We start from the raw sequence: 57,671 nt of genomic DNA, 5'->3' as shown, positions 1-57,671 counted from the left end.
TTGCGCAGCGGAATATTTTTCAGTATTTCATCAATCGCCTCGATCAGCGGCCGGTTGGCTTCGCGCGTGGCGAAACGGGCATCCACATCGTTGGTATAGGGCGTTTTATGCCCCTCAATCACGTTGTGTAAACCGCGCTGCGACAAAAAGCGCTGGGTGGCAGAATTACTCCAGAACAGGGTGTTGTCGCTGAAGGCGGTATCGGTGTAGGCCCACAGCGGCGGCGCGGCCGGGGCCAGCGTGGCGTGCGGATAGCGCCGCTGCAGCAGGGCGCGTAAGACCTCATCACCGTAATAGAGCAGGCGAAAGCGCCCCTGATTCAGCGCATTTTCGCTGAAGGCATTGCGTTTACTGATCAGCACGCTCTGCGCCAGCGAGTAGGGCAGGCTCAGCAGCAGGTGCGTATCCTGATTGGCGGCCAGCGTGTAGTAAGGGATCAGGTCGACTTCGCCTTTGCGCAGCGCCTCCGCCAGCGCCAGTCGGCTCGGATACTGCTTCATTTTCACCGGCAGTTTCAGTGCCTTCGCGACAATCGCCAGATAATCCGCTGACAGCCCTTCATAGACATTTTTCTCAAACGAGACCGAATAGGGTGGCAGCGCGTTTTGCCACACGCCCACCCGTAAGGTGCGGTGCTTTTTAAGCCACTGCTGGCTGCTTTCCGGCAGGGTCACCTCTGGTGCCACCAGGCCATAGCGCGGCTCAAACGTAAGCGAGCCGGCAAGTGCGCGGGTGCACAGGCTCAGCAGAAAAATCAGGCTCAGGATAGGGTTAGCCACGCGTTGTCTCTTAACCGGGAACATGAAGTGCAGTTTCACAGCGACACGTATCCCGGCCATCATTAAGCGCGGGTTAAGAAAGTTCTTAAAATTTGGTGAAAATCTGTACGACAGAGAGACGGCAACGCGGTCGCGCCCGCACATTGCCGTACGTGACCCTGGCCGCGTGCGCCGGGCCGGCAAGCGAAGTGCGCTGCGTTTGCCGCTTTGCTTCGCCGTTACTGCTGGCGCGCCGGCCTTTTTCCGTGGTAAATCGGCTTTTCATTTGTCTGGTTTACAGAAAATTATCGACAGGCAAAATAACCCTTATTTCTCATTCCTCTGTCGATATGTCCGAAGAAGCGCTGCGTCAGCAGATTCAGAACCTGAAAAAGCATAATGCGCGCCTGAAGCGTATCGCGTATGACGCGCGTAACAAGCTCAGCGCGGCGCTGGATGGCACCGGGCTGTGCCTGTGGCAACTGGATATTCCCAGCGGCAAGCTGGTAATTTTTAACCGCCGCTGGGGCGCGATGCTGGGTTTTCAGCCGAACGAGAGCGAAGCCCGGTTTGAAGAGTGGCGCGCGCACCTGCATCCGGAGGATGCCGATGACGTGCTGAGAGCGTTTTACGATCATATCGAAGGGCGTGCGCCCTATTACGAAGCACTGCACCGCATGCTGGGAAAAAATGGTCGCATCACCTGGGTGCTGGATCGCGGGCGCGTAACCGAATGGGATGCGCAGGGCAATCCGCTGAAAGTCACCGGCACCCATATCGACATGACCAAAGAGAAGAACTACGAAGCGCAGCTCGCCATGCTGGCGCTTCACGATCCGCTGACCGGGCTGGCAAACCGTCACGCGCTGCAAAGCCACTTCAGCCAGCTGCTGGCGCAGGGGCCGCTCTGCATGGCGTTTATCGATCTCGACAATTTCAAGCACGTCAATGATACCCTCGGCCACCGCAGCGGTGATGAAGTGCTGATTCAGCTCAGCCAGCGCATCACGGAAGTCGTGCCCGCCAGCGTGGTAGTGGGCCGGCTGGGCGGCGATGAGTTTGTCCTGCTGCTGCCGTTTCTGATCGACTACCCGAAGGTGCGCATTCTGGCGCAGGCGGTGCTGGACGCCGCGCTGACCCCGTTTAATCTGGATAATGGTCATGCGCAGATTGGCGCCTCCATTGGCATCGCGCCGGTGCAGCCCCGCGACAGCTTTAACGATGCCCTGAAGCGGGCGGATGAAGCGATGTATCAGATCAAGAAGAACGGCAAGCAGGGATTCCGGCTGGCCGGGTAGCGCCATGCGCTACCCGGCGTGCGGTTAAAATGCGAAGCAGGAGCAGCCCAGCGCGCCCCAGAAGGCGTGATTATCTGACACCGGCACCGCCGACTGACGTGCCACATCGTGCGCATGGCTGTGCACGCCGCACGGGCCGCTGCACTGGTGCACCTTCGGCATCATGGCGGCGCGTCCGCTGGCCTGCGGCGGGGCGCTGCGATAGTGACCCGGCACGGTTGTCACCGGCGACCACTCTGGCAGCACCGGTACCGGCGGCGGCGCCAGCGGCGTAAAGCTGCCTGCCGCATAGACAATCGTGCCATCCACCAGCGTCAGCACGGATTCAATACCCTTGATCTCCTCCTCCGGTACGCTGAAGAAATCTTTCGACAGCAGCACCAGATCGGCCAGCTGTCCCACTTTGATCTCGCCTTTGGCGCTCTGCTCGTTAGAGAACCAGGCGCTGCCTTTGGTCCACAGCATCAGCGCGGTTTCGCGGTCGAGACGGGCGTTATCGTCATACAGCTGCATGCCCCCCACCGTGCGGCCGGAAACCAGCCAGTACAGCGCGGTCCACGGATTATAGCTGGCAACGCGGGTGGCATCCGTGCCCAGACCTACTGGTACACCGGCATCGAGCATACGCGCCACCGGCGGCGTCTGTCGGGCTGCCTCTTTACCGTAGCGGTCGACAAAATATTCGCCCTGAAACGCCATGCGATGCTGCACGGCCAGACCGCCGCCGAGCGCTTTCACCCGCTCAATGTTGGCTTCGGTGATGGTTTCGGCGTGGTCAAAGAACCAGTGCAGGCCATTGAAAGGAATATCGCGGTTCACCTTTTCAAACACGTCCAGCATGCGGCTGATCGATTCGTTATAGGTGGCGTGCAGGCGGAAGGGCCAGCGGTGCTCGACCAGATGGCGCACCACGCGCTCCAGCTCATCCTCCATGCCGGGTGCCAGATCCGGCCGGGGCTCCAGGAAATCTTCGAAATCGGCGGCGGAGAACACCAGCATCTCACCGGCGCCGTTGTGGCGCAGAAAGTCGGTGCCCTGACCCGGTTTGAGCATATCGGTCCACTTCGCAAAATCCTCCAGTTCATGACCGGGACGCTGGGTGAAGAGGTTATAGGCGATACGCACCGTCAGCTGCTTTTTCGCGTGCAGCTCGGCAATCACTTCATAGTCATCCGGATAATTCTGGAAGCCGCCGCCGGCATCAATGGCGCTGGTCAGGCCAAGGCGGTTCAGCTCACGCATAAACTGGCGGGTGGAGTTGACCTGCTGCTCCAGCGGCAGCTTCGGCCCTTTCGCCAGCGTTGCGTACAGCAGCATGGCGTTAGGACGGGCAATCAGCATGCCGGTTGGATTGCCGTTGCTGTCGCGCTGAATTTCGCCGCCCGGCGGGTTGGGAGTCTCTTTGGTGTATCCCACTACGCGCAGTGCGGCGCGGTTCAGTAGCGCACGATCGTACAGATGCAGAATAAACACCGGCGTGTCCGGTGCCGCCGCGTTGATCTCATCCAGCGTCGGCATACGGCGCTCCGCAAACTGGAATTCGCTCCAGCCGCCTACCACGCGTACCCACTGTGGTGAAGGGGTGCGCAGCGCCTGCTCGCGCAGCATACGCAGCGCATCCGCCAGCGACGGCACGCCTTCCCAGCGCAGCTCAAGGTTGTAGTTAAGGCCGCCGCGAATCAGGTGCAGGTGAGAGTCATTCAGCCCCGGGATGCCGGTGTGACCTCTTGCATCAATAATCTGCGTTTCGCTGCCGGCAAAGCGCATCACCTCGGCTTCGCTGCCGACGGCGAGAAAGCGGCCATCTTTGATCGCCACCGCCGTCGCCAGCGGGTTTTCGCGATCCACCGTATGAAATCTGCCATTGGTAAAAATCAGTGAAGCCGTCGTCATTGTGTTTTCTCCGTCAGATTCAGCGTGGCGGCCCGTCAGCCACGGTGTGGGGATGCGTCAGTCAGAGCCATCACTGCCATCGTCTCTCTGCTGTCGCGGCTAAAAAGGCTTGCGTCGTTGAAGAAAAAAATACGAAATGAGAGCCGTTATTGCTAACGGATTGTTTTGGCGTTGTTGTTCAACTTTTTTTGCGGAGGGTGGGGGATGCGTTTAAACCTGGAAGCGCTGCTGATTCTGGATGCGCTGGATCGTCATGGCACGTTTGCCGCGGCGGCGGCGCGGCTGTTCAAAACGGCCTCTGCGCTGAGCTACACCGTGCAGAAAATGGAGAGCGATCTGAAAATCACGCTGCTGGATCGCTCCGGCCATCGGGCGACGTTTACCCCCACCGGGCGGCTGATGCTGGAAAAAGGGCGGGCGCTGCTGCGGGCGGTTAACGAACTGGAGCAGCAGGCGCGTTATGTGGAGAGCGGCTGGGAGAGCCAGCTCACCCTGAGCGTGGATGCGTCGCTGCCGTTCAGCATTCTGACGCCGCTTATCGAACAGTTTTATCAGGAGCATCCGCACACCCAGCTGCAGTTCCGTCAGGACGTGCTCGCCGGCTGCTGGGAAGCGCTGCACTATGGCGAAGCAGATATTGTCTTTGGTGCGGTGCAGGAACCTGCCACGCGCAAAGAGATTATCTGCCAGCCGCTGGGGTGGCTGGAGTACGTGTTTGCCGTGGCACCCGACCATCCGCTTGCCACCGCACCGGAGCCGCTGCTGCGCGAACAGATCCGCCAGTACCGGGCCGTGACGGTGCATGACTCGTCGCGTCACGGCGCGGGGGTGGATTTGCGCGTGCTGGATGAGCAGAAAACCCTGAGCGTGCATGATTTTCCGGCGAAGCTGCAGGCGCAGCTTGACGGGCTGGGCTGCGGTTATCTGCCGCTATACCTGGCGCGGCCGCATCTGGCGGACGGCACGCTGGTCGCGCGGCAGCTGGACAGCGAATGCCGCCGCGATATGGCTTATCTGGCGTGGAATGAGAGCGCCTGTGGCAACGCGGCAATTTGGTGGCGGGAACGGCTGCCGGCACTGGCCGGCCTGCAGGAAATCTACGCACCGGCATAATGGCCGGCAGCGCGGCGCCGGCCGCACTGCCGCAACCGGCGGGCTAAATAGCGATATGGTGACTAACCTGCGGCGGCGCGTCATCCTGATGGAACTGCAGCACCGCCTGCTGCAGCGCGGCATCCGCGCGCGACACGCGCTGGTGCTGACGTAAATGCTCCTGCCATGACTCCACCATGAACCACTCCAGCAGCGCCTCGGGATCGTCTGTCTGTTCCATTAATCCCCAGGCGTACGCGCCATCACGACGACGCGCCTGCGCCAGGGGGTGAATAGCCTGTTTAAACGCGGCGCGATCGGCCTGCGGTACGCGATAGCGGATCTGAATCAGCACCGGACCGTGTCGCGTATCCACGCGATCGCTGACCACCGGTTCGGCCCAGTGCTGCGCCGGTTGCAGGTCGGCCTCGCCCGCAGGCAGCACCAGACGTTTCAGCAGCAGTGCGCTGAGCGTCAGGCCCGCCGCCGCCAGCAGCAGCGTGGTGGTCAGCCCGACCTGCTGCGCAATCACACCCCAGCTGAGGCTGCCGCCGGCCAGCGTGCCGTTAAACACCATCAGATAGACCGCCAGACCGCGTCCGCGCACCCAGTCCGGCAGCACCGCCTGCGCCACGCCGTTCAGGGTCGTCAGCGCGACAATCCAGCCGGTGCCGAGGATCACCATCAGCAGCAGCGCCAGCCACTGCGGCGGGCTCAGCGCCAGCGCGCCCATCACACCCGCGCTCAGCAGGGCCGCCAGCAGCATCAGCCCATCGTGGCTGAGATGACGACGCAGGCGTGGCAGCAGCAGTGCACCGCCAATCGCACCGGCACCTACTGCTCCCAGCAGCAGGCCATAGAAGCCGGCGCTGCCGTGCAGCATGGTGCGCGCCACCAGCGGCAGCAGTGCCCAGATGGCGCTGGCAAAGGCAAAATAGAGCGCTGCACGCATCAGCACGCGATGCAGCTCACGGCTGGCTTTCACATAGCGCAGACCCGCGCGGAAGGCACCCAGGAAGTGCTCATTGAGTTCGGTTTTGGCTTTTACCGGCCGCTTCCAGTAAAGCAGGGCGGCGATAACAAAAAAATAGCTGGCTACATCGGCACCGTATGCCGCCATGGCCCCGAGTGCCGCCAGCAGCATGCCGCCGGTTGCCGGGCCGATGGCGCGCGCAATATTGATGCCGAGCGAGTTCAGCGCCACGGCGTTTTTCAGCTCATGGCGCGGCACCAGTTCCGGCACAATCGCCTGCCAGGCCGGCCCGAACAGTGCAGCGCCAATGCCGCCGACAAACGTCAGGCCGATCAGCCACTCCACCGTCAGCCAGTGATTGTGCGACAGCAGCAATAGCGTACCGCTGACGCTGGCCATCAGCAGCTGTACTACAATCAGCAGGCGGCGACGGTCAACGATATCTGACAGCACCCCGGCAGGCAGCGCCAGCAAAAACACCGGCAGCGTTGCGGCGGTCTGCATCAGCGCCACCGCCGTGGGATTGTCGGAAAGGCCGGTGATGAGCCACGCACTGGCCACATCGCGAATAAAGCTGCCGGTATTACCCAGGACGGAGGCGGTCCAGATCAGGGCAAACAGCCCATAGCTGAAGGGGGAAAACGCGCTGCTGCGCGCAGGTGCAGGGGTGTGCTGGCTCATCATAGTTTTCCTGTCAGTAGGCGATGAATGCACCTTACGGCGCCGTTGCCCCGGCTGATAGCGGAAAAATTCGGCCAACTTGTACAAGGTTTTTTGACGGTGAAGACAGGCAAAAATTTTTTCACAGGTTGTCAAAATTTCTGCTTTAGGTTTTCTCTGCAGCGCACGTTAGTTTGATTGCCAGACACATCATCCCTGACGAACGGAGAGCAACATGAGCACATTCAAAACCAAAGATGGCGTTAACCTCTATTACAAAGACTGGGGCAGCGGTCAGCCGGTGCTGTTCAGTCACGGCTGGCCGCTGGATGCGGACATGTGGGACAGCCAGCTGAATTTCCTTGCCGAACGCGGCTACCGCGTCATTGCATTCGACCGCCGCGGCTTTGGTCGCTCGGAGCAGCCGTGGGAAGGATACGATTACGACACCTTTGCGGAAGATATTCATGGCCTGATTGAGCATCTGCAACTCAGCGACGTCACGCTGGTGGGCTTCTCCATGGGCGGCGGCGACGTCTCGCGCTACATTGGCCGCTACGGCACCGCCAAAGTGAAAGGGCTGGTGCTGCTGGGGGCGGTGACGCCGGTGTTTGGTAAAAAAGACGATCATCCGCAGGGAGTGGAGAAGTCGGTGTTTGACGGTATCAAAGCGGGCTTACTGAAAGACCGCGCGCAGTTTATCAAAGAGTTCGCCGCGCCGTTTTATGGCACCAATGCCGGGCAGAGCGTCTCTGACGGCGTGCTGACGCAGACGCTGAATATCGCGCTGCTGGCGTCGCTGAAAGCCACGCTGGATTGCGTCACGGCGTTTTCCGAAACGGATTTCCGCGCCGACATCGCCCGCGTCGACGTGCCGACGCTGGTCATTCACGGCAGCAACGACCAGATTGTGCCCTTTGAAGCCACCGGTAAGCTGGTACACGAGATGATTGAAGGCTCTGAGCTGAAAGTGTACGACAACGGCCCGCACGGCTTTGCGGTTACGCATCAGGATCAGCTGAACGCCGATCTGCTGGCCTTTTTGCAGGCGCACTAAATCCGTCACGCAGGCGGCCCTCAGCGCTAAATCCTGAGAGTAGGGCGGCCACAGCGCTCTTTATTGCGCAAAAAGAACGGGGGACGCGGCCATTGGCCACGTCCCCCGGTTTATTAATCCGCATTGCGAATGCGTAACGCAGACGGACATCCGCGCTCTTTGCGCGCGTTTCAGTCTGCCAGCAGATGTCCGTACATCGCCAGCAGGCGGCGCGTCACGCCGTTGGTCCAGCCGAAGCCGTCCTGCAGCGGATATTCACCGCCGCCGCCCGGACGCGCCCGTTCTCCGCTGATGTCATACTTCTCAACCAGCTTGTGGTGCAGTGAATAGAAGTTTTTCACGGTGGTCAGCCAGTTAACGGCAATCTCGGTGGCCAGTGTCTCTTCGCCATAATGGTTCAGGCCGATCACGGCCATCCACTGCAGCGGTGCCCAGCCGTTGGGTTTATCCCACTGCTCGCCACTTTCCACCATCGAGGTCACCAGCCCCCCCTGCGTCAGCAGCAGCTGGCGCAGCGCTACCGCCTGCAGGTGCGCCTGCTCCGGCGAGGCGAGACCAAGGAACAGCGGCACCACGGCGGCGGCGGTGAAGGCACCGAAGCGCTGGTGACGCCAGTCGTAGTCGCGGTATACGCCTGCGGTGTTGTCCCACAGATAGCGGTTAATCGCACGTTTGCGCGCCTCGGCTTTTTTCTGCCAGGCCAGCGCCGTCAGCTCTTCGCCTTTGGCGTGCGACAGGGTCGAAATCATCAGCTCCAGTTTGTACAGGAACGCGTTGAGATCCACCGGAATAAACTGGGTGGTGCGGATGCTTGCCAGGCGCTGCGGATCGCGCAGCCAGCGGGACGAGTAATCCCAGCCCGATGCGGCACCCGCGCGCAGATCGCGATACACTTCGCTGGCCGGCCGGCTCGATTTGCTGGCGGTCTCAACATCTTCCATCCACGACTCATCGCGCGGCGTATCGCGGTCATCCCAGTAACGGTTAAGCAGTGAACCGTCCGGCATGCGCACCACGTGGCGATAGGCCTGATGCGGCATCAGTTCGCCCGCGCCATCCATCCAGAACTGATACTCTTTCATCAGCTGATCGAGATAGCGTTTGGCACCGCGAATGCCATCTTCTTCAAACAGCTCCACCATCAGTGCGAACACCGGCGGCTGCGAGCGGCTGAGGTAATAGGTGCGGTTGCCGTTCGGCACGTGACCGTAGTTGTCGATCAGCCAGGCGAAATTGTCCGCCATGTGACGCAGCAGATCGTCGCGGCCCGCCTCCGCCAGCCCCAGCATGCTGAAGTAAGAGTCCCAGTAATAGGTCTCACCAAATCGTCCGCCAGGCACCACATATGGCTTCGGCAGCGGCAGCAATGAAGAATGCGGTAAATGCTGCTGCGGCATTTTGGTTAATACCGGCCACAGGTCGTCGATATGCTCCGTCAGGGTTTTATCCGGATTGGAGACATAAAAACTCTCGTTCACCTGTGGCAAATAAAAATGCTCGTGAACGAATTGTTCAAGGTTGAATTCCGCTGAACGCTTGCGGCGGCGATAACGAATCAGAATATCCAGCGGATCGAACTTAGGCGCGCAGTCCGGGAACGTTTTGCTGTCGGCAAAAATGCGCGACATCTGGACGTGCTCGAACAGCTCCAGATAGCGATCGGCAGGCGTAAGCGCATCCGGCGCAGGCAGGCCCTCAATCAGCTCTGGCTCCGGCTCCGAATCCTCCATGCCTTCGCGGATTAATTCGTGAGGATCGTATTGATACCCCAGATCAGCATGGGCTTCGTGTTCTCCGAAAGCTTGTTGTTGCTGGTGGATAGTATTAATAGCGGCCTCCTGAAATTGCCTGGTTGCTCAAAAGAGAAATTATAGATCCCCACGATGGCGAGACAACAATGCGAAATATCTATGAACGTAATAAATCTTGTCGATTGATCGGGAAAAAGCGTGAATTATCAGTGATTACAACGGACTATATTTCAGGAAATGCAAGCAGCCGGGTAACGGCTGCCAGAAATAGGGCGACAGAATATTCTGTAAATAAGAAAAGCGCTAACGCCGGGCCCAAAAAGCGGCCGCGGCGTTGATCATTTAATGGCATAAAGCACAGGCACCGAGGCGGAATCCGGCCGCGCGACGGGGGATTATTTTGCCAGTGCTGCTTTTATCACTTCGGCAAACGGCGTCGTCGGGCGGCCAGTCAGCTGGCTGAGGCCACGGCTGTCGTCAAACAAGGCACCCTGCGCTGCGCCGGCGTCAGAGTCCGCCAGCAGCCCGGCAAAGGCTTCGGGCAGGCCGGCGGTCTTCAGGGCTTCCGCAAAGGCCGCAGGCGTCAGATTGACATATTCCACCGGCTGGCCGGACTGGCGGGCGATTTCCGCACTGAATTCGGCCAGCGTATAGCTGTCATCCCCGGCCAGTTCATAAATTTTCCCGGCCTGATCGTCACGGGTCATGACTTCGGCGGCCGCAGCGGCATAATCCTTACGCGCTGCCGAGGCAATCCTGCCTTCGCCTGCGGCACCGATAAACGCCTGATGGGCCAGTGCCGGCGCAATGCTGGCCGCATAGTTTTCCGTGTACCAGCCGTTACGCAGAATGGCATAAGGGATGCCGGAAGCGGTGATCAGCGCTTCGGTGGCGCGGTGCTCGTCGGCCAGCGCCAGCGGAGAGGTGTCTGCATGCAGCAGGCTGGTATAGGCGATAAACCTTACGCCTTCAGCTTTGGCGGCATCAATCACCGCCTGATGCTGCGCCACGCGCTGGCCCACTTCGCTGGATGAGATCAACAGCACTTTGTCTGCACCACGCAACGCGCTGCGCAGTGTTTCAGGCTGGCTGTAATCTGCCGTGCGCAGAGTCATGCCGCGCGCCTGCAGATCCTGCGCCTTCTCCGGGCTACGCACCGCAGCGATCAGCTCGCTGGCGGGGACTTTCTCTGCTAAGGCATCAATCACTAAACGGCCCAGCTGGCCGGTGGCACCGGTAATGACAATCATCCTGTTCTCCTTTATTCGGGCTGGTATGACATCAGCGTACGGAATAAACTAACTTTTAGTAAGTACTTACAGATTTGTTAGTTTGAAGGATGGGCGATAAATGGCTGAAAACCTGAGTGAAAAATTTGTACGTGGCGAGTTGCTGAACGTTAACTGTCCGTCACGCGAGGTGTTAAAGCGGATTACCAGTCGCTGGAGCGTGCTGGTGCTGCTGGCGCTGCGCGACAACACGCTGCGCTTTAGCACGCTGCGGCGGCGTATCGGCGGCGTCAGCGAACGCATGCTGGCCCAGACGCTGCGCTATATGGAAGAGGACGGATTTGTCGAGCGCATTGCTTATGACGTGGTGCCGCCGCATGTGGAATATCGCCTCACGGCGCTGGGGCGGGAAGTCGAAGGGCAGGTGATTGGGCTGGCAGACTGGCTGGAAAGTAATGTGCACCGCATTGTGAAACCGGCCGCGCGTACCTGACGCGCACTTCACGGGCGGCCGCGCCGGGAAAGCGCACGGCCGCCGGCGGGGTGTCATAACGCTGAAATAATGCGTCATGGCTCACAGATGTTACTTAAAAGCAGCAAAATAATGTCTTTTTAGTCTACAGAAATTATCTTTTAATTAACAAAGCCGAAGCGGCAGCGATTGTGCAGATTTTTTTACACCCTGCGTGACAGCACTGGCGACTGCCGTTTTGGTTGCTCCGTCAAATAATAACTAAATTAGCCAGTTACCGATTTCGCGCTATTTTCACGGCGCTGTGCTTAATAACAAAAATGTCACAATAAATTAGGCTGTTTAACCTTAACGTAGTGATTTTAAAGAATTAGTTTCTGGCAAAAACAATGATCGAAATCAAAAAATACTGTTATAGTTTTAGCCATTCCTTCTGTTTCTTTTTGTTCTCGCCGCAGCCCTTACAATTGGCGCGAATCTCTTCCGGCGTAGCTGAAAATATCTGTTCACGCCAGCTGTGTTAATTATAAGTAAAAATTCGGTGTAATCTTGTGGCAATGAGGTAAGCAATGTTTGGATTAGATGCCTTTCACCTGGCCAGGATTCAGTTCGCCTTTACTGTGTCCTTCCATATTATTTTCCCGGCCATCACCATCGGTCTCGCCAGTTTCCTGGCGGTGCTCGAAGGCATGTGGCTGAAATCACGTAACGAGACCTATCGCGATCTCTACCACTTCTGGTCCAAAGTCTTTGCCGTTAACTTCGGCATGGGCGTAGTGTCCGGACTGGTGATGGCGTACCAGTTCGGGACCAACTGGAGTGGGTTTTCGCAGTTTGCCGGCAGCGTGACCGGTCCGCTGCTCACCTATGAAGTGCTGACGGCCTTCTTCCTCGAAGCGGGCTTTCTGGGCGTTATGCTGTTTGGCTGGAACCGTGTCGGCCCGGGCCTGCACTTCTTTGCCACCTGCATGGTTGCGCTGGGTACGCTGATCTCCACCTTCTGGATTCTGGCGTCCAACAGCTGGATGCACACGCCACAGGGTTACATCATCGAAAATGGCATTGTGGTGCCGCAGGACTGGCTGAAGATTGTCTTTAACCCGTCGTTCCCGTACCGCCTGTTCCATATGTCGGTAGCCGCCTTCCTCGCCAGCGCCTTCTTTGTCGGCGCTTCCGGCGCCTGGCATCTGCTGCGCGGCAACGACAATCCGGCCATTCGTAAAATGTTCTCCATGGCGCTGTGGATGGCGCTGATCGTGGCGCCGATTCAGGCGATGATCGGGGATGCGCACGGCCTGAATACGCTGGAACATCAGCCGGCAAAAATTGCGGCAATTGAAGGCCACTGGGAAAACCCGCCGGGAGAAGCCACACCGCTGATCCTGTTTGGTATTCCCGATATGGATCAGGAGCGCACCAAATACGCCCTTGAAGTGCCGTACCTGGGCAGCCTGATTCTGACGCACAGCCTGGATAAGCAGGTGCCCGCGCTGAAGAGCTTCCCGAAAGAGGACCGTCCTAACTCGCTGGTCATCTTCTGGTCATTCCGCGTCATGGTGGCGATGGGGCTGCTGATGATTACGCTGGGTGTGCTGAGCCTGTGGCTGCGTTACAAACAGCGCCTGTATCAGTCTCGTCCGTTCCTGTGGTTTGCCCTGCTGATGGGCCCGTCCGGACTGATTGCGATCCTCGCCGGCTGGTTCACCACTGAAATTGGTCGTCAGCCGTGGGTGGTCTATGGCGTGCAGCGCACCATTGATGCGGTCTCAGCACATGGCGATCTGCACATGAGCATCAGCCTGCTGGCGTTCCTGCTGGTTTACTCCTCGGTGTTCGGTGTGGGGTATGTCTACATGATGCGCCTGATCAAGAAAGGTCCGCTGACCGGGGAAGGGAAAGATGTCCGTCACGGTGGTCCGGGTCAGGGCAAGACGCCAGCACGTCCGCTTTCTGCTGCGCATGAAAGCCTGAATGAGCCGCAGGAGGGTAAATAAATGATTGATTTCTCCATTATCTGGTTCGCGATTATTGTTTTCGCCACCCTGATGTACATCGTAATGGATGGCTTTGATCTGGGTATCGGCATCCTGTTCCCGTTCAACAAAGACGCCGTTGAGCGTGACATGATGGTGAACACAGTGGCACCGGTCTGGGACGGCAACGAAACCTGGCTGGTGCTGGGCGGCGCGGGCCTGTACGGGGCGTTCCCGCTGGCCTATTCCGTCATCGCCGATGCGCTGGCTATCCCGCTGACAGCGATGCTGATTGGCCTGATTTTCCGCGGCGTCGCCTTTGAGTTCCGCTTTAAAGCCACCGAAGAGCACCGGGCATTCTGGGATAAATCCTTCATCGCCGGCTCGCTGCTGGCGACCTTCAGCCAGGGCGTGGCGGTTGGCGCAATGATTGATGGTTTCCCGGTAAAAGGGCGTGCGTTTGCCGGTTCTGCGATGGACTGGCTGGCGCCGTTCCCGCTGTTCTGCGGCATTGGTCTGGTGATTGCCTACGCGCTGCTGGGCTGCACCTGGCTAATTATGAAAACCGAACACGACCTGCATCGTAAGATGTCAGCGCTGGCTACGCCGCTGATCGTGGCGCTGCTGGTGGTGATGGGCATTATCAGTCTGTGGACGCCGTTCACGCATGATGCGATTGCGCATCGCTGGTTCACCCGTCCAAACCTGTTCTGGTTCCTGCCGGTGCCGGTGCTGGTGCTGCTGTGCGCATGGGGTCTGGTGCGGGCGATTAAGCGCGAAGCGCACTACTCGCCGTTCCTGCTGACGCTGGCGCTGGTGTTCCTTGGCTTCTCCGGACTGGGCATTAGCGTCTGGCCGAACATTATCCCGCCGTCGGTCACCATCTGGGATGCGGCTTCACCACCACAAAGCCAGGCGTTTATGCTGGTGGGCAGCCTGCTGATTATTCCGATGATCCTGGGCTACACCTTCTGGAGCTACTACGTGTTCCGCGGAAAAATCAAAGCCGACGAGGGATACCACTGATATGCAAACTGAGGTCAGCAATATGAAAACCCATACTGAAACGAAAGCTCCCTGGTGGAAGCGCGTGCTGTGGCTGGTGATCATCTACGGCGCAAGCGTGCTGGCATTAGGTGTAGTGGCATCACTGTTTCGTATGATGATGACCGCAGCCGGGATGCGCTCGCACTGAGTGCGCACCGGACAGCGTGCACTAAACAGGCCGTCCTGCGGGGCGGCCTTTTTTATGCCAGCGTATTTAACGATTAGTTTCCTAAGCAATTAATGCGATCTCCGCCGGGGTTTCTTTACCGTTCCTTACGCTAATCATACGCTTTTGTTATATTTATGTGACGAATAACGCATAAAACCACCCCATTCCTGATTCATTCAATTAAAAATGCTTAGCCTGAATCTGAAACAACAGTACATCCACGATCTGGTGGACTGGATCGAAGCCAATCTGACCGACGAGCTCAATATCGATCTGATTACCCGGAAATCCGGCTATTCCAAATGGCACATGCAGCGCATGTTTAAAGAGATGACCGGGCAAACGCTGGCCTCTTATACGCGTAAGCGTCGCCTGACGCTTGCGGCCATGGCGCTGCGCCTGACCAGCATGCCGCTGATCGATATCGCCGTGCGCTTTGGTTTTGATAATCAGCAAAATTTTACCCGGGTATTTAAAAGTCACTTCTCCCTGACGCCGGGTGCTTATCGCCGCGTGCCGGACCTGCTGACCCGGGATTTTCACAGCCGTATTTCGGTACCGCGTAGCTGGGTGACGCCACGTCTGACCGAGCAACCGGCGCTGGCGCTATGCGGTGAGGTGGTGGAATGGGAGTGCCGCTTCGGCGAATACATTGATCAGCATCAGCATGTGGTCGCACAGCACGCGCGGGATTTCATTGCTTTTGCCGGTCAGCATGTGCGGCGCGGCTGGCTGGGCTTTCAGTATGGCCCGGGCGTGCACTCGGCCGACCAGCAGCACATCAGCCTGTTCCAGGCCCTGGAGAGTCAGTATGCCGATGTGCTGCCGCGCAACGTGCAAAACTGGACCGCGGAGCAGGGGCTGTATGCGGAAATTGACTGGCACGGCGCCCCGGAAGAGATCAACGCGTTTAATGCAGAGATTTACTACAACCTGCTGCCCTCGCTGGGCGTGGCGCGCCGTCCGGGCAAAGACCTGCTGCAGCTGGATTTGAAATACAGTACGCCCGATCTGCTGCAGGGCACGTTTTATATTCCGGTGAAGCGCTAAATATGCGTAAATCGTGCGGTGAAGTGTGACAAACCGCACGATTTTATAAAAGCCCGCGCCGGGGTGGCGTAAAATCCTCCACTGAATCCTGACCGGCCGCATCATTCACTCGCTGCCGTCCCTCAGGCTGGATCTTCATCTGCATTTCGGGTCCGTTCCGGACTACTAAACTGAAAAAAGACACTATCATGCGACTTTTACCGTTGTTTTTGTCGACAGCGCTTGTGGCGTTTTCTGCGCTGACACAGGCGCAAATGGCTGAGCCTTTCTCGCCGCCGGGTGGCTTACATCCGCATCAGTCACACTGTGCCCGACAGGAAATTTCTGGCGACAACCCGCTGCCGCAGCACAGTGCTGAAGACGGCAGCCCGTTTGCCTGCGCTCCTCATCAGGCCTGATCGCCCGCTGCCTGTACGCCGTGGACGGGCTGCGCGCCCCGCAATAGCCCGTCCGTCCCTGCTACCCGCCTGCTTTTCCCTGCTTACCTGACCAGACGATGACTGTGCCAGAGCATTTTTTGGCATTGCGCCGAAGATATATCATAGGTAGGGTTGTCGTGATTAATGAGAATCATTTTCGATAACTTACTGAGAGTGCAGTCAGGGATGCGCGCGGTTGCGCGTCCGGTGCTGCAGGGAGAGTGCCTTTGTCCGTGAAAACGCATCCGCGCGCGCCGCAGCGCGTGCGCAATGAACTGCGCTTCCGCCCGGTGACGGTGGCAAGCAAAACCTTAATTGCCGACAGCTTCTGGCGCATCGTCTTTAGCGGCAGCGAGCTGGCCGGCTTTACCTCGCCCTCGTTTGATGACCATATCAAAGTGTTTTTCCCGGCCAGTGCGGACCGGGCGCTGGTGCTGCCGCAGCTTACCGATGACGGCATCGTCTGGCCGGCGGGCGTGCGGCCTCCGGCGCGCGATTACACGCCGCTGGCGTTTAACGGTCAGGATTCGCTGACGCTGGATTTTTATCTGCATGAGGGTGGCGTTGCCAGCCGCTGGGCCGCCGCGGCACAGGCGGGGGATCAGATCGCTATTGGCGGCCCGCGCGGCTCCTGCATTGCGCCGGTGGATTACGCCTGCCAGATTTATGTCTGTGACGAAACCGGTTTACCGGCGATGAAACGCCGCCTGGTGGAGATTGACGCCCGCGAGGTTCACCTGCTGGCGTTCACCGATGAAGACACCGGGCGCGCCTACCTTGGCGATCTGCCTGGCGTGCAGGCCCACTGGTTTGGCAGCGGCAACATGCAGGCCGATCGGCTGGCGGCACCGATCGCGCAGCTGGATCGCCTGGCGCTGCCCGCAGAGGAGTATTTCATCTGGCTGACCGGGGAAGGGGAGACGGTAAAACAGCTGAGCGATTACTTCACGCAGCGTCGCGGGGCCGATGCCGATTTCATCCGTGCCGTGGCCTACTGGCATCAGAAATAACCTCAGCCGCGCCCGCCGGCGGGCGTGTTGAATTTTGCCAGGGGGCGGACTACTATCAACCTCCCTCAGTTCACCCCTGGAAAAGCCATGAAACAGCCGCAGGACGTTCCCGGCCACGCCGATGCCACACCGCCGTCTGGCTGTGGCGGGGCGCGAAAAAAACGCCGCGAACGGATGCTGGACGCCAGCGATATCCGGCTGCTGATGCTGCATTTTCTGCAGAGCGGGCCGGCGCATGGCTATGAGCTGATCAAATCCATCGAAGAGCTGTCAAAAGGGGAATACTCACCGAGCCCCGGCATTATCTATCCCAACCTGACGCTGCTGGAAGAAACCGACGCGATTCAGGTGGTGGATGTCGCAGCGTCACGCAAGGCTTATGCGCTGAACGCTGGCGGACGGGCGCTGCTGGCGGAGCAGCGCGACGCGGTGACGGCAATTATCACGCGCCTCGCCTCGCTGGCGATTCTGGTCAACAACCGCAGCATTCCGGCAATCGAACAGGCGATTGATACGCTGCGCTATACGCTGAATCACCGGCTGGCGCAGGAGCAGATTGCGCCGGAGACGGTCGCCACCGTGGTGGCGGCTTTGCGGGAAGCGGCAGCGAAGATCGCACAAAGCTGAGCGATGCCCGCCGCTGCCGCGCACGCGCCGCGTCAGGCGTCCGGCGTTTTTTTCCTGTCCACGTGCCCCAGCGGCCGATCCGGCCAGCACAGGTCGCGGACGCGCTGTTTCAGCGCGGCAGCATCCGGAAATCCGCCTTCCTGTTTCCGCTCCCAAATCACCTGACCGTCTACCGCGATCTCAAATACGCCGCCGGTGCCGGGTTGCAGCGTGACCGCGCCTAACTCATCGGCGAAGGTATGGAGCAGCTCCTGCGCCATCCACGCGGAGCGCAGCAGCCAGTTGCACTGCGTGCAGTAATGAATCGTCACTGCGGGTTTCTGCGACATGATTTTCTCTTCCGTTATCCGGTCAATGCGCTGCGCGCGACAGGCAGGGCCGCACGGCCCTGCAGTGCGATTAGGCGCGGCAATCCACGATCAGCCTTCCGCGCACCTGGCCTGCCAGCAGGCGTTCCGCACCGGCACGCGCCTCGCTGAGCGGGATCACCTGCGTCAGCTGCTGCAGCAGGACGCTGTCGACCTGCTGCGCCAGCCGCTGCCAGGCCTGCTGGCGCTGCGGCAGCGGACACATCACGCTGTCGACACCCGTCAGGGTCACGCCACGCAGAATGAAAGGCGCCACGCTGGCCGGCAGATCCAGCCCCTGCGCCATTCCGCAGGCGGCGACCACGCCATCACGCTGCACGCCGGCCAGCACGTTGGCCAGCGTGTGGCTGCCAACGCTGTCGATGGCGGCGGCCCAGCGCTCTTTGCCTAGGGGTTTGCCGGGCTGGCTCAGCGTCGCACGGTCAATCACCGACTTCGCCCCCAGCGTATGGATCAGGTACTCGCTGTCGCTGGCGCGCCCGCTGGAAGCGATAACCTCATAACCCAGCCGGGCCAGCAGGCTGACGCTGAAGCTGCCGACGCCGCCGCTGGCTCCGGTCACCAGCACCGGGCCGTGCTGCGGCGTCACGCCCTGTTTTTCCAGCGCCATAACGCACAGCATGGCGGTCAGGCCGGCGGTGCCGATGGCCATGGTCTGTAACGGACTGAGCGTCGGCGGCACAGCCACCAGCCAGTCACCCGGCACGCTGGCTTTTTGTGCCAGGCCGCCCCAGTGTTTTTCGCCCACGCCCCAGCCGGTCAGCACCGCTTCATTCCCCGGCTGCCAGGCGGCGTGACGGCTGCTGACCACCCGACCGGTAAAATCAATGCCCGGCACCATCGGAAACTGACGCACAATCGGCCCTTTATTGCAGATAGCCAGCGCATCTTTGTAATTCAGCGTGGAATAACTGACTTCGAGGGTCACTTCCTCATCAGGAAGCTGTGTTTCTGACAGATCCTGCAGGGATGTGCGATATCCCTGTTCATCATTTTCAATGACTAACGCCCTGAACATGCCGCCTCCGGCTGGTTGTAGAGAAAGGAATTCATAGTACGCCCGGCAGGCGAAGAGCGCCAGGCGGATCCCTGCTGCCTGGTTACATTCTGCATAACTTTGCATAAGTAGCGGATAGTTAAGCGTGTTTCAGTGCCGGTTTTTATTTAACATTATTAAAATCATAAAGTTATGTAAATGGCACATTGCATCATCCGGCGCGGCGCGGGTTGTCCGTGCGGGAAAAAGATGACATCATAACGCCCCGTTAATACATCGCTTTTCACCTGCTGAGGACGCTGCCATGACCGGAACAATGCACGCCTGCACTTGTTGCCGCACGCTGACCGCGCGGCGCGTCTCTGTCATGCTGTGTTCGCTTTTATCTCTCATTATGCGGTGAGGCCAGTCCGGGCTGTGCTATTGGCTAACAGTAAACCCAGAGGGACTCTGCGTTTACTGATGTCTATCGGCTACGGCCGTCGGATGTTATTCGCCGGGGCGTGTTCCCCATTGCTGTGCCACTGGCACTCACTCATCCTTCATTACGGGGATTTGTGTTATGAACCCATTAAAAATTGCTGCCAGCGCTGCGGTAGCGCCAGGCCTGAGCCTGAATACAGTGCGCGACGTGGTCACGCTGGACAATACCGATTTTACTGACGTCGCGGCGGTGGTCGTCTCGCTGGCGGATACCCGCAGCGGCATTCTGACGCTGCTGAAACAGACCGGCTTTAATCTGCCGGTGTTTATCGCCAACGCCTTTGATGAAGCCGTACTGGAACTGCCGGGCGTGACCGGCGAAATCAACGGTGCGGCGCACGAATGGGCGGCGCTGGAGCAGGCGGCGCAGGCCTACGAGGCGGAACTGCTGCCACCGTTTTTCGATACCCTGACGCGCTATGTCGATATGCAAAACAGCACCTTTGCCTGTCCGGGCCATCAGGGTGGCGCATTTTTCCGCCGCCATCCGGCTGGCCGCCAGTTCTATGAGTTCTATGGCGAGAATGTTTTTCGTTCCGACATGTGTAATGCCGATGTGAAGCTGGGCGATCTGCTGATTCACGAAGGTTCCGCCAAAGATGCGCAGAAGTACGCGGCAAAAGTGTTCAATGCTGACAAAACGTACTTTGTGCTCAACGGCACGTCCAGCGCCAACAAAGTGGTCGCTAACGCGCTGCTGACGCGCGGCGATCTGGTGCTGTTTGACCGTAATAACCATAAATCCAACCATCATGGCGCACTGATTCAGGCCGGTGCCACGCCGGTGTATCTGGAGGCTGCGCGCAACCCGTTCGGGTTCATTGGCGGTATTGATGCGCACTGCTTTGACGAGGCTTACCTGCGTGACGCGGTGCAGCGCGTTGCGCCACATCGCGCGCAGGATCAGCGTCCGTTCCGCCTGGCCATTATTCAGCTGGGCACCTACGACGGCACGGTCTATAACGCGCGGCAGGTGGTGGATCGGATCGGTCATCTGTGCGACTACATTCTGTTTGATTCGGCGTGGCTGGGCTACGAACAGTTCATTCCGCTGATGGCCGAGTGCTCGCCGCTGACGCTGACGCTGAATGAAAATGATCCGGGCATTTTTGTCACCCAGTCGGTGCATAAGCAGCTGGCCGGCTTCTCACAAACCTCGCAGATTCACAAAAAAGATAACCACATCCGCGGGCAGCAGCGCTTCTGCCCGCATAAGCGCCTGAATAACGCCTTTATGCTGCATGCGTCCACCAGCCCGTTTTACCCGCTGTTCGCCGCGCTGGATATCAATGCCCGCATGCACAAAGGGGAAGCGGGGCGCAGTATGTGGCACGACTGCGTTACCCTGGGTATTGACGCCCGCAAAGCGATCCTCGAACGCTGCACCCTGATTCAGCCCTTCCTGCCGGAACAGGTACATGGCCAGCCGTGGCAGGCGGCAGAGACCGCGGAGATCGCCGCCGATCCGGCGTACTTCAGCTTTGAACCGGGGGCAAAGTGGCACGGATTTGCCGGTTACGATCAGGATCAGTATCGCGTTGACCCGTGCAAACTGCTGCTCACCACGCCGGGCATTGATGCGGTCAGCGGTGAGTACACCGGCTTTGGCATCCCGGCGACCATTCTGGCGAACTATTTACGTGAAAACGGCATTGTGCCGGAGAAGTGCGATCTCAACTCGATCCTGTTCCTGCTGACCCCGGCAGAAACGCCGGAGAAGATGGCGCATCTGGTGGCAATGCTGGAGCAGTTCGAGCAGCACGTGCGCGAAGATGCGCTGCTGGCAGAAGTGCTGCCGGGCGTATACCGCAAAAACGTGGCGCGCTATCAGGGCTATACCCTGCGCCGTTTGTGCCAGGAGATGCACGATCTGTACGTCAGTCATAATGTCAAAGATTTGCAGCGCGAAATGTTCCGCGCAGCCTGTTTCCCGAAACCAGAAGTGAATCCGCAGGATGCCCATCAGGCCTACATTCGTGGCGAGGTAGAGCTGGTGCCGATTGCGCAGGCGCAGGGGCGCATTGCCGCCGAGGGCGCGCTGCCTTATCCGCCGGGCGTGCTGTGCGTGGTGCCGGGCGAAGTGTGGGGCGGCCCGGTACAGCGCTACTTTCTGGCGCTGGAAGAGGGCATTAACCAGCTACCGGGGTTCTCACCGGAGCTGCAGGGCGTCTATACGGAAGAGGATGCCAGCGGCCACAAGCGGTTAGTGGCGAATATGATGCTGTAAGGAAGCGGCGCCGCACTGCGCGCCGTTAGCTGGCCGCGTCTTCGTCCGCTGCCATGCTCTCTCCCGGACGGGAGAGAGCAGCGGGTGGGGCGCGGCCGGTTTCTCTTTGGCGCGGATCAATAGCGATGATAGCTGCGCTGAGCCTGGTTCACCTTATAGAGATAACGGCGTGACTCCGCAGATGGATGACTACTGGTCAGCGTCTGATACACCTGGCTGGGCGACATGCCGTTGATCAGCGAGAAGGCGCGATCTTTATCGCTGGAGAACACGCGCAGCACGCTGCCCGCCCCGCCGTTATAGGCGGTAATCACCGCGTAGCGCCGCGACAGCGGATCCTGAATGCCGCCCAGATAGTTCTTCTGCAACAGCGACAGATACGCGGTACCGGCATCAATGTTATTTGCCGGATCCAGCAGATAGCTGCGGCTCGGCTTGCCCCATTTGCCTTTCATACGGAACACATCAACGCCTGCGGTGTGCTGCACCACCTGCATCAGACCCAGCGCATCGGAGTTACTGACCGCATAGGGGTTGAAGCTGGATTCCGTCTGCATGATCGCCAGAATCAGCGAGGCATCCACGCCATACTCTTCGGCGGCTTTGCGCACCAGCGGCAGATATTTATGGGCTCGCTTATCCAGGTGGTTCGGCACCATCGGGATCGTGACCGACCAGATCACATGTAGGCCAGACGTGCGCTTCTGCAGTTTGTTCTGAATCAGGTAATCGGCAAAGTTACCGGCGCGCCCCTGCCAGCGAATGGGCTGGCCGGTGTTATCCAGCACCTGGCCGTAAAGCAGGGGCTCTTTGCTGATCTGAATGTCGTTGGCATCGGAGTAAAGATCAACATTGCCGGGATCGTCGCCGATCAAAAGCGTGGTGATGATCGCCTGACGCAGGCTGGCCATCGGATCGGTGCCGGAGATGGTCTCAATGGTGATGCTACCGCTGTCAAAGTTAATGTGACTGCGGGTGTAATAGTTGTCGCTGTATTTGACGTAATCTTTTGGCCCGGCGATCAGAACCTCATTGATTCCCCAGATATTCTCGATGTTGGCGGCAAACTGCCCCATCAGAATGTCAAAACCGTTGGTGTCCTTGACCCACTCCTCGTGGTACTGCGATTTTTTTTGTCCGGAGCAGGAAACCAGCAAAGGGGCGATCACCAGCAGGGCTATCAGTTTTTTATTCATTGTGAATGCGTGCCTGACTCGAAAAAGAGGGCCTCAAAGGGAGGCCCCGAACGTTTATTTTTCTGGCGGGGTGTAACCTTCGATATGCACATCTTTGCCTTCAAACAGGAAATTTACCATCTCCTGCTCCAGCACTTTGCGATCGGCCGGGTTCATCATGTTGAGCTTTTTCTCGTTGATCAGCATGGTCTGCTTGGACATCCACTGCTGCCAGGCTTCTTTAGAAATTTCGTTGTAGATGCGCTTACCCAGCTCACCAGGATAGAGCTGAAAGTCCTGGCCTTCAGCGTCGCGTTGCAGATAAGTACAAAAAATGGTGCGGCTCATTACTCTTCCTCTTTGGTCACACGGGTTCGCAGTTCAGGCTGCAGGGGGTGGCGCAATTCATGCAGTAAGCGCCCGACCGGCGCGGCCAGACCCACTGACGGTGGCTGGGCTAAGTTATACCAGAGACCGTGCGCTTCATCCATCAGCGACCCGGCGGAAGGCCATGCCAGCCACATCGGCACAATGTCCAGATGGAAATGGCTGAAGGTATGCCGGAAGGCGGTCAGCTGCACTGGCTGGCGGTGAATGCCGCGCGCGGCCAGCCAGTCGGTGAGCGCATCCTCGCTGCTAAACTGCGGAAAGCAGAACAGACCGCCCCATAACCCGACCGGCGGGCGCTGCTCCAGGTAGACCTCGTCGCCGTGCTGCAGCATCAGGAACCAGCCGTTGCGTACCGGCAGGGTCACTTTGGGTTTTTTACCCGGATAATCGGCCCAGTTGCCGCGGGCATAAGCCTCACAGCCGCCGTTGAGCGGGCAGATTTCACACTTAGGCCGTGAGCGGGTACAGACCAGCGCGCCCAAATCCATCATCGCCTGATTGAACTGGCTGACGCCGTCGGCAGGGGTGACTTCCTCGCTGATCTGCCACAGGCGCTTCTCGACCTCTTTTTTACCCGGCCAGCCGTCGACGGCATAGCAGCGTGCCAGCACGCGCTTGACGTTGCCGTCGAGGATAGGAAAGTGCAGCCCCAGCGAAAGCGAGAGCACGGCACCGGCAGTGGAACGGCCTACGCCCGGCAGTGCCGCCACCTCCCCGAAGGTGCGCGGGAATTCACCGCCGTGCTGCGCCACCACCTGCTTTGCCGCTTTATGCAGATTGCGCGCACGCGCGTAATAGCCCAGGCCGGTCCACAGGTGCAGCACTTCATCCAGCGGGGCGGCGGCCAGATCGGCTACCGTGGGAAAGCGCGCCATAAAGCGTTCAAAATAAGGGATAACGGTGGCAACCTGCGTCTGCTGCAGCATCACTTCGGAGAGCCAGACTTTATAAGGCGTTTTCTCCAGCTGCCACGGCAGGGTTTTACGACCGAAGCGTTGATACCACTCCAGTACCTGTTGCGCGAACTCTGGCGCCTGCATCATAAGAAGGAAATTTTCCGTGTTTACTCTACAATCAGGCAGGAATTCCAGCACAGAGACATCAGGGTGTAAACCGGAAGATTGCAAAGGCTTGCTTCTGCTATCTAACTTTGCATAATGCCCGTTTCCCTGAACAGGCTAACCAGCAGGCTTCAACATGATTAATGACGTCATCACCCCGGAATTTGATGAGAACGGGCGGCCTTTACGCCGTATCCGCAGTTTTGTGCGCCGCCAGGGGCGCTTAACGAAAGGACAGCAGCTCGCGCTCGATAATTACTGGCCGGAGATGGGCGTCGAGTACCAGGCACAGCCGCTGGATATGGTGGCGCTGTTCGGGCGCGAGGCACCGCTGGTGCTGGAGATCGGCTTCGGCATGGGGGCGTCGCTGGTCACCATGGCGCAGAACAATCCGCACCAGAACTTTCTCGGTATCGAAGTGCATGCCCCAGGCGTAGGCGCCTGTCTGGCTTCCGCGAAGGAAGCGGGCGTGACGAATCTGCGCGTGATGTGCCATGACGCCGTTGAAGTGCTGGAGAATATGATTCCGGATAACGCGCTGCGCATGGTACAGCTCTTCTTCCCCGACCCGTGGCACAAAGCGCGCCACAACAAGCGCCGCATCGTGCAGGTGCCCTTTGCGGAGCGGGTGCTGCGCAAGCTGAAGCCGGGCGGCGTGTTCCACATGGCAACCGACTGGGAAGATTATGCAACGCACATGCTGGAAGTGATGCGCAGCGTTGACGGCTTCCGTAACCAGTCAGCCACCAATGATTACGTGCCGCGTCCGGAGACGCGTCCGTTAACCAAATTTGAGCAGCGCGGGCAGCGACTGGGCCATGGCGTATGGGATCTGATGTTTGAGAGGGTGAAATAATGGCCGTACAGCGTAGCCGTCGTTTACGTAAAAAATTGCATATTGATGAGTTCCAGGAGCTGGGCTTCTCCGTTGCCTGGCGCTTTGCCGAAGGCACCTCCGAAGAGGAAGTCGACGCCACGCTGGATCAGTTCATCAGTGAGGTGATCGATCCTAACGGCCTGGCCTACGATGGCAGCGGCTATCTGGTGTGGGAAGGGCTGGTGTGCATGCAGCAAACCGGTAAATGCACCGATGAACACCGTGAGCTGGTGCGCCAGTGGCTGGAGAAGCGCCAGCTGGCAGATATTCAGGTGACGGAACTCTTTGACGTCTGGTGGGACTAAGTAGCATCACGCCGTGACGCGATACCGCGCGCCGCTGCAAAGGTGTATACCGCGCAGTGGCGCAGCATAATGCGTCACGCCGGACGCAGCCGCTTTGCTGCGTCTGTCAGACAATCCATTCCTGCAGGAGAATTCATGGTTCGTAAGGCACTTCTCGCCGCGCTATTGCTGACGGCAGCGCAGGCGCATGCTGATTACCAGTGCAGCGTTAATCCACAAGATGATGTGATCATCAAACCGCAGAGCGTGCAGGTGGTGGGCAGCAACGGCAACCTCGAAATTACCCCTCAGGGCGAGGTGACATTCAACGGGCAGAAAGCCACGGTGGACACGGCCACGCGACAGAAAGCGATTAACTATCAGAATGCGCTGCGCCGCGATCTGCCTTGGGTGGATAGCGGTGCCACCACGCGGCTGGAGCGCGGGCGCGTTGCGCTGGACAAAGTGATTGTGGAAAAGCTGGGTACGGACAGCAACGTGCGTAACCGCCTGACGACGCTGAACGGCCAGCTGAAACAGCAGATGAACCGCATCATTGAGCATCGTCCGGACGGACTGACGTTCCATCATCAGGCTATCGCGCAGGTGCGCGCGGACGGGCAGAAGCTGGTGCAGAGCACGCTGGGTGGTGTACTGCAGGACAGCCTGAACGAGATGGGCACAAAGCAGGCGGCCAGCGGCAGCAATCCGCTGCAGGCACTGATGGGCAATCTGGGCGGCTTACAGCAGTCGATTCAGACCGAATGGAATAATCAGGAGCAGGATTTCCAGAACTTCGGTCACGAAGTGTGTAACCGGGTAACGGATCTGGAAAGCCAGCGCAAAGCGCTGATGAAAAATATTGCCGGTTAATCCCCTGACGCGCTTGTGACAAAGCCAGCCCTGCGGCTGGCTTTGTGCTTTTCGCCGTGCGTCACCGATGTTGTCCTGGTTTCGGGACGAATCTGATAACGATAAAAAAGCCAGATTAATGAGTATTACGGCGGGCAAGAAGCCCGCTAAACCTATTCATTTTTAAGGAATTTTTATGTTATCTTTTGACGCCTCCGCTTCCGGAAATCATCCGTTATTGTTTCCTCCCTTCATCATCATGGCTGAACCCGGCTGGTACAACGATCCACAGAAACGCTGGGACGGTCGCGCAACGTCGCCCGACACCGTGGAGATTATTGTCAGCGTCAACGGCCAGCAAACGCAGCGCGTTCCGGTGGCCAACGGCACCTTTTCCTGGACGCCGGCGCGACCGCTGGCGGATGGCGAGTACCAGCTCAGCTTTGTTGCGGTGGATCAGGTGGGTAACCAGAGCGCGCCGCTGTATGTCAGTTACAACATCGACACCCAGCCGCCTGCCAGGCCGGTGATCGGTGCCATCGAAGATGATGTGGCAGGCGGCGTGGACAATGGCAATAGCATCAAGCGCAATGGCTATACCAACGACGACCAGCCAGTGGTGCGTGGCCAGGCAGAAGCGAACAGCCTCGTTTATCTCTATGATGGCACTACGCTGCTGGCTTCTGCCCGTACCGATGCCCGCGGCGAATGGCAGGTTCAGCTTGACCTGCCACAGGATGGCACTTACCAGCTCAGCGCCGTGGCGGAAGACCGCGCGGATAACCGCAGTACGCCGTCCGTGGTATGGACCTTTCACCTTGATACCGTCGCGCCGGCCACACCGGCCTTTCGTTACTACGCGGATGACCAGGGGCTGTATCAGGGGCAGTTTGACAACAGCCGCCCAACCGACGATCGCCGTCCGGTGCTGCACGGTGAAGCCGAAGCCGGCACTAGCGTGCGCATCCAGTACGCCGCACCAGGCGGTAAATGGATCGCTGGCGGCACGGCGAGCGTTGATGGCAACGGCCACTGGCAGTGGACGCCGCCGCAGGATCTGACGCCGGATGGCGAGTGGCGTTTCCGCACCCGCAGCAGCGATAAAGCGGGGAATGTCAGCCCGTGGAGTGACAGCTGGACGCTGAACATAGATACCCGTATCGACACCCCGCTGATCCTGCAGGCGCTTGACGACACCGGCAGCGTGCAGCCCGTGCTGCCGGGGCAGACCACCGACGATGCGCGCCTGGATTTTTCCGGGCAGTCGGAGCCATCAAGCCTGGTGACGCTGTATCAGAATGGCCTGGCGGTGGGCTCAGCCTATGCCGCCGCAGACGGCCGCTGGCGCATTACGCCGGATCGCGAGATGATGCCGGGTGCCAACAGCTTTAGCGTAAAAGCGGTGGATACGGCAGGCAACGTCAGTCCGCTTTCAGCGCCGTGGTCTGTGAACTACGCGCCGCCGCTCAGTAATACCATCGGCTGTGAGAACTGGGACTGCCGCAGCAGCCTCAACTGGCAGAGCGGCAGAACCTATCAGTATGGCGATCTGAAAGTCACCGAACTGAGCCACACCCGCAGCGTGGGCAGCTTTTACACCGGCGTAATGAATCGCCCGGATGGCTACCAAAGTCGCGCGGTGGAAATGCTGGATAACGCCGTGGTGAAGTTTGATTTTGGTGCCACTAACTACGTTGCGTTTAACTACGGACGCATCAATAACTGCGACAGTTACGTCAATATCTATTCGCCGGACGGCCAGCTGCTGGGGCGGGAATATCTGCGCCCCAGCAGCAGCAGTAACCGCGAGCAGGATTTTAACTGCTTCAGCTGGAACGCGCCGGCCGGCAAACAGATTGGCTATATCGAAGTCCACTCCGGGGAAGATCCGGACACCTACAAGCGCGTTTTTGGCTGCAGCATTCTGGTGCGGCGCGATGTCGGCTGGGTGCTGGATACCCTGCGCTGGGGCAAGCAGACCCCTGCCGCACGGCTGAAAGCGCTGCCGGAGCCGGAGGCTGAAGAGGCGGCGGGGCCCCAGCTGCATCTCACCGATGCGCAGCAGTGGCTGGCAAGTCAGGCGCAGCCGCTGGCCGGGTTCAGCTCCCTGATCCTCGCCGGTGAACAGTCACCGCTGGATTTCCAGCAGCTGACAGCGGCGCTGACGGATTTGCGACATATCGACCTCACCGGGCAGGGCGACAATCAGCTGGTGCTGGAGAGTGCGTCGCTGCTGCAGCAGGCACCGGAGGAGATGCTGACCACGCCGCAGCGCTGGACCATTGACGGCGACCGGGGCGATACGGTGCAGCTGACAGACAGCGCGCTGTTTTATCAGCAGTGGCAGCAGCAGGGAACGCAGAGCCGCGGCGGAAAACAGTGGCAGGTGTTTGAAAGCCACGATCGCAGCGCGCAGCTGTTGATCGGTGACGAGGTGGTGCTGGTGGCCTGATGGCCGGAAGGGGGCGCTGTCGGGTGCCTCCCGCCGCGATACGGCGGCCGCCCTGCGGGACGGCTGCCGTTTTCAGCGTGACTACATAAACAGCTCAAGCAGGGAGTTCAGGAACAGCTTGCCTTTTTCGGTGATCTGCCAGCTGTCCGCGCTTTCCAGTACGTAACCTGCGGCGATGGCCTGATCCATCTGCGGGCGAATGACGGATTCCTCCAGCCCGGTGTAGCGCCGGAAATCGGCGCGCGGGGCCGCTTCCAGCAGGCGGAACCGGTTCATAAAGAATTCAAACGGCTTATCTTCATCCGGAACCTCATGCTGCTTGTCCAGATAGTTACCTTTCATAAAGCCGCGCGGATGACGGGTTTTCACCGTGCGCACGATGCGTCCGTCAGGCTGGGTCAGCTTGCCGTGCGCACCGCAGCCAATGCCCAGATAGTCACCAAAGCGCCAGTAGTTCAGGTTGTGTTCGCAGCGATAGCCCGGCCGGGCGTAAGCGGAGGTTTCATACTGCTGATAACCGGCGGCGGTCAGCAGCTGGTGACCCTGCTCAAAGATATCCCACAGCGCATCATCATCCGGCAGCACCGGCGGACGTGAACCGAACAGGGTGTTGGGCTCAATGGTCAGCTGATACCACGACAGGTGCGGCGGGTTGAGCGCAATCGCCTGGCGTAAATCGTCCAGCGCCTCCTCCAGCGACTGATCCGGCAGGCCATGCATCAGGTCAAGGTTAAAGCTGCGCAGGCCCAGTCCGGCAGCCAGCCGGGCCGCGCGCACGGCCTCTTCCGGGCCATGAATGCGTCCCAGCCGCGTCAGCTTTTGCGGGCTGAAGCTCTGGACGCCAATTGAAATGCGGTTGATCCCGGCCCGCTGATAGCCGCTGAAGCGATCGGCTTCGACCGTACCAGGGTTGGCCTCCATGGTGATCTCTGCGTCAGCCGCCAGCGGCAGGCGCGCCCGTACGCCATCCATCAGCATCTGCATCGCCTCACTGCTGAGCAGGCTGGGCGTGCCGCCCCCGATGAAGAGGGTGCGCACTGTCCGTCCGGCGGTGAGCGGCAGATCCTGCTCCAGATCGCGCAGCAGATGCGCCACATAGTCGTTATGCGGCACCTCGCCTTTCAGCGCGTGCGAGTTGAAATCGCAGTAGGGGCATTTCTGCACACACCACGGAATATGAATATACAGGCTTAACGGTGGTAACTCAGGCATTGCGCATCGCTTCCAGCAGCAGCGTCAATGCTTTACCCCGATGAGAGACCGCGCGCTTCTCCTCTTTGCTCAGTCCGGCGGCGGTTTTGCCCAGTGCAGGCACGTAGAAAATCGGATCGTAACCGAAACCGCCTTCTCCGGCCGGGGCGCGGGTAATTTCCCCGTCCCAGCTGCCGTGGAACACCAGCGGCACCGGATCTGCAGCGTGACGTACATAGACCAGCACGCAGTGGAACTGCGCCTGGCGCTGACCGTCCGGCACATTCTCCATCGCCAGCAGCAGCTTTTCCAGATTCTGTTGATCGCTGGCTTCTGCACCGGCATAGCGCGCGGAGTAGATACCCGGCGCGCCGCCCAGCGCATCCACCGCCAGACCCGAATCATCGGCAATTGCCGGTAAGCCGGTGATCTGCGCCGCGTGGCGCGCTTTGAGAATGGCGTTTTCGATAAAGGTCAGGCCGGTCTCTTCTGCTGACGTCACGCCCAGTTCGGTTTGCGCCACGATATTGAGGCCAAAGGCCGCCAGCAGGTCGGCCAGTTCACGCACTTTGCCGGGATTACCGGTGGCGAGCACAACTTTTTGCATAATAGTTCCGGATTAATAAATTACAGCAGGTACCAGAGGCCCGGGAACAGATCCATCCCGAGGAAATTCAGGGCATACAGCACCAGAATCACAATCATGGCTGAGAAATCAATGCCGCCCATCGCCGGCAGAATGCGGCGGATCGGTGCCATCAGCGGTTCGGTCAGCTGAATCAGCACATAATCCATTGGACCGCGGCCCTGACTGATCCAGCTCATCAGCGAGCGGACAATGATCACCCAGAACACCAGATACCCGGCCGACTTCACCAGCGACAGCAGGCCAACCAGCAGGTTGGTCGGGTCAACCGAGAACACGCCCACCTGAATCAGCAGCAGGATCGGGTATTTCAGCGTCGTCAGCACAAAGGCCAGCAGCAGCGATGCCGTGTCTATCGGCCCCAGTGCCGGAATAATGCGGCGCAGCGGTTTCACCACGGGCTGGGTGATCTTCACCACAAACTGCGCCAGCGGATTGTAAAAGTCACAGCGCGACCACTGCATCCAGATGCGCAGCAGCAGCACCATCACGTACAGGTCGATCAGCGTTTTGACTAAAAACGTCAGTGTTAACATGAGGTTCCTCAATTATTGTTGTGAAGGTCGCGCATACTCCCGCGCGCCAAATATGGCGGTGCCAATGCGCACCATGGTGCTGCCTGCGGCGATAGCGGCATCCATATCGTCGCTCATGCCGAGCGAAAGCGTATCCACCGCCGGATAATCGCGCTGCAGCGCACGGAACGCGTCGGCCATCTGCTGACATACCGCCAGCTGTCGCGCGTAATCCTGCTCCGGTGCCGGTATCGCCATCAGGCCGCGCAACCGCAGGTGCGGCAGGGCGGCAATCTGCTGCGCCAGCTCGCCTGCTGCCTCCAGCATGATGCCAGATTTGCTGTGCTCGTCACTGATATTTACCTGAATTAACACGTTAAGCGGCGGCAGGTGCGCCGGACGCTGGTCGCTGAGGCGCTGGGCAATACGCAGGCGATCCACGGTATGACACCAGGCGAAATGCTCGGCCACCAGACGGCTTTTATTGGATTGCAGCGGGCCGATAAAGTGCCACTGCACATCGGGATGTGCGGCCAGCGCGGCCACCTTTTCAACCCCTTCCTGTACGTAATTTTCGCCAAACACCCGCTGTCCGGCTGCGATAGCTTCTGCGATCGCGCCCGCAGGTTTGGTTTTGCTCACTGCAACCAGGGTAATTTCTTCTGGCGCGCGGCCGCAACGCGCAGCCGCAGCGGCGATACGCTCGCGCACTTGCTGTAGGTTGTGCTCAATGGAAGTCATAGTCAGGAGAAGTTAAATGGAGTTGGATGAACTGGTGGCGCTTAGTGTAAAGCATAATGCGGCCGATCTGCACCTGTGCTGCGGACATTTGCCGCACTGGCGGCGGCAGGGCGTGCTGGAACCCGTTCCGCAGCAGGCGGTGGTGAATGAGCGCTGGCTGAGCGCCTTTAGCGCAGAGTGGCTTACGGCGGCGCAGCAGAGCGAGCTGCAGCAGAACGGGCATCTCGATTTTGCCCTGATGCTGCGCAGCGGCGTGCGGCTGCGGGCCAATCTGTTTTTGCAGCGGCACGGGCTTTCGCTGGCGCTGCGGGTGATCGCCAGTGAGATACCGGCGATCGCGGCGCTGGATCTGCCCGCCGTGGTGAACACGCTGCTGCAGCTTGAAGAGGGGCTGATCCTGATAACCGGTGCCACCGGCAGCGGCAAATCCACTACGCTGGCCGCGCTGGTCGATACGCTGAACCAGCAGCAGGCGCGCCATATTATCACGCTGGAAGATCCCATTGAGTTTGTGCACAGCAGCCGGCAGTCGCTGATTCAGCAGCGCGAAATCGGCACGCACTGCGCCTCTTTTCAGCACGGCCTGAAAGCGGCGCTGCGTGAAGATCCCGATGTCATTCTGCTGGGAGAGCTGCGCGACAGCGACACCATCCGGCTGGCGCTGACCGCCGCCGAAACCGGCCATCTGGTGCTGGCAACCCTGCATACGCGCGGGGCCACTCAGGCGGTGGATCGGCTGGTGGATGTGTTTCCGGCAGAGGAGAAGAACCTGGTGCGCACGCAGCTGGCGGGCAGCCTGAAAGCCGTACTGGCGCAGCGACTGGTGGCTGCCAAAGCCGGCGGCAGAATAGGCCTGTTTGAGGTGCTGGTGGCCACGCCCGCCGTCAGTAACCTGATTCGCGAGGGCAAGCTGCATCAGCTGCCCGGCGTTTTGCAGACCGGGGCGCAAACCGGCATGCAGACCTTTGCCCAGAGCGAAGCCGCAAGGCGGCAGGCCGGGCTGCTTTAAGTCTCGTATGCGCGCCCGGCAGGGGGCGCGGCAGGAAATGCCTGCGGCACAGCGCAGGCCGCAGAAAAAGAGGCGCAGGCTTAGTGCGTTTCGAACCAGTCCTGCAGAATAATCACCGCCGACTGCGAGTCAACCTGGCCTTTCTGCAACGCCCGGAAACCGCCACGGGCGAACAGGTCGGCGCGGGCTTCAACGGTGCTGAGACGCTCATCCTGCAGCTCCACGCGCACGCCAAAGCGGCCATGCAGGCGGTTAGCAAACTTACGTGCCCGCGCGGTCAGCGGCTGTTCGGTGCCGTCCATATTCAGCGGCAGGCCCACCACCACGTAATCCGGCTGCCACTCTTTCAGCAGTTTGCCAATCTGTTCCCAGTCTGGCGTGCCGTCCTGCGCCTTCAGCGCCGTCAGCGGACGTGCCGTACCGGTAAGCTGCTGGCCGATTGCCACGCCGATGCTTTTGGTGCCGAAATCAAAGCCGAGTAAAGTTTCACCGGCCATCATGCGTGTCCTGCATCGCTGGTCATATTGTGGATATCCACGCCCATGCTGCGCGCGGCTTCGCGCCAGCGTTCGGCAATCGGCGTGTGGAACAGAATATTGCTGTTGGCAGGCGTGGTCAGCCAGGCGTTTTCCAGCAGCTCATTCTCAAGCTGGTCTTTTTCCCAGGCGCAGTAACCCAGCGCCACCAGCACGTTATCCGGCTGCGCCGCTGTGCCAATCGCTTCCAGCACATCACGCGACGTGGTGATCACCGTATTATCGGAGATGCGAATGCTGGAAGAGTAGGTACGCTGCGCAGAGTGCAGAATGAATCCGCGGTCTTCTGCCAGCGGGCCGCCGGCAAACACCGGTTTATCCAGCTTGATGGCGGGGTCGCGCTCGGACGGGCTGATTTTCAGCTTTTTCAGAATGCCTTCGACCGTCAGGTTTTCCATTGGCTTGTTTACAATCAGGCCCATGGCGCCGTCTTCGTTATGCTCGCAGATGTACACCACCGAGCGTTTGAAAAACGGATCCTGCAGCGACGGCATCGCAATCAAAAAATGGTGCTGTAAATTCATTATCACTCGTTACCAAAAATAGCCGGCGCTGAAGCATCAGCGCCGGCCTGGGTGGTTCACGGAGCTTTCACTCCTGCGGCATCCTCAGCCCAGGCGTTTTTCAATCGCATCCATCAGCATGCCGGTAATCGACACCGGGAAGGCGGCTTCGATTTCACGCACGCAGGTTGGGCTGGTGACGTTAACTTCAGTCAGTTTATCACCGATGATATCAAGGCCGACAAAAATCAGCCCTTTGGCTTTCAGTACCGGGCCAACGCGACGGGCAATTTCCCAGTCGCTTTCGCTCAGCGGACGCGCTTCACCACGGCCACCGGCCGCCAGGTTGCCGCGGGTTTCACCGCCCTGCGGAATACGCGCCAGGCAATAAGGAATCGGCTCGCCGTCTACCACCAGCACGCGTTTGTCGCCTTCTTTGATCGCCGGCAGATAGTTCTGCGCCATGCAGTAGAACTGGCCATGCTGCGTCAGGGTTTCGGTGATCACGCCAAAGTTCGGGTCATCCTGTTTCACGCGGAAAATGGACGCGCCGCCCATGCCGTCAAGCGGCTTGAGGATCACATCGCCGTGCTCCTGCCAGAAGGCGCGCAGCTGCTCTTTGTTGCGCGTAACCAGCGTGTCCGGCGTCAGGTCGGCAAACCAGGCGGTGTAGAGCTTTTCATTACAGTCGCGCAGGCTTTGCGGTTTGTTCACAATCAGTGTGCCTTGCTCTTCCGCGCGCTCCAGCAGGTAGGTGGCGTAGATGAATTCCGTATCAAACGGCGGATCTTTACGCATCAGCACGACGTTCAGATCGGCCAGTGCAATGGTCTGCTCGCTGCCGAAGCGGTACCACTGTTCATAATTCTGTTCCACGCTCAGCAGGCGGGTGCGGGCATAGGTGACGCCGCCACGCAGGGAGAGATCGCCCATTTCCATGTAGTGAATTTCGTAGCCACGGCGCTGCGCCTCCAGCAACATGGCGAAGCTGGTGTCTTTTTTAATATTGATGGACGAAATCGGGTCCATAACAATGCCAAGCTTAATCATTATTCTCTCCTCAAAGGGGATTCAGCGACGCCATTCCATGCGAAAGCGTTGTGCTGGTCAGTTATCTGCGTGTGTCTTCGGGCCGGAATTATCCCTTAACCGAGATCGCCAAACCTCACCTGAAGTGCCGTGATCGCGGTGAGGGCGGTGGTCTCAGTGCGTAAAACGCGCGGCCCCAGCAGGATATCGGTGAATCCGTGCTGCGCCGTCATGGCAATTTCCGCGGCGGATAAACCGCCTTCCGGGCCAATCAGCAGTCGTATGCGTTCAGCCGGCTGTGGCAGCGTATTGATGCTGTGGCTGGCGCGCGGATGCAGATTGAGCTTCAGGCCCTCTTCGGCTTCTGCACACCAGGCCTCCAGCGTCATCGCTTCACGAATTTCCGGCACGCGATTGCGGCCGCACTGCTCGCAGGCGGCGATGGCAATCTTTTGCCACTGCTGAATTTTCTTTGCCAGCCGCTCAGCATCCAGCTTTACGCCGCAGCGTTCAGAAAACAAGGGCGTAATCACATTCACGCCAAGCTCGATCGATTTCTGAATGGTGAACTCCATTTTTTCCCCGCGCGACATCACCTGGCCGAGGTGCAAGTGTAGCGGGGATTCGCGATCGTCAGGCTGGCTGGCAAGAATCTTTACTTTTACACGCTTTTTGTCGGCCTGGGTGATTTCAGCCTGAAAAGTCAGATTACTGCCATCAAACAGCTCAAGCGCCTGTCCGGCGCTCATACGCAGCACGCGTCCGACGTGGTTAGCGGCATCCTCGTCAAGGTCAATTTCACTGTTAACGGTCAGCGTTTCGGGGTGATAAATGCGGGGTATGCGCATGCGGTTCCTGCCTGCGTTATGCCGCATCACCGGATGCGGCCCAATCGAAAAAAGCTAGTGTAGGGTAGCGCTTTCAGCGCTGGCAAGCCTGCTGAACGTAAGCGTTGTGATTTCCCTGCACCTGCGCAATCCGGTTATCGCGTTCGCACTCCCACGCGGTTACCGGATACTGTTTATCCCATACGCTAAACAGCTGGGTTTGCTGGCGGGAGAGGCGCAGATGATATTGATCGCGCATATAGAAATAAGTGCGGGCGATGGCGCCGCGTGCGCGCTCCGGCGGCTGGGCAAGCTTCTCTTTGAAATCCACTTTCATGCTGCACTGACCGTACGGCTGCTCACCGCCGTTCCACTGGCTGTACTGAAAGTTGTTGCGGTCACCGTTGACTTCACCGATGGCCGGCTGCAGGTTGTGCAGGTCGCTTTCAATACGGCGATAGTCGGCATCTTTGCTGCAGTTTTTCCGGCCGCCGTGCTGCCAGCACTGGCGCTGATGGCCGAACTCCCAGGCGGGCATCACGTGTTCCCATTCAATGCGCCCGGCACGGTTGGCGTTTTTCCGCACGCTGTAACCGCAGCTGCTGAGATCCGGCACGCCCTTTTTGCCCTGCCAGTGGATGCGACAGCCGCAGTAGAAATCCGGTGCACCGGCATTGATCTTTGCCGCCACCGCTTTGGCCTGCTGGAAGTTATTCTGCTGATAGTGGCTGACGCTGAGGCTGAAGGCGCTCAGGGGCGTAATAAGAAGAGAGAGTAATAACAGCGTTTTGCGAGACATATTCCAAATACTAACCCGGTACGAAAAAGGGCGGCAGGGTAGCAGAATGGTCCGGCGGGGGAAATCAGATTTGCGGACTAGCCAGGCATAAATTCGCCGGGTTGCAGCAGCGTACCGCAATTTACGCAGCGGTATTCGCTTTCGCCGCGCAGCACGCGGTTATGGCGCCGCACCGTTAGCTGGTGCTGCTGACAGCGGCAGCGATAGGGAAAAGTGTTGCTGCGCACCGAGGCGATTTCAAACTGATGTGTGCGTCGTGCAGGCACGCCGAGCACCTCTTCCATCATCCACTTCCACTCTTTGCCGTGCGGTGTCACACGGCCGAAGGTTTTCCACACCAGCAGATGCGCCAGCTCGTGCGGGACCACTTCATCAATGAAGGCCTGCTGATTTTCCTGCAGCAGCACCGGGTTGAGGCGGATTTCCCACTCGGCAAGCCAGGCGGTGCCTGCTGCCGTGCCGCGCTGCTGATAAACCAGCCGGGGCTCAGCGAAATCGCGTTCCAGCCGCTGGCTGGCCAGCGCCAGGAAGTGACGCAGCGAACGCATAACGGCTTGTTGCAGGGCAATGGGCAGGCGAGGTGTTTTCATGTCGGGCAGGATAAGGGCTTGTCCGGCGCGAATCAACCGGCGGGCTTCAGGTAAAAAAAAGGGCCGCCCTGCGGCAGCCCCTGCTACGTTTGTCGCCCTTACTGCTGGCCGATATCGCGCAGTTTTTTACCGGCCATCAGGTTACGCTCAATGTGCTCCAGTGAGACGTTTTTGGTCTCCGGAATCAGCGCAACGGTCAGCAGGATAAAGAACACGTTCAGCCCGGCGTAAACCCAGAAGGTTGGCGCGTTGCCCAGCGAATTAAGCATGGTGAGGAAGGTGGCGCCAACAATCATGTTGGCAATCCAGTTGGTCGCGGTCGAGACCGTGATACCGAAATCGCGCCCTTTCAGCGGCTGAATTTCTGAACACAGTACCCAGATCAGCGGACCCGCCGACATCGCGAAACCAATGATGAACATCAGCAGCATGGCGATGGCAAAGTACTGTGCGCCCTGCGAATGGATGCCCAGATGCAGCATGGTACCGAGTACGCCCATACCGGCAGCCATCACCAGGAAGCCAAGGATCAGCGTAGGCTTACGGCCCCAGCGGTCAACCAGACCAATCGCGATGAAGGTAGCCAGTACGTTAACCAGGCCGACGATCACGGTGCCCCACATCTGCTGCGTGGTATTCGCAAAGCCCGCAATCTCAAAGATTTTCGGCGCGTAATACATGATGACGTTCATGCCGGTGAACTGCTGCATCACCTGCAGCAGCACGCCGAGGAACACCGCGCGGCGGAAGTTGCTGTTGCTCTGGAACAGCTGCCAGCCTGACTGCTTGATCTTCAGGCTTTCACGGATTTCATCCAGCTCGCGTTTTGCCTGCTCACTGGTGTCACGCAGGCGATCCAGCACGCGCTGCGCATCGCGGAAATCCCCTTTGGCTGCCAGCCAGCGCGGGCTGTTTGGCAGGAACACAACGCCCACCAGCAGCAGAATCGCCGGAATGGTGATGATGCCCAGCATCCAGCGCCAGTCGCCGGAGGCGCTGAAGGCGGTGTCAGACAGGTAAGCGCCCAGAATCCCGATGGTGATCATCAGCTGATACAGCGAGATCATACTACCACGGATTTTTTCCGGCGCAATTTCAGACAGATAAAGCGGTGCAGTATAGGAGGCAACACCCACGGCCAGGCCCAGCACCACGCGCGCGGTGATCAGCATTTCCGGGTTCGGAGCCATGGCAGACCACAATGAACCGATCACGAACAGAATCGCACCGGCCATCAGGCTCTTTTTACGGCCCAGATGCGAAGACATCCAGCCGCTGCCGATGGCGCCCACTGCAGCACCGAACATCATGGAACTGACGATCCACTCCTGTTGATGTGCGGTCACGTTAAAATCTTTTGCGATGAAAGGTAAAGCACCGGCGATGACGCCGATATCCAGACCAAACAGCAGGCCAGCCAGTGCGGCCAGAAAGCAGACAAACAGGGTCATCGCCTTGTTTGAGGTTCTGCTTTTGTGAGTATTACCAGGCATAGTGCCTCCGAAGTTTATCCATCTTTGTTGTTATCAATGTTATGAAACCTGTCGGTGGAAAAAGTGAGTAAGATCACATGATTGTAATCGGTTACACATGCTGAAACCCTGCAATTCAGCATTTTCCACCCGAAATAGTTACGTAACCAGTAAGGTATAGCACCCTTTAAGTTTCTGACATCACTCTGAATACCGGCTATCAGACGACGCTGAAAATAACGCATTTTTACCGATGTGACTACGCTGAAAAATCTCTAAATTACAGATAGTAAAAGGCTTTCAAAATGTAATCGTTAACAAAATGTTGTCAGCGCAGTGCTATGAGTGTAGACAGGGTTAAAAATTGCGCTTGCGGCGTAAGAAACAAATCGTGTGATTGCCCGGCAAAGCGCGCGGGAGCGGGGAAAAAAGCGGAATAAATCAGACTCGCCTGAGCCTGACGGAGCGGAAGAGGGCGCACCTGTGCCGCACGATTTGCCGCACAGCGGGGGATATCGCGCACAGGGTTTTATGCCGCCTCTGGCCGGCACGCTGCCGCCGCGTACTCCCTGCGCTATCGTGCGTCAGCTATTGTGGCCTGATGCGCGTTGCGGCCAATGTTGCTGTGGCGGTTACGCACGGCGGGCGTAAAAAAGCCCGCGTTAAGCGGGCTGATTGTGCCTTCTCCCGGCGGGAGAAGGTGGCGCAGGGGCAGGACAGATTACAGGCCTGCTGCTTCACGCAGCTGGGCGGCTTTGTCGGTCTGCTCCCACGGGAAGTGCTCACGACCAAAGTGACCGTACGCCGCCGTCTCTTTATAGATAGGCTTCAGCAGGTCCATCATCTGAATCAGGCCGTAAGGGCGCAGGTCAAAGAATTCGCGCACCAGCAGCGTCAGCTGTTCGGTAGAGACTTTCTCAGTACCGAAGGTTTCCACCATGATAGAGGTGGGCTCTGCCACGCCGATCGCGTAAGAAACCTGAATTTCACAGCGGTCTGCCAGGCCTGCTGCGACGATGTTCTTGGCCACATAGCGCGCCGCGTAAGCCGCTGAACGGTCCACTTTAGAGGGATCTTTACCGGAGAACGCGCCGCCGCCGTGACGTGCCATACCGCCGTAGGTATCAACGATAATTTTACGGCCCGTCAGACCACAGTCGCCCATTGGTCCGCCAATCACGAAACGGCCGGTCGGGTTGATGTGGTATTTGGTGCTGGCATTGATCCACTCAACCGGCAGCACCGGCTTGATGATCTCTTCCATCACCGCTTCACGCAGGTCGGCCTGGGAAATCTCTTCCGCATGCTGGGTCGAGAGCACCACGGCATCGATACCGACGATTTTACCGCCGTCGTACTGGAAGGTGATCTGGCTCTTGGCATCCGGGCGCAGCCACGGCAGGGAGCCGTTTTTACGCACTTCCGCCTGACGCTGCACCAGACGGTGCGCGTAGGTCACTGGCGCTGGCATCAGCACGTCAGTTTCGTTGGTGGCATACCCGAACATCAGGCCCTGGTCACCGGCACCCTGTTCCAGCGGATCGGTACGGTCAACGCCCTGATTAATATCCGGCGACTGCTTACCGATGGCGCTCAGCACGGCGCAGGAGTTGGCATCAAAGCCCATATCGGAATGAACATAACCGATTTCACGCACGGTTTTACGGGTGATCTCTTCGATATCCACCCAGGCGCTGGTCGTGATTTCACCGCCCAGCAGCACCATACCGGTTTTCACGTACGTCTCGCAGGCCACGCGTGCTTTGGGATCCTGTTCGAGGATGGCATCCAGCACGGCATCGGAAATTTGGTCAGCGATTTTATCAGGATGTCCTTCTGATACGGACTCAGATGTAAAAAGGTGTTTAGCCATTCTGTTCTTTACCTTACAAATGGTTTGAATTCGACTGCATAGCGTTAGCAGGAGGTGGCCTGCCCGACGCCCCTTCAGGCAAAGCCGCGAGCAGTGGGTGATAGCGTAATAATACGGCGCTAACCCGGAAAACTTTATTAGTTTAGATGGAAAACCATCTGGACGGCCATTTTAGGGGAGACGCGCAGCGCTTTTCCAGTGCTTTTTCCGATTCCGCACTTTTCAGCAAGCGGCCGGCTGGAAGTTTTTCCTGACAGTGCGCGCAAAGCGCCGACAAAGATTTTGCATTTTTGCCAGCCAGACGGTATAAAACGCCGCTGCTGTCGCACGCTGACAGCCAAAGGATGACGCACCCGTGCGTCGCGCCGTCAGATACCGTTAATCTGGCTATCATCCACTCCGTTTTCGCATGCTCTTAGCAGGCGCTGGAGGTGATAAAACCAATGAACCACATTTTGCCACGCTTCGGTTCACAGCGCTTATCTGGCGCGCTGCCACTCCTTTCTGTTTCCGGTTCTGTTCTTTTCTCCTGTCTGCGTTTTGTGTGTTGCGGTAATTATCCCGACACGAGCGCCGGTTAACCTTTTTCACGTCTTTTCACCGTGCTGATATCGCGGCGGGTAAGCCTGCCTTTACGGTAATGGCGGACCGGTTTTCCCCGACTCCGGCACGGTGTTTTACACTTAACATCAGCAATGCGCAGGGCAACCTGATGAGGTGAGAGAAGCAGCATGAACACATTTCTACCCGGCGTAGCGTTAGCAAAACCTGGCAACAGTTTCATATTTCAACGGAAAATTGAGGTTCGTGATGTCTGACGACATGAAGAATATCAAGGGTTCGTCAGCCGGCGAACAGGGTGTACTCCGCTCAATGCAGGAGGTGGCTGTGAACGATCAGGACGCCAGCAGAATGCTGCGCACCTACAACATTGCCTGGTGGGGTAATAACTATTACGACGTCAACGAACTGGGCCACATCAGCGTGTGCCCGGATCCGGATCAGCCGGATGTGCGCGTTGACCTGGCGAAGCTGGTTAAAGAGCGCGAGGCGGACGGTCAGCGCCTGCCGGCGCTGTTCTGCTTCCCGCAAATCCTGCAGCACCGTCTGCGCTCCATCAACGCCGCCTTTAAACGCGCGCGCGAATCCTACGGTTACAAAGGCGATTACTTCCTGGTGTATCCCATCAAGGTGAACCAGCATAAGCGCGTAATTGAATCGCTGGTGAACTCCGGCGAACCGCTGGGTCTGGAAGCCGGTTCCAAAGCGGAACTGATGGCGGTACTGGCGCACGCCGGTAAGACCCGCACGGTGATTGTCTGCAACGGCTATAAAGACCGTGAATACATTCGTCTGGCGCTGATTGGCGAAAAGCTGGGGCATAAAGTCTATCTGGTTATCGAAAAGATGACCGAAGTGCGGCTGGTGCTGGAAGAGGCGGAGCGCCTCAACGTGATTCCGCGTCTCGGTATTCGTGCGCGTCTGGCTTCGCAGGGCTCCGGTAAATGGCAGTCCAGCGGCGGCGAAAAATCCAAATTCGGCCTGGCGGCATCGCAGGTGCTGCAACTGGTGGATATCATGCGCAACGCCGGCCGTCTCGACAGCCTGCAGCTGCTGCACTTCCACCTCGGTTCGCAGATGGCCAACATCCGCGATATCGCCACCGGCGTGCGTGAATCGGCGCGCTTTTACGTTGAGCTGGCGAAACTGGGCGTCAACATCAAGTGCTTTGACGTGGGCGGTGGCCTCGGCGTCGACTACGAAGGCACGCGTTCCCAATCGGACTGCTCGGTAAACTATGGCCTGAACGAATACGCCAACAACGTGATCTGGGCGATTGGCGATGCCTGTGAAGAGCACGGACTGGAGCACCCAACCGTCATTACCGAATCCGGCCGTGCCGTGACCGCGCATCACACCGTGCTGGTTTCCAACATCATCGGCGTAGAGCGTAACGAATTCAGCACGCCGGTGGCACCGGATGCGGACTCGCCGCGCCCGATTCAAAGCCTGTGGGATACGTGGCAGGAGATGCACGAACCCAGCGTGCGACGCTCGCTGCGTGAATGGCTGCACGACAGCCAGATGGATCTGTTCGATATCCATACCGGCTATTCGTCCGGTACTTACGATCTCGGCCAGCGCGCCTGGGCAGAGCAGCTCTATCTGAGCATCTGCCACTATATTCAGCAGCACCTGGACCCAAGCAACCGCGCGCACCGTCCGATTATCGATGAGCTGCAGGAGCGGATGGCAGATAAAATCTACGTCAACTTCTCCCTGTTCCAGTCGATGCCGGATGCATGGGGCATTGATCAGCTGTTCCCGGTTCTGCCGCTGGAAGGGCTGAATAAAACGCCGCAGCGCCGCGCGGTGCTGCTGGATATTACCTGTGATTCTGACGGCACCATCGATCACTACGTGGACGGTGACGGTATCGCCACCACGATGCCGATGCCGGAATATGACGTTGAGAACCCGCCGATGCTGGGCTTCTTTATGGTCGGGGCTTATCAGGAGATCCTGGGTAACATGCACAACCTGTTCGGTGACACCGAAGCGGTAGACGTGTTTGCTTTCCCGGATGGCAGCGTGGAAGTTCAGCTGTCAGACGAAGGCGATACCGTGGCGGATATGCTGCAATATGTCCAGCTGAACCCGAACGATCTGATGACCTTGTTCCGCGATCAGGTTAAACAGCAAAAAGACATCGACGAAGAGCTGCGGGCGCAGTTCCTTGAAGAGTTCGAAAGCGGCCTGTATGGCTATACCTATCTCGAAGACGAATAACGTCGTCTGTGATAAACGGGCCTCTGCGGGCCCGTTTTTTTATGCCCGCCGCTCACGCCCGCGCTTTTTATGCAAAACGTGAGAAAGATCACCTCGCTTATTTAGCCTGCTGCACCTGCTCCCGGAAATGAAACAAACGGAGCCGCGGCGGGTCAATTTCGTTTTTTTTAAATTTTCTCCCTGTTGAAATAAGCAATACTTTCCGGCACTTATTCATTGGGCTTAATGTGTTATCACCAGTTAAGCTTAATGATGCTTTTTGCATGCATAATAAAAAGTTAAACATTAAATATAAAATAATCACATTACGTGCATTTTATTTTCTGGCGCTTTTTGGAACCTTTTCACGCCTGCTGTGGCTGCGGTTTTTCCGGATGAAGGGCAGAGTACAAAAAACAGCACGATTAAAAATGATAAAAATCAATTAATTGAATTTTTACGGCAATGCTGCACTGCGCTTTACACCGTTTTACCCAGGATTTTTCTGATCATTATATGAAGTTTAAAGAAAAATAATCTTCTCATTGATAGCTTTAAACGATTAAAGTTTGACACGCGCTTAACTGAAATCTATTTTTCAAAATGTAAATTGTGCGTTAGGCTTCAGTTAAGGTGTTAAGTTTTATCAATGTTTACTTAGCACGTTACATGAGAAATCCTGACAGTTTTGAGGTTGTGTCGCTCCTGTAAGGATCGCCAATGGGCTATGAATGTGATTATCGCTTCTTACTGGAGCCAATTCATGGCAAATCCGGCGAGTTGCAGGCATGGGAACTGTTAACGCGTTATGTGAATGACGCCACTATTAATAACGATCGTCATCCGGAAAGAGATACCGGATTCTTCAGTCAGCTTCCTGCTGACCAGAAATGGCAGTTATTCCTCCACCAGGTCGAAAAGCTTATTCAGCTATACCAGACGGGATTCAGACAGGTTATTAGCGTAAATGTAGACAGAGATATTGTGGACGGTATTTTCAAAGATGCTGAAATACAAGAGAAACTGGCCACTCTGACGCTGATGCGTTTAGAACTTTCTGCCTTTTTTACCGCACGTTTTTCCAGTGCTGATCTGCTGACATTAAAAGGCGTGTCAAAAATCACGCCCGCTCCCTTATGGCTTGATCATTTTGGTCCGGGTTATTCCAGCCTGACCATGCTTGATAGCGGAATATTTGAAATCGTCAAGATTGACCAGCAATTTTTCTGGCAATTTGGCGAGGAGCGTACTTTCGACATTCTGCTCGACCACCTTAATCAATTATGTCGCGGCGTGATTATTGAGGGCGTTGAAAATCAATCCCAGGCTGACCTGCTGGCGCACAGAGCGATATTCGGCATGCAGGGTCATCTGTGGGAAAGCGTCTATCTGGATGATTTGGCTGCACAATCCTGATTACCTGCGTGAAAAAGCCGGATATTAACCAGGGGAAATAATGCACAGCGTGGCGGCACGTAATAATTGCAGCGCTGTTTATCCGCCGCGCGGAATACCTGCATCTTTCTGCGGAGAATATTCACCCACGTCTGGCAGGGTATAGCAGATTGGCAGCGTCACAAGACTCAGCGTGATTTCATTGTTTATTTACCGCAGTGGAATTAATTGGGAGGAGGAAGCGGATAATGCAGCGCGTTATCCGTGCTTAACACCGGTATCCGTGGATGCCGGGCATTTTTATGGATGCTGATAAGCAAATAACTGCACGGGATCTCAATAACATGAACAACATTTCTATTACGCCCAAAGGCGGCACAATTGCTTCTGAAATCAGCGGCGATCAGGTTAATTTGACTGCTCCCAGCGTGGTTAAGCTGCAGCTTAATCAGGCAGAAATTAAGTCTTTCACACGCAATGGTAATGATTTAGTCGTCACCACTAAATCAGGTGATGTTCTTGTTATTCATAACTTTTATAACCCGCAGGGTGACAGCGATCTGGTGCTGCAGGACGATCGCGGTGCCCTGTGGTGGGTAGAAGATCCCGGCACAGAAGGTTTTCAGTACGTTTCTATCGACAGCACCGAAGGGCTGCTGGCGGTGAATACCACGGATACCGGTACCATCACGGCGTTCGGTATCGCCGGCGCTGCGCTGGCGGGTATCGGCGCGCTGGTCGCCGGTAACCGTGGCGGAGGCGGCGGCGGTGATAACACCGGCGGCGATAACACAGGCGGTGGCAACACCGGTGGCGGCGAAACCGGCGGAGGTACCCCGGGCGGTGGCAATACCGGCGAAGGTGACGGCAGCGGCACCGGTAATGACACCACGCCACCGGCTGCAGTAGCGGACCTGGCGCTGACCGGCACCGGCAACCAGCCGGGCGCGATTGCCCAGGGAGGCACCACCTCCGATAACGCGCCTGTCCTCAGCGGCACGGCAGAAGCCGGATCGATTATCAGCGTTTATGATGGCAGCTCGCTGCTCGGCACCACGACCGCCGGGGCGGATGGCAGCTGGCTGTTTACCACGCCGGTGCTCGGTGATGGCCAGCACAGTTTAAGCGTGACGGTGACTGACGCCGCCGGCAATACCAGCGCCGCCAGCAACGCGATCAGTTTTACCGTGGACACCGTCGCGCCGGCGGCGGCCACCGATCTGGCCATGAGCGGCACGGATAACGGCAGCACGGCACCGTTGCCAAACGGCGCCGGCACCAGCGACACCACACCCACCCTGAGTGGTCTGGGTGAAGCGGGAACGGTGGTCAGCGTCTTTGACGGTCAGACTCTGCTGGGCAGCACGGTGGTGGCCAGTGACGGAACCTGGAGTTTTACCACGCCCGTATTGGGTAGCGGCAGCCACAGCCTGAGCGTGACGCTGACCGATGCCGCCGGCAACGTCAGCGCAGCGTCATCAGCCTATAACATCTTCATTCAATCCGCGCTGCCGCCTGCCAGCGGCAGCCTCGAAGTCTATGATGACAGCGGCACCACGGCGCAGCTGCTGAATAACGGAACCAGCACCGCAGATAACACGCCGGTGCTGACCGGGGTGGCAACCGCCGGTAACCTGATCACGCTGTATAACGGCACGGAGGTGCTGGGCAGCGTGGTGGCCGATGCCAATGGGCAATGGCGTTTTACGCCGGCTGCGCTGGCTGATGGCAGCTATGCCTTCTCCGCAGCGGTAACGGATGCAAACGGCAACGTCACGCAGACCCCGACGATCACCCTTAACATCGATACGCTGGCACCGGCCAGCGCAGGCGAACTCAATCTGAGCAATGACACCGGCGGCGGCAGCGTGCCGGTGAGCGCCGGTGGCGTGACCAATACCGCCACACCGACGCTCAGCGGTACCGCCGAGCCGGGCAGCACGGTCAGCGTGCGCGACGGTGACACCCTGCTGGGCACGGCCACCGCAGACGCCAGCGGCAACTGGCGTTTTACCACGCCCGCGCTGGATGAAGGCAGCCACAGTCTGACCACCACCGTCAGCGATGCCGCCGGCAACATCAGTCCCGCCTCCGATCCGCTGCCCTTTACCGTGGACGCCACGCCGCCTGCTGCTGCCAGCGACATAGTGCTGAACGGCACCAGCGGCAGCGTGCAGCAGCCGATTGCTGCTGACGGCGCCACCCGCGACATCACGCCACAGCTCAGCGGCAGCGCCGAGCCGGGCAGCGTCGTCACGGTGCTGGATAACAATGCGGTGCTGGGCAGCGTCACCGCCGGCAGTGATGGCAGCTGGACGTTTATCACGCCTGAGCTGAATGAAGGCGCGCACAGCCTGACCACCACCGTAACCGATGCGGCAGGCAACACCGGCCCGGCCTCTGCGGCGCTCGGTTTCACCGTGGATACCACGCCACCGGTCGCGGCCAGCAATCTGCTGCTGAGCAATGATGCCGGTGCGACGCCGGTTCCGGTTGCGCCTGGCACGACCACCGATGACAGCACGCCGGTTCTCAGCGGCCAGGCGGAGCCGGCAGCGATCGTCAACGTCTACGATGCCGGCACGCTGCTGGGCAGCGTTACCGCCGGCAGTGACGGTAGCTGGCAGTTCACCTCACCGGCGCTGGCAAACGGTGCGCACAGTTTCAGCGTCACGGTAACGGATGCGGCAGGCAATACCAGTGCATCCTCAGCGCCAGTTGACTTCTCGGTTGACGCCAGCCTGCCACCCGCGACACTGCCGCTGCAGGTTACTGATGACAGCAACGGCACGGTCGTCACGCTGGCGGATGGGGCCATCACCCAGGATGACACCCCGATTCTCAGCGGCGTGACCAGCGCCGGGGCGATTGTCACGCTCTATGACGGCAGCAACGTTCTGGGCAGCGTCACTGCAGACGGCAACGGCCAGTGGAGTTACGCGCCAGGTGCGCTGATTGACGGCACTTATGCCTTCCAGGCCAGCATTGATATTAACGGCAGCGTCACGCAGAGCGACGTGGTGACCATTACCATTGACACCGTAGCACCGGCGGTGCCAGGCGATCTGGCGCTGGTCAACGACGAGGGCGCGACGCCACTGCCGGTCGCGGCAAACGGCACCACCGGCGACATCACGCCTGTCCTGAGCGGCAGCGCCGAACCCGGCAGCATCGTGGTGATTCGTGACGGCGACACGGTGCTGGGTAGCGTCACGACGGACAACACAGGCCGCTGGAGCTTTACCACGCCGGCGCTGGCAGCAGGCGATCACAGCCTGACCGCCACCGCCACCGATGCGGCGGGCAACAGCAGCGCTGCGTCGGCACCTTACAGCTTCACCGTGGACACAGTACCGCCCGCGGCGGCCAGCGATCTGCTGCTGAGTAGCGATAACAGCGGTGCGCAGATTCCGCTGGCGACGGACGGCAGCACCAATGACACCACGCCGGTGCTGAGCGGCACCGCAGAAGCGGGCAGCGTGGTGACCATCAGTGATAACGGTCAGGTGCTGGGCAGCAGCACTGTCGGCAGCGATGGCACCTGGCGCTTTACCACGCCCGATCTGGCGGAGGGGGCGCACAGCCTGACCGCCACCGTGACCGATGCGGCGGGCAACAGCAGCGCGCCGTCGGCGCCGGTCTCGGTGACGATTGATACCACCGCCCCGGCGGCCGTCAGCGATCTGCTGGTCACGGACGCTGTCGGCAACCAGCAGGGGCCGCTCAGCAACGGCGACACCACCGATGACCGAACACCGGTACTGAGCGGCACCAGCGAGGCCAACGCGACGATCAGCGTGTATGACGGCTCACTGCTGCTGGGCATTACCACCGCTGATGCCGCCGGCAACTGGCGCTTCACGCCGCCGACGCTGAGCAACGGCAGCCATGCGTTCACCGTGACAGCGACGGACGCCGCAGGCAATGTCAGCGCGCCGACGCCGGTCTTTACGGTGATTGTGGCCGCCGATCTGCCTCCGGCCAGCGGCTCGCTGGAGGTCACGTCTGACAGCGGCACCACCACGGTAGTGCTGACCAACGGCAGCTATACCTCTGATGAAAATCCGGTGCTGACCGGGCTGGCCAGTGCCGGCAGCACCATACAAATCCTTGACGGGAATACGGTCGTCGGCAGCACCACCGCCGATGCGAACGGGCAGTGGACCTTTGCGCTGTTCAACCTGAGCCAGGGGCTACACACCCTGCACGGCGTGATCGCTGACGCCAGCGGCAACAGCATCAACACGGCCTTTATCACCATCACGGTTGACTCTGTCGCACCGGATACTGCCGGCAACCTGCTGCTGGCCAGCGACGCCGGCAGCACCCTCAGCGAGGTGGCGCCAGGCAGCAGCACCAGTGACAACACGCCGGTGCTGAGCGGCAATGCCGAAGCCGGCAGCCTCGTTACGGTGCTGGACGGCACGACGGTGCTGGGATCGGTTACCGCCGGCACCGATGGCAGCTGGCGCTTTACCTCACCGCTGCTGAGCGAAGGCGGACACAGTTTCACCACCACGGTGACGGATTTAGCCGGCAACGTCAGTCCGGCGTCAGCAGCGATCGATTTCACGGTCGATAGCGTGGCACCGGCAGCGGCCGGCGGCCTGGCGCTGAGCGATGCGAACGGCAGCGCGATTGGCGCCGGCACCACCACGACCGACAGTACGCCGGATCTGACCGGCAGCGCCGAGCCGGGAGCGGTAGTCCGGGTGTATGACGGCACGACATTGCTGGGTTCGGTGGCGGCCGATGAGGCGGGTAACTGGCGCTTCACGCCGGCAGCGCTGACTAACGGCGCGCACAGCTTCACCACCACGGTGACAGACGCAGCGGGCAACGTCAGCGCGGCGTCACCCGCCTATGGCTTCACGGTGGCGGCGGATGTGCCGCCGGCGATCGGTTCACTGGAGATCGTTGATGACAGCGGCAGCACGCAGGTGCCGCTCAGCGAAGGATCAAGCACCCGGGATAACACGCCGGTGTTCAGCGGCGTGGCGGGGGCCGGCGATCTGGTGATCCTTTATAACGGCACGGTGGCGCTTGGCAGCGTGGTGGCGGATGGCAACGGGCAGTGGAACCTGACCCCGGGCACGCTGGAAGATGGCCTGTATGCCTTCCACGCCACCGCCATCAGCGCGGACGGCGTGCAAACGGATTCCGGCGTCATTAACGTCACCATTGATACTGCCGTGCCGGATGCGCCGGCTGTGATTGACCTTACCGACGCCAGCGGTGCGCCGCTGGATGGCACCACGCCGACTAATACGACCGCCCCGATCCTGAGCGGCAGCGGTCTGGCCGCAGGCAATATCGTCACGGTGCTGGATGGCACTACCGTGCTGGGCAGCACCACGGTGGACAGTGACGGCAACTGGCGCTTTACGACGCCTGTTCTCAGCGATGGCGATCACAGCCTGACCACCACGGTCACGAATGCGGCCGGAAACACCGGGCCATCCTCAGCCCCGGTTACGCTGACGGTAGATACCTTACCGCCTGCTGCCGCGGCGAATGTGCAGCTCACGAATGCCGATGGCGATACGCTGCCGGCAAATGGCGTTACCAACAGCACCACGCCGACGCTTAGCGGCTCTGCGGAGCCGGGCAGCGTGATCACCGTCGCGGATAGCGGTACGGTGATTGGCAGTGCCAGCACTGACAGCGCCGGCAACTGGCGCTTTACGCCAGACACGCCGCTGAGCGATGGGGCGCACAGTATGACCACCGTGGTCACCGATGCGGCTGGCAACAGCGGCCCGGCATCGGCACCGCTGATTGTCACCGTCGATACCACACCGCCGGCCGCGGCCAGTGCACTGCAGCTCAGTGACGATCAGAGCGGCACGCCGGTTGTCATCAGTAATGGCGTGACCAACGACACCACGCCGGTGCTGAGTGGTCGCGCGGAACCGGGCAGTACCGTCACGGTCTCCGATAACGGGCAGGCCATTGGCACGGTGGTTACCGGCAATGACGGCAACTGGAGCTTCACCACGCCGGCGCTGAGCGCGGGCGACCACAGCCTGACCACCACCGTGACCGATGCGGCAGGCAACACCGGTCCGGCCTCTGATGCGCTGACTTTTACAGTCGATACCTCAGTGCCGCCAGCCCCTGGCGATGTGCTGCTGAGCAACAACAACGGTGAAACGCCGCTACCGGTAGCCAGCGGTGCCGCCACCAACGACAACACGCCAGAGCTGAGCGGCACAGCGCCGGCGGGCAGCCTTGTCACCGTGTATGACGGCGCGGATGCGCTGGGCTCGGTCGCGGCCGATGCCGATGGCAACTGGCGCTTTACGCCCGGTACGGCGCTGGCGGACGGGCCACATACCCTGACCGCCACCGTCACCAGTGCGGCGGGCAATACCAGTCAGCCTTCTGCGCCGATCGGCGTGGTGGTGGATACGGTGCCACCGGCGGCGGCGGACAACCTGCAGTTGAGTAATAACAACGGTCAGGCACCGGTCGCGATTGAGCCGGCCGGTGTGACCAGTGATACCACGCCGCTGTTCAGCGGGACGGCGGAAGCGGGCGGCGTGGTCACCATTCTGGATAACGGCAGTGCGATTGGCTCAGCCACGGCAGACGGCGAAGGCATCTGGCGTTTCACGCCGGACACCCCGCTGCAGGCCGGCGGCCACAGCCTGAGTACCATCGTGACCGATAGCGCCGGCAATGCGGGCAGCGAAAGCGGCGCGTTTCCGTTCACGGTCGATCTGACCGCGCCGCCTGCGGCAGGAAATCTGGTTCTGAGCGATGACCAGAGCGGCAGCAGCGTACCGGTAACCGGCGGGGCCACCAGCGACACCACGCCGGTGCTGAGCGGAACGGCGGCGGCAGGCAGTGTCATCACCATTCTGGACGGTGACACCGTGCTGGGTTCAGTGGCGGCAGGCGGTGACGGGACGTGGAGCTTCACCACGCCGGCCCTGACGCAGGGCGACCACAGCCTCACTACCACCGTGACCAGCGCGGCGGGGAACGTCAGCGCACCGTCACCGGCGATTAGCTTTGTGGTGGATACGCAGGCACCGGATGCCCCGGCCGGGCTGCAGCTGAACAGCGGCAGCGGCCCGATTGCCGACGGCGGCGCAACCAATGACCCGACGCCAGCGCTGAGCGGCACAGCCGAAGCGAGCAGCACCGTCACGCTGTATGAAGACGGCACGGTGCTGGGCACGGCCGTGACCGATAATGACGGTAACTGGAGCGTGACGCCGGATACGCCGCTGGCGGAAGGCAGCCATACGCTGACCACCACCGTGACCGATGCGGCCGGCAATGTCAGCGCGCCGTCTTCGGCCGTGGTGGTGATCGTGGATACCACCGCACCCGGGACACCCGCGAATCTGCAACTCAGCGGTGAGATCAATGGCGCAGCGGTGGCCATCGCCGAAGGCGGTGCCACCACAGATACCACGCCGCGGCTAACCGGCAGCGCAGAGCCCGGCAGCGTGGTACGCGTTTTTGATAATGGCGGTGAGCTTGGCTCAGCCAGCGTTGATGGCAATGGCAACTGGACGTTCACGCCGGCAGCACCGCTGGCGGAGGGACAGCACAGCTTTACCACCACGGTCACCGATCCGGCGGGCAATGCCGGCAGCGCCTCGCTGCCTTATGCCTTTACGGTAGATTTGACGGCGCCAGCGGCGATTGGCGATCTGACGGCCACCGACGATGCCAGCCAGCCGGTGACGGATGCCACCACCGACAGCACGCCGACGCTCTCAGGCAGCGCGGAACCCGGCAGCCTGGTCACCCTCTATGATGGCGACACGGCGATCGGTTCTGTGGTCGCCAGCGCGGGGGATGGCAGCTGGCGCTTTGTGCCGGCGACACCGCTGGCCGAGGGCGCGCACGCCCTGAGTGCTACCGCCACCGATGCCGCCGGCAATGTCAGCGCAGCGGGTAATGTGCTGGCCCTGACGGTGGATACCACCGCGCCGGTGCTGACGCCGTTTGTGGTCAGCAACAACAACGGCCCGGCCCCGGTGACGGTGCCGGATAATGGCTTCACCAATGACCCGACGCCGGCACTGAGCGGCACGGTGGAAGCGGGCAGTCTGGTCACGATTTACGACGGCGATACCGTGCTGGGCTCGGCGGTGGCCGATGCCAGCAGCGGCGCATGGAGCTTCACGCCCTCTGCGCTGGCGGAGAGCAGCCATGCTCTGAGCATCACCGTGGCCGATACGCTGGGGAATGTCAGTGCGCGCTCGGATGCGGTCACGATCACCGTGGATACCGTGCCGCCTGCCGCCGTCACGGCACTGACGGTCAACAGCAACGAGGATGGCACGCTGGTGCCGGTTGCCGCTGACGGCGCGACCCGCGATACTACCCCTGAACTGACCGGCCAGGCCGACGCGGGCAGCATCGTCACCATTCAGAATGGCGATGTGGTGCTGGGCAGCGTGGTAGCTGGCAGCAGCGGCGCATGGAGCTTTACCCCGGCGGCGCTGGATCAGGGCACCTATACCCTGACCGCCACCGCCCGCGATGCCGCCGGCAACGTCAGCGATGACCGCAGCGTCAGCTTTACGGTTGACACCGTGGCCCCGGGCACCGCAACCGGCCTTGAGCTGCGCAATGACAACGAAGGCGTTATCGCCCCGGGCAGCACCATCGCTGACAGCTCACCGCATCTGGTGGGCAGCGCCGAGGCAAACAGCATCATCACCATTTTTGACGGTATTACGCCGCTGGGCACCGTGCTGGCAGATGCCGACGGCAACTGGCGGTATGATCCCCTGCTCAATGACGGCACCTGGAACTTCAATGTCACCGTGACTGACGCCGCCGGCAATACCAGCGCCGCCAGCAGCGTGGTCAACGTTGTCATTGATACCGTGGTGCCGGCACCGGTGACCAACCTTGCGCTGCAGAACACCAGCAGCAACACACCGATTGCCGACGGCGCGCTGACCAACGACAGCACGCCAGCCGTCAGCGGGGCCGCCGAAGCCGGCACCACCGTGACGGTAACGGACGAAAGCGGCAACGTGCTGGGCAGCGTGCTGGTGGGCAGCAACGGACTGTGGAGCCTCACCAGCAATACGCTGAGCGATGGACAACATAGTCTGAGCGTGACCAGCGCCGACAGCGCAGGCAACGTGAGCGCACCGGTTACCATTGGCCTGGTGGTGGACAGCACGCCACCGGCCGTGGCGATCACCGCACTGACCAACGACAGCAATGGAGAGGAGATTAGCGCTGGCTCCCTTACCGGGGATGCGACCCCGGTGCTGAGCGGCACCGCGGAAGCCGGCAGTACGGTGTTTATCCGCAGTGACGGCAACGTCATCGGCTCGGTGGTGACCGGCGGTAACGGTCAGTGGAGCTTTAGCGTGCCCACGCTGAGCAGCGCCACCCATACGCTGAGCGTCACCGCCAGCGATGCGGCCGGTAACAGCGCGGCTGCGGCGACAGATATTACCTTCACGGTGGACGCTGTGCCGCCAGCGGTGGCGACTTTCGCGGTGTTTGATAACAGCGGCGCCAATGATACGGCGATCAATTTCAACGCCTTTACCCGGGATAACACGCCGCTAATCAGCGGTTCAGCGGAAGCCAACAGCACCGTCTCGGTCTACAACAATGGCGTGCTGCTGGGAACCGTGCAGGCGAACGCGGACGGTGCCTGGAGTCTTGTCTCTCCGCAGCTGAGCGATGGGCAGCATTCACTGACCGTGACCGTGACCGATGAAATCGGAAACGTCAGCGACGTCTCGGCCGCGTATGTGATTCAGGTTGACGCCACCGCGCCGGAGCCGGTTACGGCGCTGCTGGTGCAGAATGACAACGATCCGGATGCCCCGGTCACCCTGGGCAGCGGCAGTGTCACCAACGACCCCAGCCCGCTACTGAGCGGCCAGGCGGAGGCCGGCAGCATCGTGACCATTTACGATGGTGCCACTACGGGCACGCCGCTGGGATCCGTGCGTACTGACGCTGACGGCAACTGGAGCTTTACCACGCCGGCACTGAGTAACACGGCGCATACGCTGAACGTGACGGTGACGGATGAGGCGGGCAACATCAGCGCCACCACACCGTTTAACCTGACGGTGAACACGGTGAATCCCGATCCGGTGCTGAGCTTTGGCGTTTTCAGCAACGCCAATGCCACGGCGTATCAGGTCACTAATGGCTTCACAAATGACAGCACGCCCGTGCTGCGCGGCACCGGCGTGGCGGGCACCACCATTAACCTGATCCAGAATGGCGACATCGTCGCCACCACGACGGTCAATGAGGACGGCATCTGGCGTTATGAATCGGCCCAGCTGCCTGACGCCACCTATGCCTTCAGCGTGTCGGTAACGGATGCCGCCGGCAATGTCAGTACCGAAACCGGGCCGATCAGCGTCACCGTGGACACCGTGGCACCGGCGGGAATCGCGCTGAGCGGACTGCAGGTCAGCAACGATGACGGCGCGCTGGCAGCGGATGCCACGTCCGCGGATAACACCCTTACGCTGGCTGGCGCGGCGGTCACAGGCGAGCAGGTCGCGCTTTATGATGGCGGTACGCTGATTGCCACCACCACGGCTACCGCCAGCGGCTGGACCTTTACCACCCAGCCGCTGAGTAACGGTGGCCACAGCTTTACGGTGGTGGTGACCGATCTGGCGGGGAACGTCGGGGCGGCCAGCGATGCCTTTGCCGTGAATGTACAGGCTCCGCTGCCACCGACCACCAGTACACTGGAGGTGCTGGATGACAGCGGCAGCAGCCTGGTCACACTGGCTGACGGCGCGGTCACCCGCGACGCGACGCCGGTCGTGCGCGGCCAGGCAACGGCTGGTGAGCTGATTACCGTGCTGGCGAATGATGTTGCCGTTGGCTCTGCGGTCGTGGGCAGTGACGGGCAGTGGAGCGTCACCCCGGCTGGCCTGAGTGAAGGCGCGAACGTCATTACCTATACGGTGAACGGCGGGGCGGCTTCGGCACCCTTTACCCTGACGGTGGATACCACGGCACCGGCAGTGGTGCTGGATCTGGTGGCAAATAACAACAGTTCCGGCAGTAATGTGCCGATTGATCTGAACGGCATCACCAACGACAGCACGCCGGCGATAACCGGTACGGCAGAAGCGAATAGCCTGGTCACGGTTTACGAAGGCAACACCGTGCTGGGCAGCGTGACGGCCTCGGCCACCGGAGCCTGGAGCTTCCAGTCACCGGTGCTGAGTCAGGGCGCACACGCGCTGAGTGCGATCGTGACCGATGCCGCCGGCAACGTGAGTGCGCGCTCGGCGACCGTCACCTTTACCGTTGATACCGTGGCCCCGGCCGCCTCAACGCTGGTGGTCAGTAACGATCAGGGCACCCCGATCGTCAGCAACGGCGTCACCAGCGATAGCACGCCGCTCCTCACCGGCGCGTCGGAGCCTGGCAGTCTGATCACCCTGTTTGATGGCAGCGTGGCGATTGGCTCGGTCGTGGCCGATGCCAGCGGCAACTGGCGCTTCACGCCAGGCACGCCGCTGGATGAAGGCAACCACGTGCTGCGGGCGCAGGTGACGGATACTGCCGGTAACGCTGGCGCCTTCTCGTCCGCCAGCGTCATCACGGTCGACAGCGTGGCGCCGGCCCAGCCGGTTAACCTGGCTGCCACGAATAACAATGGCAACGTGGCGACGGCGATTGGTGCAGGCAGCACCACCAACGACAATACGCCAGTGATCAGCGGCAGCGGCGCGGAACCCGGCTCGCGCATCACCCTGAGCGAAAACGGTACGGTGCTGGGCTCGGTGACGGTGGGCAGCAGCGGTCAGTGGAGCATCACCAGTTCAGTGCTGGCAGACGGCGCACACACGCTGAGCGTGACCGCCACCGATGCCGCGGGCAATGTCAGCGCACCGGCCACGCTGGCGTTCAGCGTCGCCACGGCGGCACCGGCTCCGGTCACCGATCTGGCGATCAGCGATAACGTTTCGCCGGTCACAGGCAACCTGAGCGATAACGCCTTCACCAATGACACCACGCCAACCCTGAGCGGCACCGCCACGGCGGCGGGCTATATTGTCAGCGTGTACGATGGCAGCACGCTGCTGGGCTCGGTGGTCGCCGGTAGCGGCGGGGCGTGGGAATTTACCCCGGCTGCCCTCAGCAATGGCGCACATCCGCTTAGCGTCACCGTCACCGATACGTTCGGTAACGTCAGCGCTGCCACCACGCCGGTCACCCTGAATGTTGACACCGTTGCGCCTGCAGCCTCGACGCTGGCTATCACGAATGACATCACCGGCGCGCTGGTGCCGAACGGCGGCAGCACCAGCGACAACACGCCAACCCTGAGCGGCACGGCGGAAGCCGGCAGTCTGGTGACGGTCAGCGTGAATGGTGGCGCGGTCGCCAGCTTCACGGTTCAGCAGAGCGGTGCCTGGAGTTACACCAGTGCCGCGCTGAACGACGGCGTGCATCCGGTCAGCGTCACGGTGACCGATCCGGCCGGTAACGTCAGCGCCGCCAGCACGGCAACGGTGGTGGTGGACACGGCGGCTCCGGCGATTACGCTTGGCGCGTTCAACAACAATGGCCCGACACTGGTTGCCGTTGCCAATGGCGGCAGCACCAGCGACACCACGCCTGTCCTGCGCGGCACGGCGGAAGCCGGTAGCCTGGTGACGATCAGCCAGAACGGGACGGCGATCGGCTCGGTGGTGACCGGCAGCAGCGGCAACTGGAGCTACACCACCAGCGCGCTGGCTGAAGGCAGCTATAGCTTCAGCGTCACGGCACAGGATGCGGCAGGCAACATTAGCACGCCGCTCACCACGTCACTGATCGTGGATACCACGGCACCAGCCAGTGCGCCAAACCTGATCGTCACCAATGACGTGACCGGTGCGGTTGTACCGACTGGCGGCGCAACCAGTGACACCACGCCAACCCTGAGCGGCACCGGCGTGGAAGCCGGCGGCATTGTGACAGTGTATGACGGCAATACCGTACTGGGCACCGCGCTGGCCGGTGGCACCGGCGCGTGGAGCTTCGTTTCACCGGTGCTGGCCAACGGCACGCATGCACTGAGCGTGACGGTGACGGATGCCGCCGGCAACGTCAGCGCCCGTTCAGCCGCGGCGACCGTGGTGGTGGATACGGTGCCACCGGCGGCGTC

Annotated in this window: 41 protein-coding genes (2 of these 41 only partly in view); 19 read left to right on the top strand and 22 right to left on the bottom strand. The window is 59.8% G+C overall.

Translation table 11 applies throughout. The features are described from left to right. Window positions 1–779, bottom strand: the start of a protein-coding gene (locus D8B20_RS14340; RefSeq protein WP_145889490.1) for a response regulator. 2,458 nt of this gene lie to the left of the window's left edge; 779 of the gene's 3,237 nt are visible here — the first part of the coding sequence; the start codon lies at window positions 777–779; its stop codon lies off the left edge, out of view. Between the two features lie 329 nt (window positions 780–1,108). Here D8B20_RS14340 and D8B20_RS14335 point away from each other — a divergent pair, with 329 nt between their 5' ends. Further along, window positions 1,109–2,056 carry a sensor domain-containing diguanylate cyclase gene (locus D8B20_RS14335; protein WP_145889489.1) on the top strand — a complete coding sequence of 316 codons (948 nt, stop codon included), beginning with the start codon at window positions 1,109–1,111 and terminating at the stop codon, window positions 2,054–2,056. Between the two features lie 24 nt (window positions 2,057–2,080). Here the strand turns inward: D8B20_RS14335 and D8B20_RS14330 are convergent, their stop codons facing one another. Further along, a complete protein-coding gene (locus D8B20_RS14330; RefSeq protein ID WP_145889488.1) occupies window positions 2,081–3,949 on the bottom strand; it encodes an amidohydrolase in 1,869 nt (622 codons plus the stop codon). A 204-nt stretch (window positions 3,950–4,153) separates the two neighbouring features. Between D8B20_RS14330 and D8B20_RS14325 the strand changes: the two genes are divergently transcribed. After that, complete coding sequence (locus tag D8B20_RS14325; protein WP_145889487.1) at window positions 4,154–5,062, top strand: LysR family transcriptional regulator; 909 nt, start codon at window positions 4,154–4,156, stop codon at window positions 5,060–5,062. 43 nt (window positions 5,063–5,105) lie between these two features. On the opposite strand, the gene D8B20_RS14320 is transcribed toward D8B20_RS14325, so the two are convergent. Next, a complete protein-coding gene (locus D8B20_RS14320) occupies window positions 5,106–6,695 on the bottom strand; it encodes an MFS transporter (RefSeq protein WP_145890596.1) in 1,590 nt (529 codons plus the stop codon). A 214-nt stretch (window positions 6,696–6,909) separates the two neighbouring features. Between D8B20_RS14320 and D8B20_RS14315 the strand changes: the two genes are divergently transcribed. Then, window positions 6,910–7,731: an alpha/beta fold hydrolase gene (locus tag D8B20_RS14315; protein ID WP_145889486.1), complete on the top strand. Its 822-nt coding sequence runs from the start codon at window positions 6,910–6,912 to the stop codon at window positions 7,729–7,731. Between the two features lie 170 nt (window positions 7,732–7,901). Here D8B20_RS14315 and treF read toward each other — a convergent pair whose 3' ends face one another. Both treF and D8B20_RS14305 read right to left on the bottom strand, forming a co-directional pair. Then, entirely contained in the window at window positions 7,902–9,560 is a 1,659-nt protein-coding gene (treF, locus tag D8B20_RS14310; protein ID WP_145889485.1) for an alpha,alpha-trehalase TreF, read from the bottom strand. A 317-nt stretch (window positions 9,561–9,877) separates the two neighbouring features. Then, on the bottom strand, window positions 9,878–10,732 hold the full coding sequence (locus D8B20_RS14305) for an SDR family oxidoreductase (protein ID WP_145889484.1): 855 nt from the start codon (window positions 10,730–10,732) through the stop codon (window positions 9,878–9,880). Window positions 10,733–10,832: 100 nt separating this feature from the next. Here D8B20_RS14305 and D8B20_RS14300 point away from each other — a divergent pair, with 100 nt between their 5' ends. The 7 genes from D8B20_RS14300 (at window position 10,833) to D8B20_RS14265 (ending at window position 17,478) form a co-directional block, all read left to right on the top strand. Then, the gene (locus tag D8B20_RS14300) at window positions 10,833–11,204 is read left to right on the top strand and encodes a winged helix-turn-helix transcriptional regulator (protein ID WP_145889483.1); all 372 of its coding nucleotides are present in this window, start codon (window positions 10,833–10,835) and stop codon (window positions 11,202–11,204) included. Window positions 11,205–11,752: 548 nt separating this feature from the next. Then, window positions 11,753–13,177, top strand: coding sequence for a cytochrome ubiquinol oxidase subunit I (locus D8B20_RS14295; protein ID WP_145889482.1), 1,425 nt, complete (start codon window positions 11,753–11,755; stop codon window positions 13,175–13,177). Further along, window positions 13,178–14,182 (top strand): cytochrome d ubiquinol oxidase subunit II, encoded by a 1,005-nt coding sequence (gene cydB / locus D8B20_RS14290; RefSeq protein ID WP_145889481.1) that lies wholly within the window; start codon window positions 13,178–13,180, stop codon window positions 14,180–14,182. A gap of 22 nt (window positions 14,183–14,204) precedes the next feature. Continuing rightward, the gene (locus D8B20_RS14285; protein WP_370664115.1) at window positions 14,205–14,351 is read left to right on the top strand and encodes a DUF2474 domain-containing protein; all 147 of its coding nucleotides are present in this window, start codon (window positions 14,205–14,207) and stop codon (window positions 14,349–14,351) included. 207 nt (window positions 14,352–14,558) lie between these two features. After that, window positions 14,559–15,422, top strand: a complete 864-nt coding sequence (locus D8B20_RS14280) for a helix-turn-helix domain-containing protein (protein ID WP_145889480.1) — start codon at window positions 14,559–14,561, stop codon at window positions 15,420–15,422. A 646-nt stretch (window positions 15,423–16,068) separates the two neighbouring features. Further along, entirely contained in the window at window positions 16,069–16,851 is a 783-nt protein-coding gene (locus tag D8B20_RS14270; protein WP_370664114.1) for a siderophore-interacting protein, read from the top strand. A gap of 87 nt (window positions 16,852–16,938) precedes the next feature. Then, window positions 16,939–17,478, top strand: coding sequence for a PadR family transcriptional regulator (locus D8B20_RS14265; protein WP_145889478.1), 540 nt, complete (start codon window positions 16,939–16,941; stop codon window positions 17,476–17,478). Window positions 17,479–17,510: 32 nt separating this feature from the next. Here D8B20_RS14265 and D8B20_RS14260 read toward each other — a convergent pair whose 3' ends face one another. Further along, entirely contained in the window at window positions 17,511–17,807 is a 297-nt protein-coding gene (locus D8B20_RS14260; protein WP_145889477.1) for an Rdx family protein, read from the bottom strand. Window positions 17,808–17,877: 70 nt separating this feature from the next. Next, window positions 17,878–18,864 carry an acrylyl-CoA reductase (NADPH) gene (acuI, locus tag D8B20_RS14255; protein WP_145889476.1) on the bottom strand — a complete coding sequence of 329 codons (987 nt, stop codon included), beginning with the start codon at window positions 18,862–18,864 and terminating at the stop codon, window positions 17,878–17,880. Between the two features lie 541 nt (window positions 18,865–19,405). Between acuI and D8B20_RS14250 the strand changes: the two genes are divergently transcribed. Then, complete coding sequence (locus tag D8B20_RS14250) at window positions 19,406–21,553, top strand: ornithine decarboxylase (RefSeq protein WP_145889475.1); 2,148 nt, start codon at window positions 19,406–19,408, stop codon at window positions 21,551–21,553. 116 nt (window positions 21,554–21,669) lie between these two features. Here D8B20_RS14250 and mltC read toward each other — a convergent pair whose 3' ends face one another. From mltC to mutY, 3 genes are read right to left on the bottom strand one after another with little or no spacing between them, the layout of a single operon-like run. Further along, the gene (gene mltC, locus D8B20_RS14245) at window positions 21,670–22,749 is read right to left on the bottom strand and encodes a membrane-bound lytic murein transglycosylase MltC (protein ID WP_145889474.1); all 1,080 of its coding nucleotides are present in this window, start codon (window positions 22,747–22,749) and stop codon (window positions 21,670–21,672) included. 54 nt (window positions 22,750–22,803) lie between these two features. Beyond that, a complete protein-coding gene (locus D8B20_RS14240; RefSeq protein WP_145889473.1) occupies window positions 22,804–23,076 on the bottom strand; it encodes an oxidative damage protection protein in 273 nt (90 codons plus the stop codon). Then, complete coding sequence (mutY, locus tag D8B20_RS14235; protein ID WP_145889472.1) at window positions 23,076–24,161, bottom strand: A/G-specific adenine glycosylase; 1,086 nt, start codon at window positions 24,159–24,161, stop codon at window positions 23,076–23,078. The genes D8B20_RS14240 and mutY overlap by 1 nt, the downstream gene beginning before the upstream one ends. 154 nt (window positions 24,162–24,315) lie before the next feature. Between mutY and trmB the strand changes: the two genes are divergently transcribed. The 4 genes from trmB (at window position 24,316) to D8B20_RS14215 (ending at window position 28,644) form a co-directional block, all read left to right on the top strand. Then, on the top strand, window positions 24,316–25,035 hold the full coding sequence (gene trmB, locus D8B20_RS14230; protein ID WP_145889471.1) for a tRNA (guanosine(46)-N7)-methyltransferase TrmB: 720 nt from the start codon (window positions 24,316–24,318) through the stop codon (window positions 25,033–25,035). Then, window positions 25,035–25,361: a YggL family protein gene (locus D8B20_RS14225; protein ID WP_145889470.1), complete on the top strand. Its 327-nt coding sequence runs from the start codon at window positions 25,035–25,037 to the stop codon at window positions 25,359–25,361. Before trmB ends, D8B20_RS14225 begins: the two co-directional genes overlap by 1 nt. Window positions 25,362–25,496: 135 nt before the next feature. Further along, window positions 25,497–26,213, top strand: a complete 717-nt coding sequence (locus tag D8B20_RS14220; RefSeq protein WP_145889469.1) for a YggN family protein — start codon at window positions 25,497–25,499, stop codon at window positions 26,211–26,213. Between the two features lie 175 nt (window positions 26,214–26,388). Then, entirely contained in the window at window positions 26,389–28,644 is a 2,256-nt protein-coding gene (locus tag D8B20_RS14215) for an Ig-like domain-containing protein (protein ID WP_145889468.1), read from the top strand. Window positions 28,645–28,725: 81 nt separating this feature from the next. On the opposite strand, the gene hemW is transcribed toward D8B20_RS14215, so the two are convergent. From hemW to D8B20_RS14195, 4 genes are read right to left on the bottom strand one after another with little or no spacing between them, the layout of a single operon-like run. Beyond that, window positions 28,726–29,856: a radical SAM family heme chaperone HemW gene (gene hemW, locus D8B20_RS14210; RefSeq protein ID WP_145889467.1), complete on the bottom strand. Its 1,131-nt coding sequence runs from the start codon at window positions 29,854–29,856 to the stop codon at window positions 28,726–28,728. Beyond that, window positions 29,849–30,442, bottom strand: a complete 594-nt coding sequence (locus tag D8B20_RS14205; RefSeq protein ID WP_145889466.1) for an XTP/dITP diphosphatase — start codon at window positions 30,440–30,442, stop codon at window positions 29,849–29,851. The genes hemW and D8B20_RS14205 overlap by 8 nt, the downstream gene beginning before the upstream one ends. 20 nt (window positions 30,443–30,462) lie before the next feature. Next, window positions 30,463–31,017 carry a YggT family protein gene (locus tag D8B20_RS14200; protein WP_145889465.1) on the bottom strand — a complete coding sequence of 185 codons (555 nt, stop codon included), beginning with the start codon at window positions 31,015–31,017 and terminating at the stop codon, window positions 30,463–30,465. Window positions 31,018–31,029: 12 nt separating this feature from the next. After that, window positions 31,030–31,737 (bottom strand): YggS family pyridoxal phosphate-dependent enzyme, encoded by a 708-nt coding sequence (locus tag D8B20_RS14195; protein ID WP_145889464.1) that lies wholly within the window; start codon window positions 31,735–31,737, stop codon window positions 31,030–31,032. A 16-nt stretch (window positions 31,738–31,753) separates the two neighbouring features. On the opposite strand from D8B20_RS14195, the gene D8B20_RS14190 reads away from it, so the two are divergent. Beyond that, the gene (locus tag D8B20_RS14190; RefSeq protein WP_145889463.1) at window positions 31,754–32,746 is read left to right on the top strand and encodes a type IV pilus twitching motility protein PilT; all 993 of its coding nucleotides are present in this window, start codon (window positions 31,754–31,756) and stop codon (window positions 32,744–32,746) included. Between the two features lie 80 nt (window positions 32,747–32,826). Here D8B20_RS14190 and ruvX read toward each other — a convergent pair whose 3' ends face one another. The 8 genes from ruvX to metK all read right to left on the bottom strand — a co-directional run bounded on the left by ruvX (window position 32,827) and on the right by metK (window position 40,375). After that, the gene (gene ruvX, locus D8B20_RS14185) at window positions 32,827–33,243 is read right to left on the bottom strand and encodes a Holliday junction resolvase RuvX (RefSeq protein WP_145890592.1); all 417 of its coding nucleotides are present in this window, start codon (window positions 33,241–33,243) and stop codon (window positions 32,827–32,829) included. Then, on the bottom strand, window positions 33,243–33,806 hold the full coding sequence (locus D8B20_RS14180) for a YqgE/AlgH family protein (protein ID WP_145889462.1): 564 nt from the start codon (window positions 33,804–33,806) through the stop codon (window positions 33,243–33,245). Before D8B20_RS14180 ends, ruvX begins: the two co-directional genes overlap by 1 nt. Before the next feature lie 84 nt (window positions 33,807–33,890). Continuing rightward, window positions 33,891–34,835: a glutathione synthase gene (gene gshB, locus D8B20_RS14175; RefSeq protein WP_145889461.1), complete on the bottom strand. Its 945-nt coding sequence runs from the start codon at window positions 34,833–34,835 to the stop codon at window positions 33,891–33,893. A gap of 95 nt (window positions 34,836–34,930) precedes the next feature. After that, window positions 34,931–35,662: a 16S rRNA (uracil(1498)-N(3))-methyltransferase gene (gene rsmE / locus D8B20_RS14170; protein ID WP_145889460.1), complete on the bottom strand. Its 732-nt coding sequence runs from the start codon at window positions 35,660–35,662 to the stop codon at window positions 34,931–34,933. Window positions 35,663–35,735: 73 nt separating this feature from the next. Next, window positions 35,736–36,440, bottom strand: a complete 705-nt coding sequence (endA, locus tag D8B20_RS14165) for a deoxyribonuclease I (protein ID WP_145889459.1) — start codon at window positions 36,438–36,440, stop codon at window positions 35,736–35,738. 77 nt (window positions 36,441–36,517) lie between these two features. Continuing rightward, window positions 36,518–37,030, bottom strand: a complete 513-nt coding sequence (locus tag D8B20_RS14160; RefSeq protein ID WP_145889458.1) for a SprT family zinc-dependent metalloprotease — start codon at window positions 37,028–37,030, stop codon at window positions 36,518–36,520. 98 nt (window positions 37,031–37,128) lie between these two features. Next, window positions 37,129–38,523, bottom strand: a complete 1,395-nt coding sequence (locus tag D8B20_RS14155) for a sugar porter family MFS transporter (protein ID WP_145889457.1) — start codon at window positions 38,521–38,523, stop codon at window positions 37,129–37,131. Between the two features lie 700 nt (window positions 38,524–39,223). Beyond that, window positions 39,224–40,375, bottom strand: coding sequence for a methionine adenosyltransferase (metK, locus tag D8B20_RS14150; RefSeq protein WP_145889456.1), 1,152 nt, complete (start codon window positions 40,373–40,375; stop codon window positions 39,224–39,226). 810 nt (window positions 40,376–41,185) lie between these two features. Between metK and speA the strand changes: the two genes are divergently transcribed. The 3 genes from speA to D8B20_RS14135 form a co-directional block, all read left to right on the top strand. Then, window positions 41,186–43,165: a biosynthetic arginine decarboxylase gene (gene speA, locus D8B20_RS14145; protein WP_145889455.1), complete on the top strand. Its 1,980-nt coding sequence runs from the start codon at window positions 41,186–41,188 to the stop codon at window positions 43,163–43,165. Between the two features lie 699 nt (window positions 43,166–43,864). Continuing rightward, window positions 43,865–44,560 carry an EAL domain-containing protein gene (locus D8B20_RS14140; RefSeq protein ID WP_145889454.1) on the top strand — a complete coding sequence of 232 codons (696 nt, stop codon included), beginning with the start codon at window positions 43,865–43,867 and terminating at the stop codon, window positions 44,558–44,560. A 323-nt stretch (window positions 44,561–44,883) separates the two neighbouring features. Further along, window positions 44,884–57,671, top strand: the 5' portion of a protein-coding gene (locus tag D8B20_RS14135) for an Ig-like domain-containing protein (RefSeq protein ID WP_186454380.1). Its footprint extends 3,553 nt past the window's final position; the window shows 12,788 of its 16,341 coding nt (coding positions 1–12,788); its start codon is at window positions 44,884–44,886; the stop codon falls past the right edge of the window.

Origin of the sequence: Candidatus Pantoea soli (assembly GCF_007833795.1) — a bacterium.
GTDB lineage: Bacteria > Pseudomonadota > Gammaproteobacteria > Enterobacterales > Enterobacteriaceae > Pantoea > Pantoea soli.
Note: the sequence above shows the minus strand (reverse complement) of the source record. Positions and strands in the feature narration are given on the sequence as shown.

Excerpts from the sequence above, each read along its gene's own strand:
- D8B20_RS14335 (WP_145889489.1), top strand. The coding sequence starts at position 1,109 with ATGTCCGAAGAAGCGCTGCGTCAGCAGATTCAGAACCTGAAAAAGCAT.
- D8B20_RS14330 (WP_145889488.1), bottom strand. The coding sequence starts at position 3,949 with ATGACGACGGCTTCACTGATTTTTACCAATGGCAGATTTCATACGGTG.
- D8B20_RS14325 (WP_145889487.1), top strand. The coding sequence starts at position 4,154 with ATGCGTTTAAACCTGGAAGCGCTGCTGATTCTGGATGCGCTGGATCGT.
- D8B20_RS14320 (WP_145890596.1), bottom strand. The coding sequence starts at position 6,695 with ATGAGCCAGCACACCCCTGCACCTGCGCGCAGCAGCGCGTTTTCCCCC.
- D8B20_RS14315 (WP_145889486.1), top strand. The coding sequence starts at position 6,910 with ATGAGCACATTCAAAACCAAAGATGGCGTTAACCTCTATTACAAAGAC.
- D8B20_RS14305 (WP_145889484.1), bottom strand. The coding sequence starts at position 10,732 with ATGATTGTCATTACCGGTGCCACCGGCCAGCTGGGCCGTTTAGTGATT.
- D8B20_RS14300 (WP_145889483.1), top strand. The coding sequence starts at position 10,833 with ATGGCTGAAAACCTGAGTGAAAAATTTGTACGTGGCGAGTTGCTGAAC.
- D8B20_RS14295 (WP_145889482.1), top strand. The coding sequence starts at position 11,753 with ATGTTTGGATTAGATGCCTTTCACCTGGCCAGGATTCAGTTCGCCTTT.
- cydB (WP_145889481.1), top strand. The coding sequence starts at position 13,178 with ATGATTGATTTCTCCATTATCTGGTTCGCGATTATTGTTTTCGCCACC.
- D8B20_RS14285 (WP_370664115.1), top strand. The coding sequence starts at position 14,205 with ATGAAAACCCATACTGAAACGAAAGCTCCCTGGTGGAAGCGCGTGCTG.
- D8B20_RS14280 (WP_145889480.1), top strand. The coding sequence starts at position 14,559 with ATGCTTAGCCTGAATCTGAAACAACAGTACATCCACGATCTGGTGGAC.
- D8B20_RS14265 (WP_145889478.1), top strand. The coding sequence starts at position 16,939 with ATGAAACAGCCGCAGGACGTTCCCGGCCACGCCGATGCCACACCGCCG.
- D8B20_RS14260 (WP_145889477.1), bottom strand. The coding sequence starts at position 17,807 with ATGTCGCAGAAACCCGCAGTGACGATTCATTACTGCACGCAGTGCAAC.
- acuI (WP_145889476.1), bottom strand. The coding sequence starts at position 18,864 with ATGTTCAGGGCGTTAGTCATTGAAAATGATGAACAGGGATATCGCACA.
- D8B20_RS14250 (WP_145889475.1), top strand. The coding sequence starts at position 19,406 with ATGAACCCATTAAAAATTGCTGCCAGCGCTGCGGTAGCGCCAGGCCTG.
- mltC (WP_145889474.1), bottom strand. The coding sequence starts at position 22,749 with ATGAATAAAAAACTGATAGCCCTGCTGGTGATCGCCCCTTTGCTGGTT.
- D8B20_RS14240 (WP_145889473.1), bottom strand. The coding sequence starts at position 23,076 with ATGAGCCGCACCATTTTTTGTACTTATCTGCAACGCGACGCTGAAGGC.
- mutY (WP_145889472.1), bottom strand. The coding sequence starts at position 24,161 with ATGATGCAGGCGCCAGAGTTCGCGCAACAGGTACTGGAGTGGTATCAA.
- trmB (WP_145889471.1), top strand. The coding sequence starts at position 24,316 with ATGATTAATGACGTCATCACCCCGGAATTTGATGAGAACGGGCGGCCT.
- D8B20_RS14225 (WP_145889470.1), top strand. The coding sequence starts at position 25,035 with ATGGCCGTACAGCGTAGCCGTCGTTTACGTAAAAAATTGCATATTGAT.
- D8B20_RS14220 (WP_145889469.1), top strand. The coding sequence starts at position 25,497 with ATGGTTCGTAAGGCACTTCTCGCCGCGCTATTGCTGACGGCAGCGCAG.
- D8B20_RS14215 (WP_145889468.1), top strand. The coding sequence starts at position 26,389 with ATGTTATCTTTTGACGCCTCCGCTTCCGGAAATCATCCGTTATTGTTT.
- hemW (WP_145889467.1), bottom strand. The coding sequence starts at position 29,856 with ATGCCTGAGTTACCACCGTTAAGCCTGTATATTCATATTCCGTGGTGT.
- D8B20_RS14205 (WP_145889466.1), bottom strand. The coding sequence starts at position 30,442 with ATGCAAAAAGTTGTGCTCGCCACCGGTAATCCCGGCAAAGTGCGTGAA.
- D8B20_RS14200 (WP_145889465.1), bottom strand. The coding sequence starts at position 31,017 with ATGTTAACACTGACGTTTTTAGTCAAAACGCTGATCGACCTGTACGTG.
- D8B20_RS14195 (WP_145889464.1), bottom strand. The coding sequence starts at position 31,737 with ATGACTTCCATTGAGCACAACCTACAGCAAGTGCGCGAGCGTATCGCC.
- D8B20_RS14190 (WP_145889463.1), top strand. The coding sequence starts at position 31,754 with ATGGAGTTGGATGAACTGGTGGCGCTTAGTGTAAAGCATAATGCGGCC.
- ruvX (WP_145890592.1), bottom strand. The coding sequence starts at position 33,243 with ATGGCCGGTGAAACTTTACTCGGCTTTGATTTCGGCACCAAAAGCATC.
- D8B20_RS14180 (WP_145889462.1), bottom strand. The coding sequence starts at position 33,806 with ATGAATTTACAGCACCATTTTTTGATTGCGATGCCGTCGCTGCAGGAT.
- gshB (WP_145889461.1), bottom strand. The coding sequence starts at position 34,835 with ATGATTAAGCTTGGCATTGTTATGGACCCGATTTCGTCCATCAATATT.
- rsmE (WP_145889460.1), bottom strand. The coding sequence starts at position 35,662 with ATGCGCATACCCCGCATTTATCACCCCGAAACGCTGACCGTTAACAGT.
- endA (WP_145889459.1), bottom strand. The coding sequence starts at position 36,440 with ATGTCTCGCAAAACGCTGTTATTACTCTCTCTTCTTATTACGCCCCTG.
- D8B20_RS14160 (WP_145889458.1), bottom strand. The coding sequence starts at position 37,030 with ATGAAAACACCTCGCCTGCCCATTGCCCTGCAACAAGCCGTTATGCGT.
- D8B20_RS14155 (WP_145889457.1), bottom strand. The coding sequence starts at position 38,523 with ATGCCTGGTAATACTCACAAAAGCAGAACCTCAAACAAGGCGATGACC.
- metK (WP_145889456.1), bottom strand. The coding sequence starts at position 40,375 with ATGGCTAAACACCTTTTTACATCTGAGTCCGTATCAGAAGGACATCCT.
- speA (WP_145889455.1), top strand. The coding sequence starts at position 41,186 with ATGTCTGACGACATGAAGAATATCAAGGGTTCGTCAGCCGGCGAACAG.
- D8B20_RS14140 (WP_145889454.1), top strand. The coding sequence starts at position 43,865 with ATGGGCTATGAATGTGATTATCGCTTCTTACTGGAGCCAATTCATGGC.